Genomic DNA, 55,025 nt, shown 5'->3' on the forward strand with positions numbered 1-55,025 from the left:
GCCGGGCGGCGCGGGGGCCTGCCGGGAATGCCTTTCCCCGCGATGTTATGCCGGACGGGCCTCCGTCCCGCCGCGCACACCCGGGTTACGGCCGGTTCACACCGGCCAGGAGTCGGCCGGGTCGTCCAGCCAGGCCCGCCGCCCCCGCGGCGTGACGGTCAGGCCGAACCGCTCGTACCCCGGCCTGCCCCGCTCCTGCCACCAGCGGTGGGCTGCCTCGACCTCGTCCCACAGCCGGCGGGGCCCGGACTGCCATACACGCGCGCTCTGCCCGTCGCGGAACATCGCGCAGGCCCAGGAGCGGTCGGTCAGCCCGTACCACCACACCGGCCGGGCCCCGTCGCGCTTGTCGGCGACGACGCACCGGCAGTCCGGCACCCGGAGCCCGAGCGCGAAGCGCACCGGCTCGAACCGCTCCCCGGTGAACTGCCCCTCCGGCAGCACGGTGGACGACTCCTCGCCGTCGGCCACGCCACCCGTGACGTACTCGGAGTGGACCGGGAACGGCGGGCGCTGGGAGCGCAGCTTCATGAACTCCACCGGCCCGGTGAAGGGGCCCGACGCGCTCTCCCCGTCGCGGGAGACGGTCAGCCGGACGACGGCGTCGCCGTTGCCGTAGTGCGTCCCCCACGGGGCGACGATCAGGCCGCCGGGACGGCACTGCTCCACCCAGGCGCGGGGGACGGACCGCAGCCCGCACGTGGCGATGATCCGGTCGTAAGGAGCTCCGTCGGGAAACCCCCGCGAACCGTCGCCGTGGACGACGCGGACGGGCAGGCCGAAGATCTCCAGCGCCCTGCGGGCGGCGGCGGCCACCGCCTCGTCCACCTCCACCGTCACCACGTTCACCGTGCCGAGGCGGTGGGCCAGGAGCGCCGCGTTCCAGCCCGTGCCCGCGCCGATCTCCAGCACCCGGTGGCCCGGCCGCACCTCCAGGTCCCGGAGCATCCGGAAGACCACCGACGGCATGGACGCCGAGGAGGTGGGCTCCCGCCCCGGCTCCGTGCCGGTGTGCCGGCCGTCGTCCCACTGGGTGACGACGGGTACGTCGGCGTCGGCGTACCGGGCCCAGGCGTCCGGGTCCTGTGCCATCGACACGGCGACGCTGCGGCCCGCTTCCATGTCGTAGGGCCAGATCAGCTCCGGCAGGAACGCCGACCTGGGCACGGCAGCGAAGGCCGGCGTCCAGTCCGAGGAGAGGACGCCGCCCGCCATGAGGGCGCGTGCCAACTCCAGGCGGCCGGGGCGCTGCCCGGCCGTGCCGGTGCTTTCCGCGTCCCCCGCGTTCTGCGCGTTCTGCGCGTTCTGCGCGCTTTCGGTGTGCTCGGTGCTCATCGGCCGGTGACCGCCTTGGGCGGGTTGGGGACGCCGGGGCCGCCGTCCGGGGTGGGCGGCTGGTGCGGGCCGGGGTACGGCTCCCCCGGCAGCTTGTCGCCACCGCCGTCGTGCCACGTCTGGTTCGTCATGTTCTCTCTCCTCGCTGTCATGTGCTTCCGGACCCGGCCCCGAGGGAGGCCGGGGGTCTATCGGGCGGGGATCTATCGGGCGGGAGCGCGGTCCCGTTGCCGCAGGGCCTCCCGCACCAGGGCGTTGAGCGTCTGCACGCAGTCCTCACAGGCGTACAACTCGGCCTGCTGCCCCTCGGTCCGCACCGGCCCGAACCACACCACCGGCACCTGCGGCCGGAGGCAGTAGAGCCGGCACCGCCCGGTGGTCCAGGTGCGGGGCCTCACCGGCAGCGCTGCTCGCTGTGCCGGTTCGCCGCCCGCACCCCCGCGCTCAACTGCTCCTCGGGCGTGGGAAGTCGGGTGTTCTCCGGCAGGCACTCCCACTCCCGGCCGCCGCCGGGCGGGCGGAGGAAGTACCGTCCGCCGCTCCTGCCCATCAGCTCGCCGATCCGGTCGCGCGTGGTGTCCACGAGGTACGTCGCCATGCCTGCTCCTGTGCTGTGCGTGGTGGCTTTCCGTATCCACCCACTCACAGAATGCTGCCGCGGCGGTACGCTCAACAGGGCTTCCAGCTCTCCGGAGAGAGTTGGAGAGAAGGGATGTTGAGCACATGCGACGCGGCGGCGGGATCGACCGTCCTTACTCGCCACAGGAGTTCTACGGTGCGGAGCTTCGGCGCAAGCGCGAGGACAAGGGCCTCACACAGGCCCAACTCGGCGAGATGGTCGTCATCTCGCCGCAGATGATCGCCCACTTCGAGGCCGGCAGACGCAAGCCCCGGCCGGAGGACGCCTGCCGGATCGACCAGGCACTGGGCACGGACGGCTTCTTCGAGCGCATGCGCCGCTCACTGGACGAGGGGCGCTTCGCCGACCACTTCGCGGCTGCCGCCGAGATGGAGAGGCTGGCATGCGTGATCAAGGCCTATGGGGCGTCGCTCGTCCCCGGCATCCTCCAGACCGAGGCGTACGCGCGTGCCGTCTTCCGCGCGGGGACCCCGGTCTATACACACAAGGATGTAGAGCGGCGGGTCGCCAACCGCATGGAGCGTGCCCGCATCCTCGACGACTCCGACTCCCCAGTCCTGTGGACCTTGCTGGACGAGTCGATCCTCCGACGCCCCATCGGCGGACGCGGCGCGATCGCGGAGCAGTTGGAGCACATCGCCGAGATGGGACGCAGCGGACGGGTGCGGGTCCATGTGCTCCCCTTCTGCGCAGGTGCGCACGCGCTGCTGGAGAGCATGGTCACCCTTATGCGGTTCTCCGACGCCCCTCCGGTGGCCTACGTTGAAGGCCTGCGCACCGGGCGTGTCATGGATGACCCGGACATGGTCGAGGCCTGCCAGTCGGCCTACGACCTCGCCCTGGGCGATGCCTTGTCGTCGGAGGAGTCACTGGCCCTGCTAGAGGCCGTGTCGGAGGAGTACAAACGATGATCAACGACCACAGCCTGACGTGGCGCAAGTCCAGCTACAGCGGAGCGAGCAACGGCGACTGCGTCGAGGTCGCCGACGGGCTCCCCGGCGCGGTCCCCGTACGGGACAGCAAGAACCCCGGCGGCCCGGCCCTGGTCTTCCCGACGCGTGCGTGGAGCGCGTTCACGGCGGGGATAAAGGGACGCCCGCGCCCCTGACCCGACAAACCGCAGGCAGACGGACGCCGGGGGCGGGCCGATACGGCTCGCCCCCGGCGTTCGTCACTGACCCACCCGCCCGTCGACGCACTCGCGCAGCAGGTCCGCTCCTCGCGAACGCGACCGCCGCCCCGCCCTGGGGCGCTCGGACCTGCCCCGAAGCCGGAACACGCACGGCCTCGCTCGGCAAACAGACACCCCCTTGGTCGGACCGGTGTCCGGCAGCGGCTTCGGCCGGGTCTTCCTCTCCGGCAATGGCCGATCCCGGCCGGCGTACGGTCCTGGCCGACCGGCTCGGACACGTCCGAAGTGCCCCCGGATGAGAGCGCGTTGAGCATCAGGGCCTGTTGCCGTTCGATCATCATGATGTGAGCATGACTTCGCCTGATGACTGTCGCAGCCGGTGGGGTGGTGCGCTGATCGGCCGGTCCCTTCCGCTGCGCTCTATAAAAGGAGCCCGTCACATGAAGCGATCGAGGATCCGTACAGCCATCACAGCGATGGTCGGCTCGGCAGCGCTCGCCTTAGGCGGCCTGGCCGCCACACCCGCGGGAGCCGCGACCTCCGCCGCGCCGCCGGCGCAGAAGAGCTTGACGGCGGCATCCGGTTTCTGGGCGTGCACCGTCCCGGCCGGGAAGACCTACACCGACACCGACCGCCGCTACCGCGGCAACTGCAACCCCAGCGGTTGGGGAACCAGCTACTACGTGGTCGACCCGGCCGACGGCGTCTGGGCGTGCACCGTCCCCTCGGGCTACACCTATACCGACACCGACCGCACCTACCGCGGCAACTGCAACGCGCAGGACTGGGGGACCGCCTACCTGCTCGCCGTACCCCGCACCGGCATCTGGGCGTGCACCATCCCGCCCGGCTTCTCCTACACCGACACCGACCGCCGCTACCGCGGCAACTGCAACCCGCAGGACTGGGGAACCGCCTACCTGCTGGTGGGCTGACCGACCCGCGTCCGTGCCCGCTCCGGGCGGCCTTCCCGGCGCGGGCACGGAGCGCGTTCACGGCGGAGACGAGGAGGCGGAGGCGGGCCGCACCGGCCCGCCTCCCCTCCGTCTCATGTCACTGCCCCACCCGGCCGTCGACGCACTCGCGCAGCAGATCGGCGTGCCCGCAGTGGCGGGCGTACTCCTCGATCCTGTGCACCATCAGCTCCCGGACCGCGATCTCCTCCCTCCCCACGCGCTCACCCAGGTCCGGGTACCGGGCCAGCGCGGCGTCGGTGGCGGCCTGTTCGCGCTCCAGGTCGGCGTACGCGGCGGCGACCACGGCCCGGTTCGCGACGGCTCCGCCGAAGTCCGCGTCCTTCTCGCCGTACAGCTTCGGCAGCGGCTCGCCGTCACCGATCCAGTCGCGCCAGTCGCGTTCCACCTCGGCGAGGTGCCGGAGCAGGCCGAGCAGCGACATCGTCGACGGCGGGACGGAGCGGCGGGCCAGTTGCTCCGCGTCCAGGCCCTCGCACTTCATCCGCAGGGTGGTGCGGTAGTCCTCCAGGAACTCCCGCAGTGTCGCGAGTTCGCCCTCCGGGCCTGGGCCTTCTCTGTCGCGGGGGTCGTCGTCCGGGTCGGTCCACATGTCGGGGTGGACGGTGGCCTGGGTCCATCGCGCGGGTCGGTCGCTCATGCGCCCATGCTCGTCCGCGACAGACCGCGTCCGCCACCGAGTTCTCCTGGAGTGGTGGCGTCGTGTCCTGCCCGCGGGGTCCGGTTCCGGCCAGCTTCCGGTGCTGTGGTCGTCCCTCACGCCGAAGATCCGCAGAACCGTGGGAGCCGAGTTGCGCCAGAGGTATTGACGCCGCTCACCGGATCCGTACGATCCAGTTGCTCGGTACTTCGACCCTGGTTCGATATCACGAACAATCCGGGACCGCATCACTCCGGCATCCGGACAGCCCCTCACGGGGCAGGCCGGAGTCGCTTGTCCAAGGATGACGAGGTCCCCATGCACAGACGTGGTCACGGGTGGCGGTCACGAGTGTGGCCTGCCGGCCGGGCGTCCTCGCTCTGCCGCGCCGGCCCGCACCTGATCACGGGCTCGCGACCATGCCCGTCGGCCCCGCCGACGGGTGGCTTCCACTTCGCCTCCCAGGAAGGAATTCCCCCATGGTTCCCTTACGCGGTCGATTACCGCGCCTCCTCGCGGCCGCCGTACTGACGGTCACCGCCTGCGTCACCGCCTCCACCTCCGCCGCCTCCGCCTCCGCCGGCACGGCCGCCGAGGCCGCACCGGGCAGCCCGGCGCTCACTCCGCCGCTGGGCTGGAACAGCTGGAACAGCTTCGGATGCGGGATCACCGAGACACAGGTCCGCGAGGCCGCCGACGCGATGGTGTCCTCGGGCATGCGCGACGCCGGCTACGAGTACGTGGTGGTCGACGACTGCTGGTTCGACCCGCAGCGTGACGCGGCCGGCAACCTGCGGGCCAACCCGACCAAGTTCCCCAGCGGGATGAAGGCGCTCGGGGACTACATCCACGGCAAGGGCCTGAAGTTCGGCATCTACCAGGCCCCCAACGAGAAAACCTGTGCCCAGGGCGTGGGCACCTACCCCGGCTCCACGGGCAGCAAGGGCCACGAGGCCCAGGACGCCGCCACGTTCGCCTCCTGGGGCGTGGACTACCTCAAGTACGATTGGTGCTCCGGCAGCGGCACCCTCAGCGAGCAGATCGCGCGGTTCACCATCATGCGCGACGCCCTGCGCGCCACCGGCCGCCCGATCGTCTACAGCATCAACCCCAACAGCTTCCACGCCCCCACCGGCGACAAGTACGACTGGGGCGAGGTCGCCGACCTGTGGCGCACGACCGAGGACCTGCTCGACATCTGGCAGAACAACAACACCAACAGCTACCCGATGGGCGTCGGCAACGTCCTCGACGTCACCGCCCCGCTCGCCGCGCAGTCGGGCCCGGGTCACTGGAACGACCCCGACATGCTGGTCGTCGGCCGCCCCGGCCTGTCCCTGACCGAGTCCCGCTCCCACTTCGCCCTGTGGGCTCTCATGAGCGCCCCGCTCATGGCCGGCAACGACATCCGCACCATGTCCGCCGACGTGAGCGCCATCCTGCGCAACCCGCGCCTGCTCGCGGTGAACCAGGACTCGCTGGGCGCGGGCGGACGCCGAGTCCGCGACGACGGCGCCACCGAGGTGTTCGCCAAGCCCCTGTCCGACGGCTCCGTCGCGGTCGGCCTGCTCAACCGCGGCGGCAGCAGCACGACCATCACCACCACTGCCGCGCAAGTCGGCCTGTCCGGAGGGCCGTTCACCCTCACCGACCTGTGGACCGGCACCACGTCGAGCACCTCCGGCCGGATCTCGGCCAGCATCCCCGCGCACGGCGTCGCCGTGTTCAGGATGAGCGGCGGCAGCCCGCTGGACTCCACCACCGCACGCCTGCGCGGTACCGGATCCGGCCGCTGCCTCGACGTGGAGGAAGCCTCCACCGCGGCCGGGACGGCGACGCTGATCTGGGACTGCCACACCGCCGCCAACCAGCTGTGGACCACCTGGGCCGGAGGCGAGATCCGCGTCTACGGCGACAAGTGCCTGGACGCCTCCGACCGGGGCACCTCCAACGGCACGCCGGTCATCGTCTGGCCCTGCAACGGCCAGGACAACCAGAAGTGGACCTTGCAGGCCGACGGGTCGATCCGCAACGTCCACGCCGGGCTGTGCCTGGACGCCGAAGAGGCGGGAACCGCCAACGGGACCCCGGTCATCCTGTGGACCTGCAACGGCCAGAACAACCAGAAGTGGACCACGCTCCCGTAAGCCCCCGCCGGGCCCCTCGCGCGCGCTACGTGCCGTAAGTGTTCCTCCAGCGCGCGCGGTGTTCCCGGTCGCCCTGGCCGGCGCCGTTGACGCCGGCCAGGGCGGGCAGGGAGGCGCCGTTGTTCCACAGGCCCAGGTGGTCGCGGTGCACGGCGAGGATGCCGTGCTCCACCGCCAGCGCCCGGGACGGAGCGCTGAAGCGCGAGGTCGTCACGAAGACGGCCACATCGGCCCCGAAGTGCACCTTCGCTCCCATCAGGTCGCGCATCTCGCGGCTGGCGATGGTGCGGTGCGGCGCGTACCGCTTGCACTGGACGACCATCGTGCGGCCGTCCGGCAGCCGGCCGAGCACGTCCGCGCCGTTGTCGTGGGAGCCGCCCACGCGCCGGACCCCGGTGCAGCCGTCGCGGCGGCACAGCTCGGCCACCAGTTCCTCGAACTCGGTGCCGGACATCGCGTCCACCTCGGCCAGCGTGCGGCGCCCGGCCGCCACCGCGTCCGCCTGCCGCCACTGCCGGTCCCCGCCCCGGAGGATCCGGTCGGTACGCCACAGCCACCACACCAGGCCGCCGAGACCCGCGGCGACCGCGACCCCCAGGAGGTACGGCCAGACGGCCGACCAGGAGGCGGTGAGCAGGAGCAGCACCACCACACCGCCGACGACCGCCGCCCTCTGCCTGGCCTCGCGCCTGCGCCGCGCCGCCGATCCGCGTCCGCGGCCTCCAGGACCTCTGCGGCTCCCACGACCTTTACGGCCTCCACTGCCTCCACTGCCTCCACTGCGAGCAGCCATCCCCGGCCCCCTCTCCCCTCACGTTTCGCGCAGCAGTCTGGGCAGCGGGGAGGCGGGGGCGGTAGGGCGCCCTTCGGACATGGCCGGAAAACCATGCGGCGCCCGGGTGGACGCGGAGGCGCTCGCGCCGGAGACGGCGCGGTGACACCGTGCACGCCGAGGAGAGGGGCTGCCGGGCACGGCCGGAACGGACCCGCTCGGCCCAACGGGCCGTGGCGCCATGCCAGGCGCCCTGCGACCCTGGGGGGCGGACCGCCGGAACGAGGGAGAGGGGCGAGATCATGAGCGAGACGATCGCGGGCGTACGCGTCCCGGACAGCGCCATGGCGCGGGAGGCGACCGAACTGGTCCGTGAGGCGGCCTCGCCGCTGCTGTTCGACCACTCCCGGCGCGTGTTCCTCTGGGGCGCGCTGCGCGGGCGCGAACAGGGGCTGCGGTTCGATCCGGAGCTGCTGTACGTCGGGGCGATGTTCCACGACCTGGGGCTGACCGAGCGGTTCCGCCGCACCGACCAGCGCTTCGAGATCGACGGCGCCGACGAGGCGCGGCGGTTCCTGCACGCCCACGGCGTCACCGGCGAGGAGGCCGACCGGGTCTGGACGGCGATCGCCCTGCACACCACGCCGGAGATCCCGCTGCACATGGCCCCTGAGATCGCCCTGGTCACCCGGGGGGTGGAGCTGGACGTGCTGGGCATCGGCTACCGCGCGGTCTCCGAGGAGGAGCGTGCGGCCGTGGTGGAGGCCCACCCCCGCCCGGACTTCAAGGACCGGATCCTGGCCGCGTTCACCGAGGGGATCAAGGACCGTCCCGAGACGACGTTCGGCAACGTCAAGGCCGATGTGCTCGCCCACTACGTGCCCGGATTCGTCCGCGGCGACTTCGTCGAGGTCATCAAGGACTCCCCCTGGCCCGAGTAGCCTCCGTCCCTCGACCGAGGATGCGACGAGGGCCGGCCGCTGCCGTGAGCGCGGCGGGCCTGCAGGTCCTGGTCCTGCCCGGAGTGCAGGGTCAGGGCCGGCCCCGTCGGCTCAGTCCCGTCGCGGCCGCCGGGAGCGACCGATCGTGCCCTGACCGCCCTGCTTGCCGATCGCGCCGCGGACCTTGTGTCCGCAACCGGCTTATGGACAGCGTCCGGGCGGCCCTGTGCCGCCCCGTTCCGGCACGGCACAGGGCCGCCGCAGGAGTGTGACCGGCGCCGGTTCACCTCGCGAACGCGCCGGTCACGCGCGTGCGGCGGTCTGGGCGGGTGCTTGTGCCCGGAGTCGTCGACAAGTGATCGACGTTTGAACCACATGCACCTTTTTCGAAGTTCCACGGTTTCAAGTATTGACCGTGCACTGTCACGTCTCTACGTTGTCGCCACTTGTTGAGAGCGCTCTCAGAGAAAGGGTGTTCATGAGATTCCTCAGACGTCTCGCCATGCTGTCGGCGGCCTCGGTGGCCGCGACGGGCCTGGCGGCGACCACCGGTGCCGGCGTGGCCCACGCCGGCACCGTCGAGGTGGGCAAGGGCAGTTACAGCGATGTCCGCCCGGCGGGAAGGCAGGGACCCTCCAACAGCGGCGGCCAGGCCGTCAAGCCGAAGGTCACCCCGGCCATGGCGGACAAGCCGGTGCCGACCAACGACTGGTGGTCCTCGCTGGCCTTCCAGCGGTTCTCCGCCAACCCGTGGTCGGAGAACATGTACGGCCACCCCCTCACCTACAAGGCCGTCTCCGGCGGCCTGGAGGTCGGCTACCCGACCGACCACCAGATCGTGGGGGAGGGACGCCAGTACGAGTTCCCCCACGAGGCGGAGCTGACCCTCGGCATCGCCGGCCTCGACTCCCCCGACGCCAAGGCGGACGGATGGAGCGACTGGACCGTCAGCCCCTACTGGTCCGACGGCTCCCGCACCCTGCGCACCACCATCGGCCACGGCCTGCCGTACGTGTACGCCCAGGGCAGCGGCGGCGCGGCACAGATCACCGCGGCAAACACGCCGACCGTCTTCGCCGACGACGGCAACGTGCTCGGCATCACCGTCTCCGGCCACCACTACGCACTGTTCGCCCCCTCCGGCAGCGACTGGACGGTCTCCGGCAGCCGGATCCGCGCGGACCTGGGCGGCAGGGACTACTTCTCGCTGGCCGTCCTGCCCGGCCGGGACGCACTGGCGACGTACGAGAGGTACGCCTTCAGCTTCGTCACCGGCTCGAAAGTGGACTGGAGCTACGACGAGGGCGCCGGCGAGGTGAAGGCGACCTACACCCTTGCCACCGAGGCGATGGAGGGCGACGAGACCGGCACCCTCCAGGCCCTCTACCGCCACCAGTGGCTGCACACCTCCGACGCCCTGACCGCCCACAGCTACGTCTCCTCGCGCGGTGAGATGAAGGTCCGCGAGGGGAAGTCCTTCACCACCGTCCAGAAGGTCAACGGCGTGCTGCCCGGCCTGCCCGCCGCGCAGGGCGTGGACAAGGCCAGGCTGAAGACGTACATCAACGACGTGCTGACACAGGGCGACCCGTTCAGCGGCGCCACCGACACCTACTGGACCGGCAAGGCACTGGGCAAACTCGCCCAACTGGTGCCGATCGCCGACCAGATCGGCGAGACCGCCGACCGCGACAAGCTCCTGGACCTGATCAAGGGACGCATGGAGGAGTGGTTCACCGTCGGCGGCCCGTCGGAGTTCTCCTACGACAAGGACTGGCGCACCCTCATCGGCTACCCCGCCTCCTACGGAAGCGACCAGGAGCTCAACGACCACCACTTCCACTACTCGTACTACGTGATGGCAGCCGCCATCGTGGCGCAGTATGACCCGCGGTGGGCCGCCGACTCCGAATGGGGCGGCATGGTCGAGGAGCTGATCAGGGACGCCGCCAACCCGGCCAGGAGCGACGAGGAGTACCCGTTCCTGCGCGGCTTCGACGTCTACGCCGGCCACAGCTGGGCCGCCGGCCACTCCGCCTTCGCCGCCGGCAACAACCAGGAGTCGTCCTCGGAGTCGGTCAACCTCAGCGCGGGGCTGATCCTGTGGGGCTCGGCCATGGGTGACAAGGCACTGCGCGACCAGGGCGTCTACATGATGACGACCGAGTCGGAGTCGATCGCGCAGTACTGGTTCGACGCCGACCAGGAGGTCTACCCCGAGGACTTCACCCACGACGTCGTGGGCATGGTCTGGGGCAGCGGCGGCGCCTACGCCACCTGGTGGACGGCCAACCCCGAGGAGATCCACGGCATCAACTTCCTTCCGGTGACCGGTGGTTCGCTGCATCTGGCGCGTGAGAAGGAGATGCTGCGCCGCAGCGTGGCCGAGATGGAGGAGGAGAACGGCGGCCCGGCCGTGGAGTGGCGGGACGTCTTCTGGGAGGTCCAGGCGCTCTACGACCCCGCCGGGGCCATGCGGTACTGGAACCAGTGGAACGGCGGCTACGTCCCCGAGGCCGGCGAGACCAAGGCCCACACCTACCACTGGATCGCCACGATGGACTCCATCGGCGCACCCGACATGACCGTCACCGCCAACACGCCCACCGCCGTGGCCTTCGAGAAGGACGGCACCAGGACCTACGCCGCGCACAACCACGGCGAGCGGGAGTGCTCGGTGCTGTTCTCCGACGGCGGCGTCCTGAACGTCCCGGCGAAGTCCACCGCCTCCGGGGCGGGCGACGACACACCGCTCGACACCCTCTGCGGCGACGGCGGCGGCACCCCGCCGCCGCCGGACGACGACAGGCCCGGCGCGCCCGGTACCCCGCAGGCGAGCGACGTCACCGACGGCTCGGTCACGCTGAACTGGACCGCCGCGACCGACGACAACGGCATCAGGAACTACGACGTCCTGCGCGGCGGATCGAGGATCGCCACGGTCACCGGCACCACGTACACCGACACCGGGCTGTCCTCCGGCACGGAGTACATCTACAGCGTCAGGGCCCGTGACACCGCGGGCCAGACCGGTCCGGCGAGCGGGCCGGTGACCGTCACCACCACCGGTACCCCTCCCCCGCCGTACGTCGAGGGCGACACCTTCTATCTGCGGTCGGGCGGTGAGCTGGCCACCGAGGCGGCCTCGTCACCCTCCGCCGACACCATCGAGCCGGCCGGCGGGACGAACAACGACGGCACGCCGAAGAACCCGCTCGTATACGAGGTGGAGAACGTCAAGGGCGCCCTGAAGCCGGGGTCGGCCACGGTCTTCACCTTCAACGTGGACGCCGGCACCGCCGTCGGTCACGCCCAGCAGGCCAGGGTCTCCTACGATCTGACCGGCGACGGCACGTTCGACCGCGTCGAGACGTTCCGCTACTTCGCCACGGACCCGATCCCCGGCTGGGAGGAGTACTCCTCGGCCCGGCAGGGGCTGCACTCCTCCTCGGGCGAGCTGGGCGACCTGGACGGCGGGACCGTCCGCGTCGAGGTCTGGAGCGCCCTGGGCAATGGCCCGTCCACCATCCAGGTGGGCTCGGGCTCCGTCCTGACCATCCCCTTCGCCTGACCATCCCCTTCGCCTGACCGCCGGCCGCTGACGCTCACCGGCCGCCCGGTGGCGCGGCGCGCCCCTCACGCGCCGCACCACCGGGCGAACGGAGAAGAGGGAGCGCGGTCGGCCGTACGACGTGGCGGGGCCCGGGAGTCGTATCCAGCTCCCGGGCCCCTGGGGATGCCACCCAATTGCGCACGCCGGCGGCGTTTAAGAGGACGGATCAGTCATCATGCCGTCGTGTTCTGCCTTTGAACTACCGCACCACGGAAGAGGTGCAGGCGAGAGTCGAACTCGCACCCGACGGCGTTCGTCCGTCCCCGGTCGATCCGGCGATCGGCGGCGATGCTGAGACTGGAGCGAGAGTCTGAGATTGACCACGGCTGCCTCTGCCATGTTGGGCTACCCCGGCCCGTTGGTAGTACTGCTGTGCCGGGGGAAGGACTCGAACCTTCACTGTCACCGCTTCTTCAGGCTGAACTTCAGTGTCAGCTTGCGCTCCTCACGCGAACCGGTCCTCATTCCGGCCCGCGCCTGGTCGCGCACCCCCGCGCTCGCACGCGGGGGCGATCATGGATGCTACCCGCGGCCGGCGTCAGCCGAACAGGTAGCCGAACACCGCGTCGCCGACCCGCCGGTCGGTGACCTCCGCGCCGTTGGCCTCCTCGCGGGCGAACTTCACGGCCTGCTGGAGCTTCTCGACCCGCTCCACCAGCTCGTTGACCCGCCGGGCCGGAAGCGCTCCGGAGAACTTCACGGTCGTCCAGTACCCGATGGGCACGTCCTCGTAGTACACCTCGACCTGCGCCGGGTGCTTGTCCGTCGCCTCCGCCTTGACGTGGTTGCGGGGGACCTTCTTGGTGCGGATCGTGCGGACCGGGTCCGTCTTCCACCAGTCCGTGGACGGGTCCTGCGACCAGGACTCGGCAGCGTCGAGCGTGGGGAGCTTCCTGACGAAGGTGTGCAGGTCGGTGAGCTGCTTCTCCAGGAACAGCAGATAGCTGACGGGGGCGTCGGCGACGATCGTCCGCCCGTCGACGGTGACGTCGGCGCGGGCCGCGCAGTTCGCCCAGTCCTTGGTGGCGGTCACGTCGAACAGCCGGGTCAGCGACGCGGACATCTCCCGCAGCACGTCCTCCGCCTGCACCTGCACCCGCGTGGACTCGGGCGGCAGCTGCTCGCCCTCCTCGTCCTTGGGCTGGTACGTGCGCGAGATGCCCGCCAGCAGCGCCGGCTTCTGCACCTTGTGGTGCGCCGCGGTGATGTCCTGGAGCGCCTTGCTCTTGACACCCTTCTCGACCGCGATGATCTGGTTCAGCTTCGCCACGTCGGGTCCCCCTTCGAACAGGCAGGAACGTACCCCACCGGCCCGCACACCCGCACGTCTTTATCGCCGCGCCCTGGGCTCCGGCCCCGCCCGGAACCATCGGCGGGCACTTCCCCGTCCGGGCGGGAGGACGGAAGGGCGCGGCAGGTGCTCGCGTGATCCGCCTGTCCGGGCGGAGGGCGGCGACCGCGGAGTCGTCTCGCAGGCAGGCGCCGCTTCCACCGGTGAGAGGCCCGCTGTTAGGGTGCGGTGCCGCGCGGGGCGGAGCAGGGCGGGGGAGCCAGGTTGAACATCCGGTACAGGATCGAGCAGGTCGCGGACCTGCCGCCCGTGTTGGCGGCCGTCCTCGGGATCTTCGTGCTCGCCCTGCTCGTCGGAGTGGTGTGGGGGCTGCTGCGGTTGCCGGACCACACGAAGCTCAGGAGCCCGGCGGCCCGCGAGCGCGCGAAGCGTCGCAAGGAGAGCCAGAAGCGGCAGAAGAAGCTGCGTTCGCGCCGGGAGTCCCTGCAACGCAAGGCAGGCCGGCGCTGATCGGCGCCCGCCATGCCGCGACGAGAACCCTCTCCCCCACGGCCTCGCTCAGAACCGGATCTGGCTGGAGATCGTCCAGTTCGCCCTCGACCTGCCGGCCGGGGGTACCCCCGGCCGAAGTCTGGGGAGGACGCCGATGCTCGCCCTGACCGGCAAGACCCGCCGCTGAGAGCCCGAGAAGCTTCGCTTCCGCCTCATCTTCTCAGCCGCCGCACAACTCGTCACCAGGCGGGCGAAGGCGTCGGCGGTCTCGTTGAGGTCGTGTCCGATGTGGCCTCGTCGGCCAGCCGGTTGAGCCATGCATCCTCGACGTCTTCGGCGATCCGGCGCAGACGCTGATGCTCCTCGATGTCGATCACCACGCCTTCCTCTTTGCCACGCCGGTTTGTGGTCGCCGGAGTCTCCCCCGCCGGGCACGGTTGATGATGTCGGTGAGATGGCCACGCACCTCAACCGTGGATTGCACCACCGGATCACCCGTGCAGCAGATCTACATGAGTGCTCACCGCTCCCCCAGCGCGTACTCCGCCCGGACGGTCTTGCCCGGACGGTCTTGCCCGGCCCGTCCCGGCGCGGGTGCCAGTCCCAGCGCGCGGCCAGCTCCGACACCAGGAGCAGGCCCCGGCCCGACTCCTCCGGGTTCTCGGCGTCCGGGGCGGCGGGACTCACCGGCAGGCGTTCGGCGCGGGTGTCGGTGACCTCGACGCGCACGCACCGGCCGCCGGCCGGTGCGTGCAGGCGGAGGTGGAAGTCCCGGCCGGGCACGTGCCCGTGCCGCACGGCGTTCGCGGTGAGCTCGGCGGCGATCAGCACGATCTCGTCGTGCGCTGTGGTCCCGTACGGGATCCCCCAGGCGTCGAGGCGGACGGCGACCAGCCGCCGGGCGAGACGGGCCCCTCTGGGCGTGGAGGTGAAGCGCATCCCGAAGACGTGGTCGCCGGGGCCGGTGAGGCGGGTGGGACGGGTGGCGTCAACGGGGCTGCCGGGCTTGCTCGTCATGCCCACCACGGTCCCCGTGGCGGCGCGGCGCGACCAGTGGTGACGCGCCTCGCGGGCCGCTTGTACGCGCGGTACGCGTGCGGGTACGAGGCATGCGGCGTGACCGCCTCCCGGGTAGGCGCGTTGGCCCGGTGAGGTGATGTTCGATGACTGAGCGTACGGACGGGGAGACCGCCCCGAGTGGCGGGGCGGTCGTGAACTTCGGTGACGGCTGGGAAGGCGACGACGGGCCCGGGCGGCGGCCGGAGGACGAGAGCGGACGCGGTGTCGTCACCGCGTTCGGGCGGACCATGAAGGCCCTGCGGTCGCGGCAGGGCCTGGAGCGCGAGGAGTTCGGCAAGCGGATCGGGTACTCGGCCTCGACGGTCGCCTCGTTCGAGCAGGGGCGGAGGATTCCGTCGCCCCGGACGATCGAGCGGGCGGACGAAGTGCTGGGCGCCGACGGGCTTCTGAGCCTGTGGAAGGAGGAGGTGGAGCGGGCCCAGTACCCGCTCTTCTTCCAGGGGATGGCGGCGTTGGAGAAGGAGGCCATCGAACTGGTCATGTACGACACGCTCGTGGTCAACGGCCTGCTCCAGACCGAGGAGTACATGCGTGCGCTGCTCGGCATGCGGCGCCCGCCGCTGGACCCGGAGACCATCGAACTGCGCGTCGCCGCACGGCTGGCCCGCCAGGAACTCCTGGACCGGCGGCCCGCGCCGCTGCTCAGTTTCGTGGTGGACGAGCCGGTGCTGCGACGCCCGTACGGTGGGAAGGACGTGCTGCGCGGACAATTGGAACACCTGCTCACGGTCGGCCAGAAGCGGAACGTCGAACTTCAGGTCATGCCACTCGGCTGCGAGGACAACGCGGGCGTGAACGGACCGTTCACGGTCGTCACACGCAAGGACGGCAAGAAGTTCCTGTACGCCGAGGCGCAGGGAATCGGCTCTCTTCAGACTGACCCGGAACAGGCGGTTCTCGCACACGCGCGCTATGGGATCATCCGCTCACAGGCTCTCAGTCCGCGAGAGTCGCTGGAGTTCATCGAAGGGGTGCTGGGATCACTATGACCAACACTGAGTCCTCGACCGTCGCCTCCGGCCTCGTCTGGTTCAAGAGCAGCTACAGCGGGACCGAGGGCGGTCAGTGCGTGGAGGTCGCGGCCGACACGGCCGCCGTGCACATCCGGGACTCCAAGGCCGCTGCCGGGCCGGTCCTCACGGTGTCGCGCGAGGCGTGGGCAGGGTTTCTCGGACTGGCCTCGTCGGAGCGGAGTCTCTGACACCTGTACGCACGTGGGAGCCCCGCCGTCCTTCCCGGACGACGGGGCTCCCACGGGTCGCGTCTGCGGAGGCCGCATGTCGCCGGGTTCCCGGCCAACCTCGTGCAGGGGACGGATGAACTCGACAGGAGCGGTGCGCCCCGGGCCGCGTAGCGAAAGCAGAGGCTAGGTACGAAGGAGACGGATGGCCGAAAACCATCGCCGGACGGCGTTGGCATGACCGCATTCGACGATCGTCACCCGAAGCCGCTGTAAGGTCACGCCACGCGATCATGTGTCTATACCTGGGGAGGGGTGGCATGCGGGCTTGGGTGGTGCGCGCCGGGGAGAACGGCGAGAGGGAACGGGCGGCGCTGGAGGACGGCATCCTCATCGTCGGATGGGACAGGCTCGCGATGGGTGACCTCGCCGCCGCCGCATCCCGTGACGACATCAGAGCCGCCGTGGCCGCCGCCTACCCCGACGAGGGCCCGTACACGATCGGAAACTGGACCGGTCAGCTCTACCGCTTCCTCCATGAGATCCAGCCTGGTGACCTCGTCGCCCTGCCGCTGAAGTCCGGACGGGTGGCGATCGGCCGGGTGACGGGCGGCTATGAGTACCGGGCGGAGGCCCCCGACGGGATGCGGCACGTGCGACGGGTCCAGTGGCTCGTCACGGATGTCGACCGGCAGGTGATCCAGTCCGATCTGCAGGACAGCATGGGCTCCCTGCTGACCGTCTTCGAGCTCAGCAGGTTCGGCGCGGCGGAGCGCGTGGCCGCCCTAGCCGAGGGCAAGCCCGACCCCGGGCGCCCCGACGCCGACGAGTTCGCCGCCACCCTCACCGAGCCCGCGAAGCTGTACGGGGAGGTGCGCCGGCGCAGCGCCGAGGAGCCGCTCACCCTGTCCGTCCGGGACTTCCTCGGAGTCTGGGGTTTCCAGCGGCGCTATCCGGCGGCTACCGAGCAGATCGAGAGTGACCTGGAGGCGCGGGGGCTGGTCACCGTACCGCCCTTCACCGAGGGCACGCTCGACAGCCGGATCGCGGTGCTGGCGGGAGGTGCCGAGCCGGACGAGTCGGGGACGAGTGCGGTGACCAGGCTCTCCACCAGTGCTCACCTGACAGCCGTCGGCCAGGCCGCCTCGCACGCCGCCGGTCACCTGCTGGCTGAGGAGGCCGAGACGCAGACCGTCGCGTACCGCGTGAGCAACCTGGCGTCCGCGAACCGCATGCCCGAGTGCGTACGCGTCGGGGACGGTATCGGAACCGCCATGACGCTCATGGTGCTGCGCGGCTACAGCCAACTGCCCGTCCTCGACGCCGACGGGCGGCTGCGGGGTGTCGTGAGCTGGGAGTCGATCGGACGCGCCCGGATGGCCGACCCCGGTGCCGATCTCCAGGCCGCCACGGTACGAGCTCTGGAGGCGGACCGCTCGGACGACCTGCTCGACTGGATCGGGGCCATCCAGCAGTCCGGATATGTGCTCGTGCGCGACCACGACCACAAGGTCTGCGGTCTGATCACCGCCTCCGACCTGACGGTGCAGTTCGGCACGCGCGTGCGCCCCTTCGTCCTGGTGGAAGAGATCGAGCAGCGCCTGCGCCGCGTGGTCGACCGGTGCATTCCGCTCGACCGCATCCGAGCTTCCCAGAAGGAACGCGCCGCCAGGGTGCACTCCGCCGCCGACCTCACCTTCGGGGCCTACGGGCACCTGCTCAGGGTGCCCGAGAACTGGGCCGCACTGGGATGGGCCATCGACCAGCAGCATTTCCTGGAGGCGCTCGAGGACTGCCGCAACTTCCGCAACAGCCTGATGCACTTCAGCCCGGACCCGATGACCGATGACCAACTGGTCCCGGCTCAGGGGCTGCTGGAACTGCTGCGCTCCCTGGACCCGCACACCTGACGCTCACGGGCCACCGGCGCCCGAGGCGCGCCGGTGGCAAAGGCTGGGAGTGCCGGACACGGTACCCCGCGCCATCCCTGCGGTCAGTTGCCGACGGTCCACGGGACCGGCTGCTCCCGTCAGCCGAGAACGCCGTCACCCTGGGCTCCCCAGAACCGGGAAACAGAAAAGCCCCAGATCGACTGGGGCTTCCACTGGTGTCCGAGGGGGGACTTGAACCCCCACGCCCGATAAAGGGCACTAGCACCTCAAGCTAGCGCGTCTGCCATTCCGCCACCCGGACCGGTGTGCGACCCGCGGCCTTCCGGCCGCGGCGACGGGGAACACCATACCAAGTTTTCGCGGTGCCTCTCACATGCATAAGCCGTGGTCCGGCGGGGTGCGGGGAGATCGCGCGGGCTCTCACCGCAGGTGAGAAACCGCGTACGCCCGGACACCACCGGCCCGCCTCCGGGCCGGTGGTGTCCGGGCGGTGGAAGGTCAGCAGCGCGGGACCACGGGGGCGGCGGAGCCCGTGTAGACGAACGCGTCACTGATCCAGGAACCGCTGGTGAGCCTGTTCCACAGGTTCGAGCTGCCCCAGGGACCCACGTGGGTGGTGCCGAGGGAGTAGCAGCTGATCCGGACGGTGTCGGCGTCCTGGACCCGGCCGACGGCGGAGTAACCGGTCCCCGGGCCGGAGCGCAGGTTGACGTAGCCGGTGCCGTCGCCGGTGCGCACCGTGTAGGTGTTGTTGCCGGACGGGGCGTTGACGCCGGTTTCGGCCTCGCTCCAGTACGCCTGGTAGGCACCGGTGTTGTAGGTGGTCCACGGGGTGAAGCCGCCGCTCCAGCCGTAGATCCGGTAGGCCGCGTCGGCGTTGCACCGCAGGTCGTAGGCGCACGCGTCGGAGACGTCGGAGTGGTAGCAGTCGTTGATCTGCCACGCGCCCCGGTCCGCCGATCCGTAGGGGCAGCCGGTGGTCGGGCCGTTGTATCCCGTGGCTCCCGGGGTGCAGCCGGACTCGGCCAGGGCGATCGCCACGGCGAGCACCAGCTGGTCGCCCCGCCACCCCGCCGCGCGCCCCGCCCCGGCGCAGCTGATCGAGCGGGTCGTGGCGGTGGCGCCCACCTCCCGGGCGGCCGGGCCTGCGGAGTCGGCCGGAGCGCCGACGCTGGCGGGCGCGTCCTGCCCGCCGCGGGGAGTGGCGGCGGCCGTGGAGGCGAACGCGCCGAACAGGGTCAGTGCCGCCACCGCCACCGCGGTCAGCAGCCGGCGCGGGACGGGGAGCCGGCTCATCTCTCACCGCCCTTGTCCGCGCCCTCGTCCGTCTCGGGGGCGCCCTTGACGGAGTGGACGGACGCCGAGAGGTCGGGGGCCTTCACCGTCGGGAGCAGACCGATCCCCTCGGTGAGCAGGCCCTTGCGGAACGTCTGGTCGTCCAGGTACCCGGCGCGGACGAGGACGGCGGTGGACACGGTCGCACCGCGCCGGTCCGCGTCGAACATGATCTCCGCGGGGGCGGTGGCGGCCTGGACCCCGGCGCCCAGTACGCGGTCGGCGGTCCGCTCGTCGAGGATGTGCACCCATGTGCGGTACGGGGTGGGGTCCTCGGTGACGCCGGGGCCCACGATCGTGGTGCGCTCGACGCTCTCCGGCAGCCGTACCGAGGGGCAGGTGTCGGCGGCGGCGACGGCGGCCCGCGCCGGCGGTGCGCCGAACGCCGCCTCCCAGTCGGGGTGTTTCTGCACCTGTGCGAGTCCGGAGACCAGTTCGGCGCGGGCCTGCCGGGGGTTGTCGAGCTCTCCGGTGGTGCTCACGCAGAGCCGGAAGTCCTCGCGGGTGCTGACCAGCAGTCCGCCTTCCAGGGTCAGCTCGGCGTGGGCGGGTGAGGCGCTCTGGGCGACGAAGCCGCCCGCCAGTGCGAGCACCCCGGCCATGGCCGCCAGGTGGAGGGCCGCCTTCCTCCGGCTGTTGCTCCTGGTGTTCCTCCGGCTGTTCCTCCCGCCATCGCTCTCGCTGTTCGCCTTGCTGTCGCGCAGTCGTCGAAGCATGTCGAATCCCACTTCCGCTCGGCCGGAGGTCAGACGCCGTTCATCACGGTGACGACGGAGTTGTAGTCGTAGCTGCTGGGCCACCAGTTCTGCCAGTTCGTGCAGCCGTAGGTGTAGCTGCCGTGCATGATGCTCGGGGTGTGGCAGTCACCGTCCCAGCGCGGGTCGAGCAGCCCCCAGGAGTGCCCGGTCTCGTGGTTGATGAAGGCGCGTCCGCGGTTGTCGAGCTGACCACCGGAGCTGTCGACCAGGTAGATGACGTTCCAGCGGTAGTCCGTGTGGCCGTAGGCGGAGTTGTAGACGGGGTTCTGGTCGACGGCGCAGTTGTAGTAGCCGTAGCTGCCGCCGCACACCCCGCTCCAGTCGGCTGCGTAGTGGTACTCCATCTCGATGCCGGCCCGCTCGGCCGAGGGGTAGGAGGTGCAGGGGTTGGGGGCCAGCCACATGTCGATCCGGTAGTCGCCGGTGCCGTCCCAGTCGCGGTCGCCCTGGCCGGTGAGGGTGTTCTGCAGGAAGTTCGTGGCCTGGCTGTGCGTCAGGTAGGAACTGGAGTGCACCTGGCCGCAGTACTGCTCGTCGTACGTGCCGGGTCCGCCGGAGTTCACGGTGTTGTAGTGCATGTTGTGCAGATGGCTCTGGGTGGAGCCGGTGTGGTGGTGGGACGCCTGTGCCGCCGGGGCGAGCAGTGCGGCCAGCAGGGCCATGACGGCCGCCCAGCCGAGTCTGGTCCACAAGGGCGCGAAGCGCCCTTCGCGGGGTGCGCGGGGTGCGCGGTGTCCGCGGTCAGATGTCATCTGGTCTCCTCTCGTCGTGCCTTCGGGGTTCTCCCGGGTCGTCCCGGGTGGTTCGGTCGCGGTCAGCCGCGGTCGCTGCGCCAGCGCTGCCACAGCGGGTCCAGGTCGGTGCGGCTGTGCTCCTGCACCGTCTGCCGGAACTCGGCGGGCTCGACCACGCCGTACCGGTTGCGGGCCATCAGGTCGCTCAGCGCCAGGCGCAGTCCCTCGGCGCCGACGGTGGCGCGCACGTCGTGGAGCATGCACACGCCCTGGTGGTAGACGGTGGGGACGTATTCGGCGTAATTGCCGGCGAAGTAGTCCATGCCGGCGTCGACCCGGGCGGAGGCCGACGGCCAGCCGCTCACCGGGCTGCAGTCGCGCCGGCGGTTCAGGTACAGGTCGGTGGCGAACTGGGCCACCGACTCGTCGAGCCAGGGATGGTGGTACTGGTCGTTTCCGGCCATGCCGTACCACCACTGGTGGGCCGTCTCGTGGGCGGCGACGGATCCGGTGGGTTCGGTGAGGACGAATCCCGGGTACTCCATGCCGCCGCCCTGCGGGGTGAACGCGCCGCTGATGACGGCGTCCAGTTCTCCGTGGGCGTAGGCGCCGTAGCTGTCGGAGAAGAAGTCGACGGCGCCGCCCACCGTCGCGGTCACCGACCGCGCCTGCGCCGAGGTGACGTCGGGCGTGGCCCAGCCGCGCACCGTGACCCCGGTGCGGGTGACCGCGGTGACCTCGCGGAACGGTCCGGCGGCGAAGGCGAAGTCCCTGACCCGGGGCGCGTGGATCCGGGTGACGGTGCGGCCGTCGGCGCTCTGGGTGCTCTGGACGGTTCCGGTGGCCGGGACGGCGAGGGCGCTGGGATGGTCGAGGGTGACGGTGAAGTCCGCGGTCAGGGAGAAGAAGCTCTCCCCGAAGCTGCCGCCCTCGGGAACGTACGGCGGCAGGTGCCAGCCGCCGGCGTCCCTCACGGCCAGGACGGGTACGGCGTTGCCCAGGTAGGAGAAGTCGCCGACCCTGCCGAACCGCTGGTGCTGGTAGGGCACGTCGATGGCGAGGTGGAAGGAGATCTCCGTGGCGTCGCCGGGGGCCAGCGGGGCGGGCAGGTCCACGGGCAGGGCCGTGCAGTCCTGGGCGAGGGGGCCGGGCGTCCCTCCGGTCACCCGGGTGACCCGTATCGGGTCGGTCGCCGCGCAGCCGTGGATGCCGTTGCTCCACAGGCGCAGCCAGATCCGGTCCAGGGGCGTGCCCCCGGTGTTGGTGAAGGCGATGTGCTGGGTGCCGCGCCACTGGTCGCCCGCGGTGTTGCCGCTGAGTTCCAGCCGGTGGTGGGCCTGGGCCGGTGTGCGCCGGGGGCCGGGTGAGGTGGCCGGTCCCGGCTCGGGCCGCGGCGGGGGTGCGGGGGCCGGGGAGGCGGGCGCGGTCGTGGTGGCCGCGAGGGTGAGCAGCAGTCCGAGGACACCGAGGACGCGGCGAAGCCGCGGCCCGCGGGCGCGGGCGCTCGTCGCGGTCACGGCGCGTCCGGCCCGGTCGGCGGCGGTGGCGGTGGTGGTGGTGGCGGCGAAGGCGGGAGATCGGTCACGGTGACGGCTCGCTTTCGTCGGGGAACCGGCCGTGGCCCGGGCATGCGCGGATTCGCCCTCTACGCATGGCGTGGGCACGACATCTACGCTCTGAGCGTGGCGCCCGGCGGTGAAACGAGAGTGAAACCACGCGTCCGGCCCGTGACATGGGGGCAGTCCCCCGTCACAGCCGTGTCGGAGAGGGGAGCGACGCACCGTGATCGGCTACGAGGAGACTCCGTCGGTCGTCCGTGGGACGACCCGGTGCAGGCACGCGATCGACGGCGGCGACTTCCCCGGGGCTGTCGCCCTGCTGAAGGACCTCGCCAAGCCGCTGTGCGACCGCGGCGAGGCGCACACCTTCGTCGGGCTGGTGGAGCGGATCCCCCCGCATCTCAGGGCGGACGACATCGAACTGGCGCTGCGCACCGGGGAGGCCTGGACCGAGTTGGCGCAGTGGCAGCGGGCGGCGCTCTGCTACGAGCGGGCGCACCGGCTGGCCGAGCGCGCCGGCCGCGCGGACGAACGCGCCCGGGTGCTGACCGCGCAGGGTGTCCTGAGCTGGTACCGCGGAGACATCCCCGGCGCCGGGCGGCTTCTCGAGGCCGCCCGGCGGCTGCTCGCGGACACCGACGAGGAGCACCGCGACTGGGACGAGTTACGGGAGGGGCTGGCGCTGGTCCACAGCGGGCAGGGGCGGCTGGACGAGGCCGAGGGGCTGTTGCGAAGGCAGCTGCGCGTGTTCCAGCGCCGGGCGGACGCCGAAGGGCAGCGGCACGTGCTGGCCAACACCGCCCTGCTCGTCGCCCTGCGGCGGGGTGACTTCGACAACGCCGGGGCACTGCTGCGCGAGGCGGTCGACATCGCCCGGCAGCACGGCCTGCGCCTGGGCCTGGCCCGTACGCACAACTGCCTGGCCTTCGTGCTCAACTGGAGCGGGCAGCACGCCGAGGCCCTGGACCACGCCCAGTGGGCGCTGCGCCACAGCGGCAGTCCGCCCGTCTCCCACATCGTCGGCTTCGCGCAGTACAACCGGGCGGTCGCCCTGCTCCACCAGGGCGACACGGAGGCCGCGCACGACGCCTGCCTGCGCTCCCTGCGGGAGCTGGACTCCGGATGCTCCTCGCTCCTGGGCGCCGACGTGCTGATGGCCCAGGCGCAGGCGGAGTCCTCCCGCAGTCTGCTGAGTGCGGCCCGCACCGCGCGCTCGGCCGTGGACGTGGCGCGGATGCAGCAGGACCTGTGGACACTGGCGGTCCATCTCGTCGCATACGCGGGGCTCGCCGACCCGGCGGCCGCGAGGGCGGCTCTCGAGGAGGCCGGAACCCTCCTCGAACGCTACGGCGACCCGCACCAGCTGCTGCGGTGGAGACTGGCGGCCGCCTCCCTCGCCCACACCGAGGGCGACCGGGCCGCGCTGGGCGAACACGTCGGCCACCTCCTCACCCAGATGTGCCACTACCCGGGGCTGACCGCCTCCATCACCGAACGGCTCGGGGTGCTGCTGCCCGCCGCGATCGAGCACGGGTCCGCACCCCTGCCGCTCCCGGGCCCGCTGGGAACGGCCTGGGCCCAGGCGTTCGCACCCCTGGCCGCGGATCTGCTCGCCTCACCCGACGAGCGGGTCCGCGAATGGGCGGTCAGGGCGCTCGGCAGACAGCGGGAGGCGTGGGCGTACGAGCTGCTCGCCGGACACCGGGACCCCACCGCGCGGATCCGCGGCATGGCCGCCGAGGCGATCTCCGACGCCGGGCACCAGCCCCTGCCCGAGATCGGCCTGCGCTGTCTGGGCGGCTCCGAGGTGCGCCTGTCCGGGGTGCTCGTGCTCCCCGAACGCTGGGGTTCCCTGCACGCGCAGCTCATCCTCTTCCGCCTCGCGCACACCGGCGGCGCCACCCGCGACGAACTCATCGAGCTCCTGTGGCCCGACGAGGACCCGGCCAGGACCGAGGCCCGGCTGCGCACCACGATACGGATCCTGCGCTCGGCGCTGCGCCCGGCCTGGCACCCCAGGGCCGACTACATCACCCACCGAGCCGGACGCTACGGCCTCTCGTCCGGGGTACAGGTCACCAGTGACGTACAGCGATTCGAGCACTGGATCGACCACGCCCGCCGGCAAGAGGGGGCGCCGCGCTGGCAGTCCTGCGAGCAGGCGGTCGCCTGCTACCGCGGCCCCTTCCTGCCCGACTGGCGCCAGGAGTGGGCCCACCGCGAACGGGAACGGCTCACCGGACGGTGGCTGTGGGCTCTGGAGGAGCACGGGAGCGCGCTGCTCGCCGCCGACCGTGCCGAGGAGGCCGAGGAACGGGCCCGCCAGGTCATCGCCGTGGACGAGCTGCGCGAGCGGGCCTGGCGCGTCCTGCTGCACGCCCTCGACCGCCAGGGGCGCCGGGCCGAGGCGGTCCGAAGCTACCGGCAGTTGCAGGAACTGCTCCACGACCTCCTGGGGACGGCCCCGGCGCCGGCGACCCGCCGGCTCGCCGGCCGCCTCACCGGCTGAGCCTTCCGGGGCCCGAGGGGCCCGTCGGCGGCGCACAATGGGACATCGGGCCCGGCCCGAGGAGCCGCGGCCGTACAGCACCACTTCGAGACGGGACTGATCTTCCATGGGCCGAGTCACCGAACGCCGCCGCGTCGTCCGTCTGCGCGACGGTGCGGTGAGCGAGCGCCCGGACACCCTGGTGGCCGAGGAGCCGCTGGAGATCCGTCTGAACGGCAGGCCGCTGGCGATCACCATGCGCACGCCCGGCGACGACTTCGCCCTGGCCGCCGGTTTCCTGGTCAGCGAGGGTGTGCTGGGCCGCCCGGAGGAGCTGGCGAACATCGTCTACTGCGCCGGTGCCACCGAGCAGGCCGACGGCACCACGCGCAACAGCTACAACGTCGTCGACGTGCGCCTGGCCCCCGGGGTGACCGTCCCCGACATCACCCTGGAGCGCAACGTCTACACCACCTCCTCGTGCGGGCTGTGCGGCAAGGCCGGCCTGGACGCGGTGCGCACCACCGCCCGCTGGCCCATCAGTGGGGAGCTGCCCCCGCTGGAGCCGGAGGTGCTGGCCGCGCTGCCCGACCGGCTGCGCGCGGCCCAGCGGGTGTTCGACCGCACCGGCGGCCTGCACGCGGCCGCGCTGTTCTCCCCGGAGGGGGAGCTGCTGGACCTGCGCGAGGACGTCGGGCGCCACAACGCCGTCGACAAGCTCGTCGGACGCGCCCTGACCCGGGGGGAGCTGCCGCTGTCGCACGCGGTGCTGCTGGTGTCGGGGCGGGCCTCGTTCGAGCTGGCGCAGAAGGCGGTGATGGCCGGGGTGCCCGTGCTGGCGGCCGTCTCCGCGCCGTCCTCCCTGGCCGTCGATCTGGCGGCCGAGACGGGCCTGACCCTGGTCGGCTTCCTGCGGGGGGCGTCGATGAACGTCTACGCCGGCGAGCACCGCGTCGCGCTCGGCGCCCGGCGGTCCTGACGGCGGCGGGACGGGCGGACGGGACCGGGGCGGGAAACGGCACGCGGGACGGGCGACCGGCCCGGGAACCGCCGCCCCGGCGGTCACGTCCCACCGCGCAAGAGGGGGAATCGCACGGGAGATCCGGTGGAGAGGGCCGGGATGAACGGTGACGGCCCGGCACGGGTGTCCCGAAGTGACCGTATTTACCCCGGCGGGCCGCATCACCTCCCTTCCTGGGCGCCCCGCGGATCCGATACGGTCACCTCGCCGTGAGTCCCCCATGGCACAGCGCGACGAGGAGCGGCACGTGCGCGAGTTCACCGTCCCGGCCCTGGCGACGGAGCCTCAGACCGGAGGGCTGGCCGACGCCGTCTTCGACCGCGCCGACACCGACCCGCACCAGGTGGTGATGGCCCGCAAGGACGCCTCGGGCGCGTGGCGGGACGTGACCGCCGCGGAGTTCCGCGACCAGGTGCTGGCGCTGGCCAAGGGGCTGCTCGCCGAGGGCGTGCGCTTCGGCGACCGGGTGGCGATCATGTCCCGCACCCGCTACGAGTGGACACTGTTCGACTTCGCCCTGTGGTCCGTCGGCGCCCAGCCGGTGCCGGTCTACCCCACCTCCTCGGCCGAGCAGGTCCACTGGATGCTGCACGACGCGGAGGTGACGGCCGCCGTCATGGAGCACGAGGACCACGCGATGACCGTCGGCTCGGTCATCGACCGGCTGCCGCGCCTGAAGCGGCTGTGGCAGCTCGACGCGGACGCCGAGGGCGCGCTGGCCGCCGCCGGGGCGCACCTCCACGACGACGTGGTGCACCGGCACCGGCTCGCACTGACCCCGGACACCCCCGCCACCGTCCTGTACACCTCCGGCACCACCGGCCGCCCCAAGGGCTGTGTGCTGACCCACGGCAACTTCATGGCCGAGTGCGACAACATCGTCCGGCGCTACGAGGCCCTCTTCCCCTCCGGGGACGGGAAGCAGGCCTCCACCCTGCTCTTCCTCCCCCTCGCGCACGTCTTCGGGCGGATGATCGAGGTCGGGGCGGTGCGCGCGGGCGTCAGACTCGGCCACCAGCCCAACATGACCGCCGCCGCCCTCCTGCCCGACCTGGCGGCCTTCCGGCCCACCTTCGTGCTGGCCGTGCCCTACATCTTCGAGCGGATCTTCCAGGCCGCGCGGCGCAGGGCCGAGGCGGAGGGGCGGCTGGAGGTGTTCGACAAGGCGGTGGACGTGGCCGTCCGCTACGCCGAGGCGATGGAGGCCAAGGCGTTCGGGACCGGGCGCGGCCCTGGTGCGGCCCTGCGGATGCAGCACGGCTTCTTCGACAAGGCCGTCTACTCCCGGCTGCGCGCCGCCCTCGGCGGCCGCTGCCGGTACGCGATGTCGGGCGGCTCGGCGATGGAGCGGCGCCTGGGGCTGTTCTACGACGGCGCCGGCATCCGCGTCTTCGAGGGGTACGGGCTGACGGAGACCACCGCCGCGGCCACCGCCAATCCGCCCGAGCAGACCCGTTTCGGCACCGTCGGCGTCCCCATCCCGGGCACCTCGGTGCACATCGCCGAGGACGGCGAGGTGTGGCTGCGCGGCGGCCAGGTCTTCGCCGGCTACCTGAACAACACCCGCGCCACCGGCGAGGTGCTGCACAACGGCTGGCTGGCCACCGGCGACCTCGGCGCGCTGGACGAGGACGGCTATCTGACGCTCACCGGGCGGAAGAAGGACGTCCTGGTGACCTCCGGAGGCAAGACCGTCTCGCCGACGCTGCTGGAGGAGCGGGTGCGGGCGCACCCGCTGGTGGCGCAGTGCGTCGTGATCGGCAACGACCGGCCCTACATCGCCGCGCTGGTCACCCTCGACGAGGACGCCGTGCACCACTGGCTGACCATGCGCAACAAGCCGCGCCTGGACCCGGCCGAGCTGGTGCGCGACCCCGATCTGGAGGCCGAGGTCAGACGGGCGGTGGTGGCGGCCAACACCCAGGTCTCCCAGGCCGAGTCGATCCGCACCTTCCGGATACTGGGTTCGCGGTTCACCGAGGAGGAGGGGCTGCTCACCCCCTCGATGAAGCTGAGGCGCAAGGTCGTGGAGAAGACGTACTCGGTCGAGATCGACGCCCTCTACCGGGGCTGAGCGGGGTGGGCCCGAAGCCGTACGGCGGAGTGCGGCGGAGTGCGGCGGAGTACGGCGAGACGGGAATGACGACGCCGCCATGATCGTTGGGCCCCCCGGGTACACGTGTCGCCAACCGACTGACAAGGACCGATCGCTCGTGAGCAACGTTCCCAACATCATCCTCAACAACGGCGTCCGGATGCCGCAGCTCGGCTTCGGCGTGTGGCAGGTGCCGGACGAGGAGGCCGCCGCCACCGTCGGGCACGCACTCGCCTCGGGCTACCGCAGCATCGACACGGCCGCGGTCTACCAGAACGAGAAGGGCACCGGGAAGGCCGTCGCCGAGTCCGGGCTGCCGCGCGAAGACCTCTTCGTGACCACCAAGGTCTGGAACAACGACCAGGGCCGCGACGCCACGCTGCGCGCCTTCGACGCCTCACTGGAGCGGCTGGGCCTGGACTACGTCGACCTCTACCTCATCCACTGGCCCGCGCCGAAGCAGGACCGGTACGTCGAGACCTGGAAGGCACTGGAGGAGATCCACGCCGACGGGCGCGCCAAGGCCATCGGCGTGTCCAACTTCAAGCCCACCCACCTGCGGCGGCTGATGGAGGAGACCGAGATCGTCCCCGCCGTCAACCAGATCGAGCTGCACCCCAACTTCCCGCAGGCCGAGTCCCGCGCCTTCCACGCCGAGCACGGCATCGCCACCGAGGCCTGGTCGCCGCTGGGCCAGGGCAAGGGGCTGCTGGAGGACCCGGTGATCGCCGAGCTCGCCCGCAAGCACGGCCGCACCCCCGCCCAGGTGGTGCTGCGCTGGCACCTCCAGCTCGGCAACGTGGTGATCCCCAAGTCCGTCACCCCCTCCCGGATCGAGGAGAACATCGACGTGTTCTCCTTCGTCCTGGACGACGACGACATGACGGGCATGTCCACCCTGGACAACGGCGCCCGGCTGGGCCCCGACCCCGACGAGATGGGCTGAGGCTGCACCGGCTCCCCTCCCCCGGCCGCGGCCCCCGGCGTCCCTCCCATCGGACGCCGGGGGCCGCGGTGCGGACGGTGGTGTGACGGTCGCCGACTCCGGCGGCCCGTACGTCGCCGGCGAACAGGCCCGGGGCCGCTCCGCGCGCAGCTCCCCCTCCCGGCGCGCGGGGCGGCCCTTTCGGCTGCCGTGAACCCGCTGCCGTGAACCCGCGGTTGTGGGACCGCGGTTGTGGGACCGCTGCCGAGGGCCGGTGCCACCCCTGTGATCACGCGTGAAGGTCTCGTGCCCACTTTCCCCTGGTGTCCGATATGCGACACCGGCGCACCGCGAAACGTCTAACTTGACAGGCGCACGCCACCCTCATGGAACACGGGCGTGCCGTTCACCCCTACCCTCTTTCCCCCACAACAGAGGAGAACGCATGCGCCACAGCCGTGGTATCGCGACCGGTGCGGCAATCGCCGCCACCGCACTCGCCCTGACCGCACTGCCCTCCCTCGCCGGCGCGGTCACGTCGTCCCCCACCGGCACCTCCGCGAAGACCGCCGCCGGAACCACCCTCACCGCCGACGCCCTCCGCGCCGCCGAGGAGATGCCCGCCGGCGCTCTGAAGGCCATGCAGCGCGACTTCGGCATAACCGCCGAGCAGGCCCGCGAGCGCGTCGCGAACGAGTACCGCGCCGGCGAGATCGCCCCCGCCCTCGCCGAGGACCTCGCCGACAGCTTCGCCGGCGCCTGGACCACCGGCGACACCTCCACCCTCACCGTCGCCACCACCGACGCCTCCGAGGCCTCCGCCATCACCGCTCAGGGCGCCCGGGCCAAGGTCGTCGAGCACGGCATGGACGAGCTCAAGGCCGCCAAGGCCGCGCTGGACCGGGCCGCCGAGAAGAACGCCACCACCGCCGCGCCCGTGTGGTACGTCGACGTCAAAACCAACTCCGTCGTCGTCCGCGCCTCCGACACCGCCGAGGCCCGCGCCTTCGCCGAGGCCGCCGGAGCCGACACCGACCTGGTGCGCGTGGTGAAGTCCGACGAGCAGCCCCGTCCGCTGTACGACCTGCGCGGCGGCGACGCGTACTACATCAACGGATCCGGCCGCTGCTCGGTCGGCTTCCCCGTCACCAAGGGCTCCCAGCAGGGCTTCGTCACCGCCGGCCACTGCGGCACCAGGGGCAGCTCCACCACCGGCTACAACCGGGCCGCCCAGGGCACCTTCCAGGGCTCGTCCTTCCCCGGCAACGACTACGCCTGGGTCGCGGCCAACTCCAACTGGACCGCCACCCCGTACGTGAAGACCTCCAGCGGCAACGTCCAGGTCGCCGGCTCCACCCAGGCCACCGTCGGCGCCTCCATATGCCGCTCGGGCTCCACCACCGGCTGGCACTGCGGCACCATCCAGCAGCACAACACCAGCGTCACCTACCCCGAGGGCACCATCACCGGCGTGACCCGGACCACCGTGTGCGCCGAGCCCGGCGACTCCGGCGGCTCCTACATCTCCGGCAGCCAGGCCCAGGGCGTCACCTCCGGCGGCTCCGGCAACTGCCGCACCGGCGGCACCACCTACTACCAGCCGGTCAACGAGATCCTCTCCGCCTACGGGCTGACCCTCAAGCGGTAATCCACCGGCCGCAGCACGAACGGAAGCCGCCGCCCGGCCGGGCGGCGGCTTCCGCCGTACACGTAGCAGGTACGGGCCACGGGCTACGGGCGCGCGCCGTGCGAGGGGGCGATCTCCTCGATCCGCCGGGCCAGGCGCACGTCCAGCTCCGTCACCTTCCCGCCCACGCTGTGGGTGTTCACCGAGACCCCCACCGAGTCGTAGCCCAGCAGCAGATCCGCGTGGTGGTTCATCTCCTCCTGGATCCGCGCGACATGGAGCACCATCGCCGCGGCCGGGAAGTGCCCGGCGAAGGAGTACGTCCGCCTCAGCCGGTCCTCGGTGAACTCCCAGCCGGGCAGCTCCGCCAGCGCGGCGTCGATCTCCTGCGAGGTCAGCGGTCGGGGTGCCATGGCACGAAATCTCACTTCCCGTGGACGACCCTCCCAGCCTAGGGTCGCGGCATGGGATCCACTGCGGTCGACACGGGCACGGGGACGAGCAGGCCGGCGAACGGGGTGGGCCCCCTGCTGCGGCACTGGCGGGAGCGCGCCGGGCTCAGCCAGCTCGAACTGGCCCTGCGCGCCGACTCCTCCGCCAGGCACATCAGCTTCGTCGAGACCGGGCGCACCCGCCCCAGCCCCCGGATGGTGCTCCGGCTGGCCGAGCACCTCGACGTCCCCGTGCGCGAGCGCAACGCGCTGCTGATGGCCGCCGGACACGCCCCGCACTACCCCGAGACCCCCGTGGACGACCCCTCCCTGGCCGCTCTGCGCGAGGGCCTGGAGCGGATGCTGACGGCGTACGAGCCCTTCCCCGCCCTGGTGGTCGACGGCCGGTACGAGGTGGTGGCCGCCAACCGCGGCATCGCCGCCCTGCTGGAGGGCGTGGCAGAACACCTCCTGCGCCCCCCGCTGAACGCCATGCGCCTGACCCTCCACCCCGACGGCCTGGCCCCCCGCATCCGCAACCTCCCCCAGTGGCGCGAGCACCTGCTGGAGCAGATGCGGCGACAACTCGCGCTGCTGCGGTCGGCACCGCTGCGCGAGCTGTACGAGGAGGTGGCCGCCCATCCGGTACCCGGGGGAGACACCGAACGGCGTGGGACCGCGAGCCCCTTCGCCCTGCCGCTGGTGATCGAGCACCAAGGTCACGTCCTGTCGTTCTTCTCCACCATCACCGCCTTCAACACCCCGATGGACGTGACCGTCTCCGAGTTGGCGATGGAGACCTTCGTCCCGGCCGACCCGGAGACGGCGGCCCTGCTGCCGAGGCTGCTCGGGTAGCCGGCAGGTCCCGGTCGGCACCGGCCGGTGTCGGTCACGCCCGGCCGGGAGCGCGGAGCACCGCGCGGAGCGCCAGGTGCTGGGCCACGGCCAGGGCGGCGACCACCGCGGCCTGCAACGGGATCCACACCCACCCCGCGGCGGACGGTTCCAGTACGCCGGCGGCGAGGACGGCGGCGCCGGCCAGTGCCCACAGCAGGTTCCCCTCCACCACCGCCCGCACCCAGGGCGCGGGCGGAACGGGGCGGCTCGCCAGGATGCCGACCCCCGCGCCGTACAGCAGCAGGAAGGCGCCCACTCCCAGGAGCAGGCCGGCGCCCACTCCCAGCAGCCGTCCGAGGAAGCCGGACAGAGCCAGGTAGGCGGCGGCGTTGGTGAGGGTGACCGCCGCGTCCAGGGCGAGGAGCCGCCGCAGCAGGGGCAGCGCGGCTCGGGTGGGGCGGGTGGGGCGGGTGGTGCCGAAGGTCTCGGGTGAGGTAGCGGACATGGCGGATCGGCCTCCGTCGTCTCGGGTGCGGTGCTGGTGCGGTGCTGGTGCACTGTGGGCACGGTGCGGAAAGCTCCGGCCGTACGCACGGGCCAGGGGCCAAGGGCCGGAGGCCGGGTTCCGGCCGGAGCGCGCCGGCCGGAACCCGGTGCCCCCACCCTGCCGCCGGTCCGTGCGGGGGTCGATTACCGCTGAGGTAATACAAGACGCTTGGCACACTTTTCCTCGGATCCGGCGGACTCGGCCTGACGACCGGACGACCGGACAGCCTGACGGCCGGACGGCCGGGCCGGCCTGTTCAGCGCAGGGGCGCGCGGGCCGGGATGAAGGGCGCGGTCACCGCCTGGGCGGCCTCCGCCTCGCGCAGCCAGCCGCGCAGCACCCGGTGGACCTGCTCGGCGCCGACCGGCTCGCCGTCCGCGTCCGGCGGGGACAGCAGGCGCGGGTAGAGGATGAACGCCCGGGACTGCTCGCCTCCCAGGCCGCCGTGGGAGCCGATCTGCTCCTCGAAGGCGTGGACGGCGCCGGTGGCCCGGTCGAGGGCCGAGTTGACCATGATGTCGGCGGCGTGCGGGAAGCGCGCGGTGCGCCGCACCAGGGCCGCGGCGCGGGGCCCGTAGGGCTCCAGGGGGTCCTCGCCGGTGATCTCGCCGGTGTCCAGGCGGTGTTCGCTGTCGCCGGGGCCGAGCACCACCGGCCCATGGCGCTCGGTGTCCACCAGCAGGAAGCCGATGCCGGGGTGGTTGGCGAGGGTGCGCAGCAGGGCGGGGTGGCGGCGGTCGATCTCCTCGCGGGTGGCCCGCCCGGGGATGCCGGGGAAGGAGACCAGCCCGAGGTTGCCCGAGCCCAGCACCACCGGATCGGAGGTGGGGGCGGGCCAGTGGGGTTCGGCGCCGTGCCCGTCCTCGGGCCGGTGCAGGGCGGCGCGGGCGGCGGCGCGGGCCTCGGCGCCGCTGGCCGTGTGCCGGGCCCTCCGGGAGACCGGCAGCCCGCATCCGGCGCGGACCAGGTCCTCCAGGGTGAGCCCGTAGTGGGAGGCGAAGGTCTCGCCGGGGCTCTGCCCGTGGTCGGACAGGAGGACCAGGCGGTAGGGCCGGGGGGCCTGGGCGGCGGCGTTGGCGATCAGGCCGACGGACCGGTCCAGCCGCCGCAGCACCTGGTGGGTGTCGCGGCCGTGCGGCCCGGAGTGGTGGGCCACCTCGTCGTAGGCGACGAGGTCGGCGTAGACGGCGGTGCGCCCGCTGAGGACGTCGCCGAGGACGGAGGCGACCACCACGTCCCGCTGGACGACGGTGGCGAAGGCCCGGATGAACGGGTAGAGCCCGCCGCGCGGCACCCGCGGGCTGTCCCCGCGCAGCCTGGCGCGGGTGGACTGGACGATCTCGCGGACCACCTCGGCGGTGAAGGAGGCGGCCGTGCGGGTGGCGTTGGCCGGGTCGGAGAAGTACGCGAAGTACCCGGCGCGCGACCGGTTGTGCCGGCCGCGGCGGGCGGAGACGGAGAGCACCAGGGCCACCTGGGCGGCTCCGCCGCTGAAGAGGTTGCCGCGGCTGGCGCCGTCCCGGGCGAGCAGTCCGGGCTCGCCGCTGTGTTCGGCGGCGCGGCGCTGGAGCCGGGCGGCGCTGGAGGGCCGGTTGCTGATCACCACCTCGCCGGTCTCCTTCTCGTACCAGCGGAAGGCGGGCACGTCCTCGTTGGAGCCGTGCAGGATACCGAGCTGGCTGGCGCCGGTCTGGCTGGACCAGTCGGTGTGCCAGGGGACAAGGCGGTGGGTGTCGCGGAGCATGGCGGCGACGGTGGGCATCAGCGGTTCGCCGTCGGTGGGGGCGCGGGCCGCGTCGCGCAGCACGTCGTGGCCGATCCCGTCGAGCTGGAGGAAGACGGTGCCGGGGGTGGCGGGCATCCGGCGGCGTCCGGTGCGGCGCCAGCGGCGGTCGGCGAGCCGGGCCAGGCGCCGCCGGTAGGCCCGGTCGTCGCGGACGGCCAGGAAGGTGTTGGCCGCCGAGGAGGCGGCGGACATCGCGGCGGCGACGACCACGGCGGTCTGCGGGTCGGCCTCGCCCCGGTAGTCGGGCAGGAGGGCGAGCGCCAGCCACAGCAGCGAGCCGTTGAGGAAGAACACCAGCAGGCCCAGTACCAGGGCGGGCACCAGCAGCAGGGCTCTGACCAGCAGGGGCCACACCAGTGCGCTGAGCAGGCCGAAGGCGCCGGCCCCGAGGGCGGCGGTGATCGCGATGCTGGGGGCGCTGTCGCCGTCGGCGGACTGGAGCCGGAAGTCGGGGAGCACGCCGGCCAGCACCAGCATGGTGAGGGTGCTCACCGCCCACACCACCAGGACGCGCAGCACCGCGCCGCCCGCCCTGCGCCAGGCCGCCATCCGCACGCCGTCCGCCTTTCCTCCTCCGGGGCCCCGGGCCGGGCCCGCGCCGGCCCCGGTCCGCCCCAGTAGATCCTCGCGGGCCCCTGCGGTCCGCGTTCTCCGCGCCGGGGGCGTCCATGCTTCCCGCGCGCCGGAAACCGCCGTACCCGGCCCGGCGCATCCCACTTTTCCACAGCGCTTCCCCCTTCCGGGGGCGCGTCCGGTCCCTTTGCGAAGGCTCCCGGAAGCGCGGTGGTGTGATGAGAGGATCGGTACGGGGAAGGGGCGGGCGGAGGGAAGGAGAGCCCGGTGCCTGCGGAGATCACGTGGTGGGGCCATGCCACGACGACGGTGCGCGACCGCGGCGTGACGGTGCTCACCGACCCGGTGTTCGTCCGGCGGCTGGCCCATCTGCGCAGGCGGCGCGGACAGCCGCCGCCGGAGTCGGCGGCGCGGGTGGATCTGGTGGTGGTCTCCCATCTGCACGCCGACCATCTGCATCTGCCCTCCCTGGCCCGCCTGCTGCCCGGCACCCGGGTGGTGGTGCCGTGCGGCGCGCTCGCCTCGGTGGCGGGGCTGCGACGGCTGGCGGAGCGGCTGCGGGTCGAGGAGGTCGACGTGGGCGAGCGGGTGCGGGCCGGGGATGTGACCGTCCGCGCGGTGCCCGCGGAGCACGACGGGCGGCGGCTGCCGTACGGGCCGCATCTGGCGCCCGCCCTGGGCTATGTGGTCGAGGGGGATTCCAGGACGTACTTCGCCGGTGACACGGGATTGTTCGACTCCATGGCGGAGGCGGTCGGTCCGGTGGACGCGGCGCTGCTGCCCGTGGGCGGCTGGGGGCCGAAGCTGGGCGAAGGGCACATGAACGCGCCCCGGGCCGCGGAGGCGCTGGCCCGGCTGGGGGCGCCGCTGGCGGTGCCGGTGCACTACGGGACGTACTGGCCGATCGGTCTGGACGCGGTCCGGCCGCACGAGTTCCACTCCCCCGGCGACGAGTTCGCGCGGCTGGCGGCGCGCTCGGCCCCCGCCGCGGCGGTGCACCGGCTGGGACACGGCGAGAGCGTACGGCTGGAGGCGGCGGGGTGATGGACGCGCTGCTGGGCGCGGTGCGGGAGATACCGGGGCAGGTGGCGCCGGGCGCGGTGGGCTATCCGTCGCTGTTCCTGCTGGTGGCCTTCGGTGCGCTGGTGCCGGTGGTGCCGACGGGTGCGCTGGTCAGTGCGGCGTCGGCGGTGGCGTTCCACCGCAGTCCTCCGGCCCTTCCGCTGCTGCTGGTGTTCGCCGTCGCGTCGCTGGCCGCGTTCCTGGGCGATCTGCTGCTGTACTGGCTCGGGCGGCGCGGCGGTCACTCCAGGAACGGGGCGCGCTGGCTGGAGCGGATGCGCGGGCGGGCCGATCCGGAACGGCTGGAGGCCTCGCGACGGAAGCTGGACGAGCACGGCGTGACGGTGCTGGTCCTCTCCCGGCTGATACCGGCCGGGCGGATCCCGGTGATGGTGGCCTGCCTGCTGTCGCGGGTGCCGGTGCGGCGGTTCGTGCGCGGCGCGGCTCCGGCCTGCCTGGTGTGGACGGCGACCTACCAGCTGATCGGGATCCTGGGCGGGTCGCTGTTCCCCGAGCCGTGGCAGGGCGTGGCCGCGGCGGTCGGCCTGACGCTGCTGGTCGGGGCGGCGCCCTCGGCGTGGCGGCGGATGCGCCCGGTGCGGGTCCGGCGCTAGGCGGGTACGAGGCCGGGGTCGGGGTCGGCCCGGTCAGTCCAGGATCCTGGAAGCCCCGATCGGCATGTCCCACAGGTCCTCGCGCGGACGTCCCGCCGCGGCCCAGGCGGCCCGTACCCGGCTCAGCGGCTCCAGCGGCGGCTCGGCCGAGAGCAGGAAGGTGGCCCAGTGCATGGGGGCCATACGGCGGGCGCCGAGGTCCAGGCAGGCCTGTACGGCCTCCTCCGGGTCGGTGTGCACCGGGCGGAGCATCCGGCGCGGCGCGTACGCGCCGATCGGCAGCAGGGCGAGGTCGATGCCGGGGTAGCGGTGGCCGATCTCGGTGAACCAGTGGCCGTAGCCGGTGTCGCCGGCGAAGTGGATCCGCTGCCCGTGGCGGTCGGTGAGCACCCAGCCGCCCCACAGCGAGCGGCAGGTGTCGGTGAGGGTGCGCCGGGACCAGTGGTGGGCGGGGACGAAGTCGAAGCGGACGGTGCCGCCGCCCGGCGAGGGCAGTTCGGCCGCCTCCCACCAGTCCAGTTCGGTGACGGATGTGAAGCGGCGCCTGCGGCACCAGGCGCCGAGCCCGGCGGGGACGAACAGCGGGGTGTCGCGCGGCAGGCGCCTGAGGGTGGGGGCGTCGAGGTGGTCGTAGTGGTTGTGGGAGATCACCACGGCGTCGACGCGCGGCAGGTCCTCCCAGGGGACTCCGACCGGGGTGACCCGTGCCGGGGTGCCCAGGATCCGGCGGGACCAGACGGGATCGGTCAGGACGGTGAGGCCGCCGATGCGCACCACCCAGCTGGCGTGCCCGGCCCAGGTGACGGCGGCGGCGGTGGCGTCGACGGGCGGCAGGGGGGCCGGTTCGCAGGGCAGCAGGGGGACCTCGCGCAGCGTCGCGGGGTCGGGGCGCGTGCTGCCCTCCCGGGCTATGCGGGACAGGGAGCGCAGACCGGGCAGGGGTTCGGTGAGCCGGTCGGCGAAGGTGCCCGGCCAGGTGCGCCGCTCGGCCAGCGGCCGGGGCACGGGCAGGGCGGGGGGCCGCCGGGGGGAGCCGGCGGCGGGGGCGTCGAGTACGGCCTGTGCGGGCTTGTCCGTCTGCTCGGTCATGCGGGGCTCCCATCTGTGTCCGTCCGGGGGTGTGTCCGGGGGTGTGTCCGGTGATCTCACGGGGCGGGGGCCGCCGGGCCCGCGCCCGTCAGATCCCGCAGGACCGACTCCAGTGATGCCCGTGCCCCGGCGGAACCCCCGGACGGCGCACCGCCGGACGGCACATCCGTCGACAGGCGCACCCGCAGGGCGTGCGGATCGTCGCCGAAGCGGTGGCCGCCCAGGGCGTACGGGCCCAGCCGCCGCACCAGTTCCGCCTCCAGCCGGGGGGCGTCCCCGATGCCGCGGGCGGCCAGCGCGGGGCGCAGCGCCTCGAAGTCGGGGTAGATGTGGCGGCCGGCGTGCGGCGGCCGGCAGACCGCGCCGGCGCGGGCCAGGATCCGGTGGAGCGCGGCGGCGCGGGCGGCGTGGGCGCGGTTGCCGGCGGCGCGGTGCTCGCGCAGCGGTTCCGTCTCGCCCAGCGCCTCGGCGGCGGCGGTGGCGTCGCGGTCGCGGGGGCGGGCGTGCAGGGCGGCCAGGACGGCGCGGGTGCGCTCGCCCAGCTCCCGCCCGCGCGCGGTGGCGGGCAGGCGGGCCACGCCCACGGGGGTGCCCGGCCCGAAGGCGTACTCCGGGTCGGCGCCGAGGTCGACGAGGACCACGACGCAGTCGTGGTCCTCGCCCTCGTCCGCGCCGCCGGGCAGGCCCTGGGAGGCGCGGGCGGGCTCGTGGAGGGCGTCGGCGTGGGTACCCGCGCCGGTGAGGCGGGCGGATCGGTGCAGGATCTCGGCGGGGCTGACGATCACCGTGCCGTGGGGGTCGTGGGAGGTGTCGCGCCAGCTCTCGTCGCTGATGATCAGCAGGTCCTCCTGGACGGCCGCCTCGCACACCTCGTGCAGCAGCTCGGGCGGCGCCGCCGTCCCGGTCAGCCCGTCGGCCACGGACAGCAGCAGCACCCGCGGGTCGCCGCCGGCGGCGCGGGCCCTGCCCACGGTCTCCAGCAGCGCGAAGGGGTCGGGCACCCCTCCGCACTCGGCCGGCACGGGCACGGGGTGCAGCGGCCGGCCGAGCAGCCGTGCCTGGTCGGCGTGCCAGGCCGGGCCCGGCCTGGGCAGCACCACCCCGCCGCCGTCCTCCGTCCCGCCCTCCCCCGGTCCGTGAACGGGTCCGTCCCCGGGCTCGGCGGCGGCGAGCAGTGCCAGCAGGAGCAGGGGCGCGGTGGGGGCCACGACCACCTGTCCGGGCGCGGTGGGCAGGCCGCGCCGCCCCCAGTAGCCGCAGGCCGCCTCGGCCACGGCGCCGTGAGCGCCGTACGCGCCCCGGCCGTGTCCGTCGTGTCCGCCGTGTCCGCCGTGTCCGGTGTCCCGGGCGCCGCGCGGATCCGGCTCGGTCACGGCCGCGGGGGTGGGGCCGTCGGGTCGGGTCTGCTGCATCCGTGCCTCCGCCGTGTCCGGGGGCGGCCCGCCGGCCGCTCCGTCTGGCTGTCTGGTTCCGCCGCTGCCTTCCGGCCCTTCCGCCGGACCGGTCAGGGCCGCCTCGGCCGCTCCCGGAAGCGATGGAGTTCCTGCTCCATGCCGTGGCCCCGGGTGCGCACCAGGGCGCCGGCCAGGTCGGAGAGCTTGCGGTTGGTGTGCTGCGAGATCCCGCGCAGCAAGTCGAACGCCTCCCGCGCGTCGCAGCCGAGCACGTACATCACGATCCCGCACGCCTGGTCCACGACGGGTCTGCTGCGCATCGCGTACCTGAGCTGTTCCGTCTCCGCCAGCGCCGCGCTGTGGCAGAGGTCGCGGGCCAGTCCGGTGGCGGCCAGGTCGCCCAGGAGCGCCGCCGGGCAGCGGACGGTCTCCTCCAGCGGGCGGGGGCGGAAGCCGTGGACGGTGACGGTGAGGGTGAGGCCGTCCCGTCGGTACGGCAGGGCGGCGCCGGAGCGCAGCCCCATCTCCAGCGCCCTGGCGCGGTAGCCGGGCCAGCGGTCGTCCAGCAGCAGGTCGTCCGAGCCGGCGGGGCGGCCGGTGCGCAGGGCCTGCGGCACGGGGCCGTCCCCGTCCTCCCACTGGACGGCGACGAGTGCGGACAGGTCCGGATGGGTGACGGCGGTGGTGCCCTCGGCCGGGTCGGAGCCGGTGTGGGCGGTGGCGGTGGCGCCGCAGCAGCCGGGGGTGGAGCGGACGACCTGCTCGGCCAGCCGGGCGAGGCTCCGGGCGGGCGAGGCGGCGTCGAGCCCCGGCTCCGGCTCCGGTCCCGGCCGGGTCGGAGCGGACTCGAACGGCATCGCGTCGCATCGGTCCGGCATGGCGCTGTCCGGTCCTTTCCCTGTTCTCCGGCCGGTTCCGGCCGGCTTCCCGAACGTCCGGTTCCGTGGGATCGGCTGCCCCGCGCGGCGGCCGGGAAACGGCCGGCGCGCTCAGCCGCCCCGGGTGGGCGCGGGCCGCCCGGAACCACTCCCGCGCGGCCTCTCCCACCACCATCATCCCAACAAAGAGTGATGAGTAATATTTTTTCCGTGCGATCGACAGGACCGCAGGCTGCCCGCGGGTTACGTTGATGACATGGCGCAGGCGGAGGAGTTCGGAGGCGAGCTGGCGGACTTCCGCCGACGGGTGGAGGAACTGCGGTCGGCGCCTGCCCTGCCGGAGGCCGACCGGCTCCCCGCCCTGGAGGCCGCGCTCCTGGAGCTGCGCCACGCGGCCGAGGTGCTGTGGCCGCGCTACCAGGAGCTGGCCGCCGAACAGCGCCGCGCCGGCCGGGAGGAGCACCACGAGCACCGGCTGCTGCGCACCCTGTTCCAGCGGCTGCCGGTGGCGGTGGCCCTGCTGGACCGGGACACGGTGGTGCGGCGGTGCAACCCCGCCGCCGGGCAGGTGCTGGGAATGCGGGCCGGATACGCCACCGGGCGGGCGCTGACCGGTTCCCTGGCCCACGGCTGTCGGGGGGCCTTCCGCTCCCAGGTCGCGGCCGTCGCCCGCGGCGAGGGCGACCGCGGCCTGACCGTCCGTCTGCCGGGCCCGCCGCGGCACGGCGGCACCGCGCTGCGGGCCACCCTGACGGCGCTGCGCCCCCCGCACGAGCCGGGCGCGATCGTCCTGGCCGTCTTCCAGCCGGCCGGGCCCGGCGCGCCCGGCGAAACCGGCCCCGCCGGGCCGGTCGCGGCGGTGGAGCGCGAGGAGCGGCGCCCCGACCCGTCCGAGGCCGCCCGCGGCGCCGAACTGATGGATCTGCTGGACGGGACGACGACGGCGCTGCTCGGCGCCGACTCCCCCAAGGAGGTGCCGCAGCGGGTGGCGGAGGCGCTCTACGGCCGGTTCGCCGACTGGGTCGTCGTCGACGCCGCGGTGCCCGGCGGCGCGCTGCGCCGGGCCGCCGTCCTGGCCCCGGCCGGGCGGCTGCGCGACGCGGTCGCCGGCCAGGACCCGTCCTCCTGGCCCCCGGTGGTGGACGCGGTGCGGCACGGCGGCACGACGCTGCGGGTGCGGCCGGAGGACCCCGGGCTCCTGGGCCGGGACGGCGCCGGGATCCCCGTTCTGGTGCGGGCCGAGGTCGGCTCGCTGCTGTGCGTGCCGCTGTCCGACGGCGGGGGAGGCCCGGTACTCGGCGCGCTGACGCTGCTGCGCACCGGCGGCCGCCAGGCCTTCGGGCTGGCGGAGACCGGTGCCGTGGAGCGGATCGCACGGCATGTCGCCCTCGCCCTGCGCGGGCTGTGAGACGCTCCGCGGGCTGGTCCGCGAACCCTTCCACGGCCCGCTCCACCGGCGGGACCGGACGGCCCACGCGATACCGGGCGCGCGTCCGCCGTGCCCGCGCTGCTCGCGCGGGCACGGCGGACGCCGGGGGTGCGGAAAGGCGCCGGGACCGGTCGGCGGCGCGTCAGGCGGCCCGGGAGCCCGCGTAGACGCGCTCGCGCTCCCGCTCCGGTACGGCGGCCTGCTCCCGCTCCAGGTCCGCCTCGACCTCGGCGTGCAGGCGGTTGCAGGTGCGGCTGATCAGCCGGGAGACGTGCATCTGGGAGATGCCGAGCTGCTCGGCGATCCGGCTCTGGGTCATGTCACAGAAGAAGCGCAGGTACAGGATCTTGCGCTCGCGCTCGGGCAGGTTGCGCAGCCGGGGCTTGAGCGACTCGCGGTAGACGACGAGGTCGAAGCCGGGTTCGGCGCTGCCGAGGGTGTCCACCAGCGCGTAGCCGTCGTCGGCGCCGGGCAGCTCGGCGTCCAGGGAGAGGGTGCTGTAGCTCTCCAGGGCCTCGGAGCCGATGCGCACCTCCTCCTCCGTCAGGCCGCTGTGTTCCGCTATCTCCCTGACGCCGGGGGTGCGGCCGTCGAGGGAGTGGCTGAGCTGGCGGCTGGAGGCCCGGACGCGGTTGCGCAGCTCCTGCACCCGGCGCGGCACGTGCAGGCCCCACATGTGGTCGCGGAAGTGCCGCTTGATCTCGCCGACGATGGTCGGCACCGCGAAACTCTCGAACGCGCTGCCGCGCGCCGGGTCGTAGCGGGTGACGGCCTTCACCAGGCCGAGGGCGGCCACCTGCTCCAGGTCCTCCAGGGACTCGCCGCGGTTGCGGAAGTGCCGGGCCAGGCGCTCGGCCATCGGCATCCAGGCCCGCACCACCCGCTGCCGCAGCTCCTCCCGCTCCGGGCCGTCCGGAAGCTCGGCGATGCGCTGGAACTCGGCGGTGGTGTCGGGGGCGTCGTCGTGCGGGTGCCGCGCGTGCTTTGCTCGTGCTCGTACGGGGGTCATGTGCGGTCTCTCCCGAACTGTGGACTGTGGCTCTGTGGGGGTTACCGCGGGACCGGGCACAGGGGGACCGGGGCCGAAACACCCGGGGCGGGGAATGTCACCGCTCCCGCGGATGTGCCTGCGGTCCGAAGCACGAGGGTTCGGATGCCCGGGGCCCACCCCTTCAAACGATGTTTTTCGCACCGGCACCCGGTTACCCGGTGCCCGCACCGCCGGACCTGTGGAGGACTGCGTCGATGACCGAGTACGGCTACTTCCTGGCCTGTGAGGACCACGGACCGAACGAGCTGGTGGAACAGGCCAGGATGGCCGAGCAGGCGGGCTTCACCTCGCTGTGGATCTCCGACCACTACCACCCGTGGAACGGCGTCCAGGGGCACAGCCCGTTCGTGTGGTCCGTCATCGGCGCGATCTCCCGGGCGACCTCGCTGCCCGTCCAGACCGCGGTCACCTGCCCGACCGTGCGCGTCCACCCCGCGGTGGTCGCCCAGGCCGCCGCCACCAGCGCGGTGATGCTGGAGGGGCGCTTCCGGCTGGGCGTGGGCACCGGCGAGGCGCTCAACGAGCACATCCTGGGCGACCGCTGGCCCCAGGCGTCGGTGCGGATGGAGATGCTGGAGGAGGCCATCGGTGTCATGCGGCGCCTGCTGACCGGCGAGGAGGTCAGCCACCACGGCAGGCACTACACCGTGGAGAACGCCCGGCTGTACGACGTGCCCGACCAGCCGGTGCCGATCGACGTCTCCGGCTTCGGCCCGGCCGCCATCGAACTGGCCGGACGGGTGGCCGACGGGTTCATCACCACCATGCCCGACGTGGAGGGCCTGGAGCGCTTCCGCCGCAGCGGCGGGGGCCGCGGCTCCGGGCAGGGGCCGGCCTTCGCCGGGACGAAGGTCTGCTACGGCACCGACCGCGACGAGGCCGTGCGCACCGTCCACCGCCGCTGGCCCAACATGTTCCTGCCCGGCGAGCTGGGGCAGGTCCTGCCCACCCCCGCCCACTTCGAGCAGGCCTCGCGGCTGGTGACCGAGGAAGTGGTGGCCGGTTCCGGGCTGCCGTGCGGCGACGACCCCGACGAGCACGTACGCGCCCTGCGGGAGTTCGCCGACTCCGGGTTCGACGTGGTGCACGTCAACCAGATCGGCCCCGACCTGCGGGGCTTCTTCGACTTCTACCGCAGTGACGTCCTGCCGCGGCTGAAGGACTGAGCCGGCCGCCCGCCGCCGGACCGCCCGGCGGGCCCATGAGCGGGGGCGCGGAGAGGGTGCGGCTCTCCGCGTCCCCTCCGCCTGCCCCGCGCCCGGTCGGGGCTCCGGGATGTCGGGGGCCGGGGTTCGGGGGATCAGTCCAGCAGGGCGTCGAAACCGCCCTCGCGGGCGAGCCGTTCGAGCTCGTCCAGCGCACGGCGGGCCCTGCCGGCCGTCTCCGGTTCGCTCTCGGGCAGCCCGCTCTCGGCGAACTCGTCCTCGTCCAGGCGCAGCACGGCGGACCGGTCCGGCGACACCCACAGGTCCAGTTCCAGGTCCCATGTGGTCAGCGTGTCCCGCGCGACGGCGGCGGGGCGGGTGACGTCGCAGTACCAGCCCTTGAGGGCGCCGCCCGGGCCGCGCACCTCCTTGACCGAGAACCAGCGGTCGCGCCAGTAGTGCTCGGTGAACACATCGCCGCTCTCGAAGCGCACGAAGCCGAAGTCCCGTACCGGCGGGCCGGCCCAGGGCGCCCGCACGACGGCGTGGACGCCGTCGTCGCGCTCCACTGTCGCCGGGTAACGGACCTGGCGGCCATGGGACTTGTGCAGGACGACGGTCACCGTGTCGTCCGGTGCCAGGGTGGTTCCGGGGCGGAGGTGCGCATCACTCATGGGCCCACCCTCCACGACGGGCGACAGGGGCGCACCCGGTTTTCGGGTACGCCCCTGTCGCGTCCTGCCCGCACGCCTCGCCCACGCCTCCGCCGTGCCCGTGTGCTCCCCCCGTGCGCAGCGCGCTCCGGGCCGGTGTGCCCCAACGGCCTTGCCGGCAGCCGCGGGTACCGCCCTGAGCAGGGCGGTACCCGGGTTCGGGAGCGGCCCCGGGCACGGTCCCTGACCTCCGTGCCCGGAGCCTTCTCACTCCCCCACAGGGCCGCTCGCTCGGCCGCGGTCCGGGTGCCCCCGCCTGAAGGGGGCAAACACCCGCTCACCCGGCCGTCACAGCACCGCCGCCATGCCGCCGTCGCCGCGCCCTCGCGTTCGCCGCGCCCCTCGTCTCACTCGGTGCGCGCCCGGGCGCCCTCCCTGGTACGGCCCGCCGAGACGGCCCGGTCGGGGTGGCGCCGCAGATACTCGCCCTCCAGCTCGGCGGTGCGCCGGGTGTGCGCGGCGAGCGCGTCCGAGGATCCGTGCAGCAGGGTGTCGTGGCGGGTCCGGTGCAGAGATTCCAGCTCCTCGATCAGCGCGGTCTCGGACAGCTTCTCCGGGTCCACTCCCATTGCCATGGTCCGGTCGCCTCCTTCGTCGGTGTTCTCCGGCGTCGCTCCGTGTCTTTTGCACCGGTTCGGGTACCCGGAAACCCGCCCATCACAAGGAGGGAGAGCCCGTGGAACTCGGATTCCTGAGCCCGATCTTCGACCGTCCCGGCCCCTGGGCCTCGGTCTACTTCGACACCTCGTGGTTGACCGAGGACGCGGCGGCCCGCCACGAACTCGCCGCCCGGGAGGTTCACGATCTGCTGAAAAGCCAGGGAGCGGACGAGCGCACCCGCAAGGCGGTGTACGACGCTCTCCTGGCGCTGCCGCGCAGTTCGGCCTCGCCGGGGCGGGCGCTGTTCGCCACCGCGGGCGAGGTGGTGCTCGATCCTGCGCTGGCCCGGGCGCCGAGCGGCGGCCCGCACGCCACCTGGGGGCCGCTGCCGCACACCGCGCCGCTGCTGGAGCTGATGGACACCGCCCCCACCTGCCTGCTGGCCCGCATCGACCGCACCGGTGCGGACCTGGAGCTGCGGGGCCCCTTCGGCAGGCGCGAGGCCGGCCAGATCCAGGGAGAGGACTGGCCGGTGCACCGCACCCCGAACGCCGACTGGTCCGAGCGGCGGTTCCAGAACGCGGTGGAGAACACCTGGGAGCACAACGCCGCCCTCATCGCGGAGAGCCTGAAGGCACGCCGGGCCGAGACGGGCGCACAGGTGCTGGTCCTGGCCGGCGACACCCGCGAGTGCCACGCCGTGCACGACCGGCTGGCCCCCGACTTCCACGGGACGGCCGTCATCGCCGAGCACGGGGTGCGCGCCCCGGGCCGCAACGCGGCGGCCGGCGAGGAGAAGCTGGACAAGGAGGTGGAGGAGGCCCGCGCCTCGTATGTGCACCGCCACGCCGCCGAGGTCATGGAGCGGTTCCAGGCCGGGCGGGTGCCGACCGACGACGGCAGGGTGGGCGCCGCCGAGGGGGTGCCCGCGCTGGTGGACGCCGCCCGCGAGCACCGCATCTCCGCCCTGCTGGTCCGCCCCGACGGACCCGATCTGCACCGCGAGGTGTGGGTGGGCGACGGGCCCGACCAGGTGTCGGTGCGCCGCACCGACATGCAGTACCTGGGCGAGACCCGTCCGGTCAGCGCCCGCGCGGACGACGCGCTGCTGCGGTCGGCGGTGGCGACCGGCGCCGAGGTGATCTCCGTGGGGCCGCTCATGGAGGAGCCCGGGACTCCCGGGGGGCTGCCCGTGGGCGGGCTCGGCGCGCTGCTGCGCTGGCCCTACGGCGGACCGCCGGCCGAGGGGGCCACGGGCGGTTCGGCCCCGGCCTGACGACCTCGTGCACCCAGCCCGCCGGCCCGCACCGGCCCGGCGGGCGTCACACCCCATCAGTGCCCACATAGTGGAATCATCTTGCTCACATAGCAAGACGACGCGGTACGGTGCGCGCATGCCGAGACCGAACGCCGTGTACACCCACGGCCACCACGAGTCCGTCCTGCGCTCCCACCGGTGGCGTACCGCCGCCAACTCCGCCGCCTACCTCCTGCCCGCACTGGCCCCTGGCCTGTCGGTGCTGGACGTGGGCTGCGGCCCGGGCACCATCACCGCGGACCTGGCCGCCCTGGTCGCACCCGGGGAGGTGGTGGGGGTGGACCGGGCCGAGGACGTCCTGGCCGAGGCCCGGTCCGCCGCCGCCGGCCGCGGCCTGGACAACGTCCGCTTCGCGCGGGCGGACGTCCTCGCCCTGGACTTCCCCGACGACTCCTTCGACATCGTCCACGCCCACCAGGTCCTCCAGCACATCGGCGACCCGGTGGCGGCGCTGCGCGAGATGCGCCGGGTGTGCCGCCCCGGCGGAGTGGTCGCCGCCCGCGACGCCGACTACGCGTCGATGGCCTGGTCCCCCCTGGTGCCCGGCCTGGACGACTGGCTCGGTCTGTACCACCGGGTGGCCCGGTCCGGCGGCGGCGAGCCGGACGCGGGCCGCCGGCTGCTCTCCTGGGCCCGCGAGGCCGGCTTCGGGGACGTCACCGCGGGCGCGGACATCTGGTGCTTCGCCACGGAGGCGGACCGCGCCTGGTGGAGCGGTCTGTGGGCGGAGCGCACCACCGGCTCCGCCTACGCCCGCCTCGCCGTCGAGGGCGGACACGCGGACCGGGCGGAACTGGAGCGGATCGCCGCCGCCTGGCGCGAGTGGGGCGGGCGCCCCGACGGCTGGTTCTCGGTGCCGCACGGGGAGATCCTGTGCCGGGCCTGAGGCGCTCCCGAGGCGGCCCCGACCCGGTCCCGGCGCGGCCCCCGCGCCGGGACGGCGGGGCGCGCCTGACACCGTACGCGCCCCCAACTAGGCTCCTGGGCATGGAGATTCTGGGTACTGCGCTACGTGTGTGTGTCGACGACCTGGACGCGGCGGCGGGCGTGTACGAGCGGCTCACCGGTGCCGAGGCCATGCGGTTCGCGCAGGGTCCCGTCTCGGCGGCCGCGGTCGGTCCCTTCCTGCTGATGAGCGGCCCGCCCGGGCCGATGGAGGTCCTCAGCAAGGTCGCCGCCACGCTGGCGGTGGGGGACGTGGAGGAGGCGGCGGCCGATCTGCGGGCCGTCGGCGCCGAGATCATCGCCGGTCCGCAGTCCACCCCCATCGGCCGGAACCTGGTGGCCCGCCACCCCGACGGCTCGGTCTTCGAATACGTCGACCGCCGGCAGGCGGGCGCGGAGGGGTAGCCCGCCGGCAGGCGGACTGACTGGAGCCGAGGGGGCGGGGCCCGCCGGGAGGCGGGCCCCGCCCCGGAAGCCGGGTCCGGGAAGCCGCGTCAGGAGACGTCGATGACGACCTTCCCCCTGGTCCGCCCGGACTGGCTCAGCCGCCACGCCTCGGCGGCCTCGGACAGCGGCACCGCCCGGTCGACGCCGACCGTCAGCCTCCCGGCGTCGGCCAGGTCCGCCAGGGCGGCGAGGTCGGCCGGGTCGGGCCTCACGAACAGGTAGTGGCCGCCCTTGGCCATCACCTCGGCGTCGACGACCGACAGCACCCGCGAGGAGTCCTTGAGCACCTGCCGCGACACCTCGATCGACTCGCCGCCGACGAAGTCGAAGGCCGCGTCCACACCGTCGGGCGCCAGCCCGCGCACCCGGTCGGCCAGCCCCTCGCCGTAGGTGACCGGCTCGGCGCCCAGCTCCCGCAGGAAGTCGTGGTTGCGCTCGCTGGCGGTGCCGATGACCCGTGCGCCCCACGCGGCCGCGATCTGCACCGCCAGCGAGCCGACGCCGCCGGCCGCGGCGTGCACCAGCACCGTGTCGCCCTCGCCCACGTCCAGCCGCCTGAGCGACTGGTACGCGGTGAGCCCCGCCAGCGGCAGCCCCGCCGCCTGCCGCCAGCTCAGCGCGGCGGGCTTGCGGGCCAGGGTGCGCACGGGCGCGGCGACCAGCTCGGCGTAGGTGCCGTTCTGCGCCCAGTCCTTGCGGACGTACCCGATCACCTCGTCGCCCGGGGCGAACTCCTTGGCGTCCGGACCGGTGCTCTCCACCACGCCCGCCACGTCCCAGCCGGGCACCAGCGGGAAGTGGGCGTCGAGGACCGGGGCGAGGTAGCCCGCCCCGACCTTCCAGTCCACCGGGTTCACCCCGGCCGCCTTCACCCGCACCAGGACCGCGTCGGGCCCCACCTTGGGATCGGGAAGCTCGGTGAGGGTCAGATCGTCGGGTCCGCCGTACTCGTTCAAAGCGATTGCCTTCATACCCCGCACAACTTCCCCGCCCGGGAAGATCATTCCCCCGTCCGCCCGACAGGCGCGCGAACGGCGGCACCGTGCCGCCCGCCGTCCGTGCCGCTATCTGCGCCGCTATCTGCGCCGCACCAGGTACATCCCGGACAGCAGCCCGATCACGCCCGGGATCAGCAGCGCCACCCACAAGGGCATGGTCACGATCGGTACCAGCAGCCTGATCTCGGTCTGCTCGGTGTTCTGGAAGACGAAGACCAGGGTGACGGCCAGCAGCAGCAGTGCCAGCACCCTGCCCGGGGTCAGAAAGCCGCGCGCCCCGCCGCCGCCCGTTCTCCTGTGTGTGCTCATGCCGCCACCATGGGCGCGGGGACCGCCGCCCGCCCGCCGGGCCGCCCCTACGGAGTGCTCCCCTCCTCCGTACGGGCGACGGCGACCGCCACGGCCGCCGCGTAGCCCTCGGGCGCGGCCACGTCGGCGAGCTCCCAGCCGGGGACCGCGGCTGGGGCGGCGAGGCTGCCGACGTAGGTGGTGTCCGGGCTCTCGCCCAGGCCGGCGCCGGTGCCCTTGAGGTACGCCTCCTTCCTCGTCCAGCAGCGGGCGAAGGCGGCCGGCCGGTCGGCCGGGGCCAGCCTGCCGATCTCGGCGCGCTCGCGCGGGTGGAGGGCGGAGACGGTCTCGGCGACGGTGGCGGCCGTGGGATACGCCTCCACGTCGGCGCCGACGGGCGCGTCGTCGAGGGCGATCAGCACCATGTCGCCGGCGTGCGACAGCGAGAAGTGGACCGGGTTGCCGGGCACGGCCGGGCGGCCGTGCGGCCCGCCGCACAGCGGGCACGGCTCCCGGGTGAGGGGGACGGCGGCGGGCTCGGTGCCCAGGACCGCGGCCAGTTCCAGACGCAGGGCCGTGTGGGCGACCCGGTAGCGGTCGCGGTCGGCCTCCCGGACGAACGCCGCGCAGCGGGCGCGCTCCTCCTCCGACAGCACCGCGCCGTCGGTCGCGCCGGCCGCGTGCTCGGATACGCGCAACAGGTGCAGCTTCAACCCGCCTCCTTGGGTGTCGCGCCGCCCGTCAGGGACGTCTGACGCAGGTGTAGGCGCCGAAGAGGCGCCCTTCGTACTCCGCCTCCACTATCTCGAACCCGGCCGTCTCCAGCATCGGCTCCAGCAGCCAGCGGAAGGTGCTGTACTCGGTGCGCAGGTGCTCGGCGTAGTCCCGGCGGGTGTAGCCGAGCGCGGGGTCGCCGGCCGCGCCCGCCATCCACGCCTCCAGGACCTCCCCGGCCTCGTGCGGCCGGAAGTCGAGGACGAGGTCGCGCAGCCGGAGCACACCGCCGGGCCGCAGCATGCGGGCGATGCGGTCCAGCGCCAGCGCCTTGAAGAAGTCGGGCAGTTGGTGGAGGGCGTGCCGGGTGTGCACGGCGTCGGCGGGCTGCCCGGTGTGCTCGTGGGTGAGGAAACCGGCCCGGACGCACTCCAGGTTCGCCGCCCCTTCCCGTCCGGCCCGCGCCCGCAGGTGCTCCAGCATCGCGGGCGAGACGTCCACGGCCACCACCCGGGTGAACTCGCGGGCCGCCGCCAGCGCGAACCGCCCGGTCCCGGCGCCCATATCCACCACGGTGGCGTCCCGCCCCACGCCGTGGCGGCGCAGCGCGCCGACGTCCGGCGCCGGGTCGGGGTGCCCCTGCTTGCGGTCGAAGCCCGCCACGAAGGCCGGGTCCAGATGCTCGGGACCGGCGTGGGCGAGTTCGTCGATCATCCAGGGCTCGGCGGCTGTCATGGGCCGATCCTGGCACGCGGGAGGCACCGTCCGCCCGGGGTTTTCAGCGCGTGCCGCCGGGCGCGTGGCGGGCGGTGTGCTCGGCGAAGGGCGCGATGCCGACCTCGGCGCGCAGGGCGTCCACCCGGACGGGGTCGGGGTCGGCGCACGGCCAGGGGACGGGCGCGCCGTCGCGCACGCCCGCGATCTGGGTGCCGTAGATCTGCGGGCGGCCCTCGTTGACCGCGACGCGGTCGCGGAGGAAGGCGAGGTGGCGCGGGCTCGCCCCGCCGTCGGCCACGGCCCGCTCCAGCAGGCGCAGCGCGCGGCGCTGGAGGCCGAGTTGGCGGTCGGCGTGCTGGGCGACGAGCCAGGCGCCGGTGGCGGCCTCCTCGCCGGCGCCCGCCTCGGTCGGCCAGCCGTACCTCTCCATGATCCGCTCCAGGCGGTCGCCGTGCTCGGCGGTCAGTCTGCGCCAGGCGAGCTGCTCGGCGAAGTCGTCGCTGCCCGCCAGGTGCGCCGAGCGGCTCTGCTCCCGCTTCATCGCGCGCAGTTCGGCCGCCACCTCCTCCGGGATGCCGCCGGGCGCCGCCGTCATGCCCTCCACACCCTTCACGTCCTCGCTCCCTCCACCGGGCCGGTCCCTTCCACCGGGCCGGTCCCTTCCACCGGGCGGGGCCGGTCGGCCCCGCCCGGTGCCAACGGTAGGGGCGGCGGACGGCGGGAAGATCGTCCCGGAGAACGGTGACAGCGGGGGGCCGAAGCGGCGAGAATGGATACACGCCCCCGGCCCCCCTCTGCCGCGCTCCCTGCCGTCCGCCGCCCGGTTCAGGCGGTGAGGCCGCCGTCCACGGCGATGGAGGCGCCGGTGATGTACCGGCCCTGGGCGCCGGCCAGATGCGCCACCGTCGCCGCGATCTCCCCGGGCTTCCCGTAGCGCCCCAGGGCCGTCAGTCCCCTCTGGTAGTCCGCGTCCGGCCCGTCGGCGGGGTTCATCCCGGTGTCGACCGGGCCCGGGTGGACGAGGTTGGCCGTGATGCCGCGCGGACCGAGCTCCCGGGCCAGCGCCTTGGTCAGGCCGGTCAGCGCGGCCTTGCCGGTGGCGTAGAGGGAGGCGCCGGGGAAGGCGACGCGCTCGGCCACGCAGCTTCCGATGGTGATGATCCGCCCGCCCTCCCCCATGTGGGCGAGGGCGGCCTGGCAGGCCAGGAAGGGGGCGCGGACGTTGACGTACAGCGTCCGGTCGACGTCCTCGGCCGCGATCTCGCCGATCGGCCCGACCAGGCCGGTCCCGGCGTTGTTCACCAGGATGTCGAGCCGCCCGAACTCCGCCGCGGCCGCGTCTACGGCGGCGCGTACGGCCGCCGGGTCGGCGCTGTCGGCGCGCACCACCAGGGCCCGGCGGCCCATCGCCTTGATGTTCTCGGCCACCCGCCGCGCGCTCCCCTCGGAGTCCCGGTGGGTCAGCGCCACGTCGGCGCCGTCCCGGGCGAGCCGGAGCGCCACGGCCTCGCCGATGCCGCGGCTGCCGCCGGTCACCAGCGCCGCCCTGCCGTACAGGTCGTTCATGTCTGCTGTGTCGGTCATGCCGGTCGTCTCGGTCGTTTTCACGGACATGGCTCGATCCTGGCGCGGAGCTGCCCGGGGGTCCGGCGGCATTCGGACGTCGCGTTCGGCGGCGGGAAAGGGTGCGGGCCACCGGCCCGGCCTATGCTCGCCCCCGTGACGTCCACAGACCTGTTGCCGCCCGGCCTGCCCGTGGTGAGGACCGTCTCCGGCTATCCGGGCGGGCCCGAGTGGCTGGGCCGACTGCCCGCTCTGATCGGGGAGTTGGCCGAACGGTGGGAGCTGGTGCCCGATGAGCCGTTCACCGGGGGCAGCGTCTCGTGGGTGGCGCCGGTGCGGCGCGCGGACGGCTCCGAGGCGGTGCTCAAGGTGAGCTGGCCGCACCGGGAGGCGGCCGGGGAGGGCGCGGCCCTGCGGCTGTGGGGCGGCCGGGGCGCGGTGCGGCTGTACGAGCACGACGCCGGGCGGTACGCGCTGCTGCTGGAGCGCTGCGCGCCGGGCACCGAGCTGGGCCGGGCCGCCGGACTCCCCGCCGAGGAGCGGCTGCTGGCCGGGGCCGAGGTGCTGCGCGAGCTGTGGAGCGCGCCCGTACCGCCGGACGCGGGGCTGGAGACGGTGGCGGAGGTGACCGCCGGATGGGCGGATCTGGCCGAGGAGCGGATGGCGCGGCTGCGGCCTCCCGGCTTCGATCCGGCCCTGGTGGCGCTGGGGGTGCGGCTGCTGCGCGAGCTGCCGGGGACGGCCGCCCGGGAGGCGGTGGTGCACGGCGACCTCAACCCCGGCAACGTCCTGGCCGCCGGGCGGCGGCCCTGGCTGGCGGTCGACGCCAAGCCGATGACCGGCGATCCGCTGTACGACCCCTGGCCGCTGATCGAGCAGATCGGCTACGCCTTCGGGCAGCCCGTCCCTCGTGACGTGGTCGCCGCACGGTGCTCGCTGGTGGCCGGCGCGCTCGGCGAGGACGCGGGGCGGCTGATGGCGTGGGCGGTGGCGCGCCGCGTGGAGTCGGCGCTGTGGGCCGTGGCCGAGGGCGGCGACCTGGAGGCGGGCACGGCGATGATGGCCCAGGTACGCACCCTGGCGGATCTGGCTGGCCTGTAACTCCCCGGGAAGGCGAGGGCCTACTCCCCCGTGGCGCCGTCCGCCAGTTCCCGCACGATGTCGAGGTGGCCCGCGTGGCGGGCGTACTCCTGCAGGACGTGGAAGAGGATCCAGGCCAGGGTCGGGGCCTGCGCCTCGTCCGCGAAGCGGCCACCGATCGCCGCGCGGTCGGTGAAGGCCGCGCAGGCGGCGATCTCGCGGGAGCGGGCGCACTCGGCGCGGAAGCGCGCCACCACGTCATCCACCCCCATGTGCCCGGGCACGCGCCAGCGGTCCGCCTCGTCATGGTCGGCCCAGGGGTCCTGGAGCGGCTCGGCGGTGAATCCCCAGCGGAACCATCTGCGTTCGACGCAGGCCAGGTGCCACAGGAGTTCCAGCGGGCTCCAGCCCGACGGCAGCCGGCTGCCGCGCAGTTCGGCCTCGGACAGTCCGTCGAGCTTGCGCAGGACGGTGTCGCGGTAGTAGTCGAGGTAGGCCGAGGCCATCGTGTGCGGGTCCGGCGGGGTGGAGCGCGGGGGTTCGGGCAGCGGGGCGGCGGTGTCCGTCATACGAGGGCGGGCTCCTGGAGGGTGAGCGTGCAGGTGTCGGCGTCCAGGGTGGCACGGACCCCGAGCGGCAGGGTCAGGGTCGCCGGGCCGTGTCCGAAACCCAGCTCCTCCACCACCGGCACCCCCAGCGGGGCGAGCCGGTCCAGCAGCACCTCGCGGACCTTCTCGTACGGGCCGCAGTCGTGCCAGGAGCCGAGCACCACGCCCGCCACCCCGTCCAGTTCGCCGGAGCGCAGCAGGTGGGTGAGGTAGCCGTCGAGGCGGTACGGCGGCTCGCCGACGTCCTCCAGCAGCAGGATGCCGCCGTCCGGGCGGGCGGAGTCCCGCCCGGGGACGCCGGTCTGGCCGGCCAGCAGCGACAGGCAGCCACCGTAGGTGGTGCCAAACGCCCGGCCGGGCACCAGCGTGCGGGCGGTCGGGGAGGTGATCGCCGTGACCGTCTCCGGGGCGAGGAGGGTGGCGCGCAGATGCTCCTGGGTGGGGCCGTCCTTGAGGAAGGAGACGGTGGCGGGCATCGGGCCGTGCAGGGTGGCCAGGCCCAGCCGGGCCGCGAACGCCTCGTGCAGCACGGTCAGATCGCTGTAGCCGACGAAGGGTTTGGGGCCGGCCGCGCGCATCGCCTCCCAGTCGGCCAGGTCCACCATCCGCTGGACGCCGTAGCCGCCGCGGGCGGCGAGGACGGCCGCTACGGACGGGTCGCACCAGGCCTCGGTCAGGTCGCGGGCGCGGTCGGCGTCGGTGCCGGCCAGGTGGTCCAGTCGCGGGTGGACGTCCAGGACGTGCGGCATGACCCGCGGGTCCAGGTCCCAGCCGCGCAGTACGTCCACCCCGGCGTCCAGCCGCTCGCGCTCCACCGGTCCGCTGGGCGCCACGATCGCCACCCGGTCGCCGGGGCGCAGCCGCCGGGGCCGGGTGAGGGCGGGGCGCGCGGCGGGCCGGGCAGGCGGGGTGCGGGTCACGTGGTCAGCTCCAGCCTGGGGACGTCCGGGCGGTCGAAGCCGAAGACCTGTGCGTACAGGGAGAGTTCGGCCTCCACGGCCCGGGTGATGGTCTGCGCCCTGCGGAAGCCGTGGCTCTCGCCCTCGAAGGCGAGGTAGGCGTGCGGCACTCCCCGCCCGGCGACCTCGGCCAGGAAGCGGTCGCACTGGGCGGGCGGGCAGATCACGTCGTCCAGGCCCTGGAGCAGCAGGAAGGGGGCGGTGACGCGGTCGGCGTGGTGGACGGGCGAGCGGTCGCGGTAGCGCTCGGGGTGCTCCTCGGTGCGGCCGACGAGGGAGACCAGGTACTGCGACTCGAAGTCGTGCGTCTCTCCGGTCGCCCAGCCGGCCAGGTCGAGGATGGGGTAGCTGATGGTCCCGCAGGCGTACAGGCCCTCGGTCAGCGGCGAGGTGAGGGAGACGGCGGTGGTCCAGCCGCCCGCGCTGCCGCCGCGTATGGCGAGCCGGGCGGGGTCGGCGGTGCCCTCGGCGGCCAGGGCGCGGGCGACGGCGGCGCAGTCCTCGACGTCGACCACGCCCCAGCTCTCCCGCAGCCGCTCGCGGTAGGCGCGGCCGTAGCCCGCCGAGC

Annotated in this window: 53 protein-coding genes, 1 tRNA gene and 2 pseudogenes (1 of these 56 only partly in view); 25 read left to right on the forward strand and 31 right to left on the reverse strand. The window is 73.5% G+C overall.

The annotated features are described in order from the left end of the window. Nucleotides 1-96 precede the first annotated feature (96 nt). The 4 genes from BM237_RS12650 to BM237_RS12660 all read right to left on the reverse strand — a co-directional run bounded on the left by BM237_RS12650 (nt 97) and on the right by BM237_RS12660 (nt 1,933). Nucleotides 97-1,215, reverse strand: coding sequence for a methyltransferase domain-containing protein (locus tag BM237_RS12650; RefSeq protein ID WP_093849764.1), 1,119 nt, complete (start codon nt 1,213-1,215; stop codon nt 97-99). 116 nt (nt 1,216-1,331) lie between these two features. Further along, on the reverse strand, nt 1,332-1,466 hold the full coding sequence (locus tag BM237_RS30300; RefSeq protein WP_281253922.1) for a hypothetical protein: 135 nt from the start codon (nt 1,464-1,466) through the stop codon (nt 1,332-1,334). Between the two features lie 72 nt (nt 1,467-1,538). Beyond that, nucleotides 1,539-1,733, reverse strand: a complete 195-nt coding sequence (locus BM237_RS12655) for a hypothetical protein (RefSeq protein WP_093849677.1) — start codon at nt 1,731-1,733, stop codon at nt 1,539-1,541. Beyond that, the gene (locus BM237_RS12660; RefSeq protein ID WP_093656222.1) at nt 1,730-1,933 is read right to left on the reverse strand and encodes a hypothetical protein; all 204 of its coding nucleotides are present in this window, start codon (nt 1,931-1,933) and stop codon (nt 1,730-1,732) included. The genes BM237_RS12655 and BM237_RS12660 overlap by 4 nt, the downstream gene beginning before the upstream one ends. Before the next feature lie 125 nt (nt 1,934-2,058). On the opposite strand from BM237_RS12660, the gene BM237_RS12665 reads away from it, so the two are divergent. The 3 genes from BM237_RS12665 (at nt 2,059) to BM237_RS12675 (ending at nt 4,042) form a co-directional block, all read left to right on the forward strand. Next, nucleotides 2,059-2,886: a helix-turn-helix domain-containing protein gene (locus BM237_RS12665; protein ID WP_093849678.1), complete on the forward strand. Its 828-nt coding sequence runs from the start codon at nt 2,059-2,061 to the stop codon at nt 2,884-2,886. Continuing rightward, nucleotides 2,883-3,083 (forward strand): DUF397 domain-containing protein, encoded by a 201-nt coding sequence (locus BM237_RS12670; protein ID WP_093849679.1) that lies wholly within the window; start codon nt 2,883-2,885, stop codon nt 3,081-3,083. Before BM237_RS12665 ends, BM237_RS12670 begins: the two co-directional genes overlap by 4 nt. A 464-nt stretch (nt 3,084-3,547) precedes the next feature. Continuing rightward, nucleotides 3,548-4,042: a hypothetical protein gene (locus BM237_RS12675; protein ID WP_093849680.1), complete on the forward strand. Its 495-nt coding sequence runs from the start codon at nt 3,548-3,550 to the stop codon at nt 4,040-4,042. 118 nt (nt 4,043-4,160) lie between these two features. Here the strand turns inward: BM237_RS12675 and BM237_RS12680 are convergent, their stop codons facing one another. After that, entirely contained in the window at nt 4,161-4,721 is a 561-nt protein-coding gene (locus tag BM237_RS12680) for a DinB family protein (RefSeq protein WP_093849681.1), read from the reverse strand. A gap of 479 nt (nt 4,722-5,200) precedes the next feature. Here BM237_RS12680 and BM237_RS12685 point away from each other — a divergent pair, with 479 nt between their 5' ends. Then, nucleotides 5,201-6,868 carry a glycoside hydrolase family 27 protein gene (locus BM237_RS12685; RefSeq protein WP_093849682.1) on the forward strand — a complete coding sequence of 556 codons (1,668 nt, stop codon included), beginning with the start codon at nt 5,201-5,203 and terminating at the stop codon, nt 6,866-6,868. 25 nt (nt 6,869-6,893) lie between these two features. Here BM237_RS12685 and BM237_RS12690 read toward each other — a convergent pair whose 3' ends face one another. Further along, entirely contained in the window at nt 6,894-7,517 is a 624-nt protein-coding gene (locus tag BM237_RS12690; RefSeq protein WP_245793592.1) for a restriction endonuclease, read from the reverse strand. A gap of 425 nt (nt 7,518-7,942) precedes the next feature. Between BM237_RS12690 and BM237_RS12695 the strand changes: the two genes are divergently transcribed. Further along, nucleotides 7,943-8,581, forward strand: a complete 639-nt coding sequence (locus BM237_RS12695; protein WP_093849684.1) for an HD domain-containing protein — start codon at nt 7,943-7,945, stop codon at nt 8,579-8,581. A gap of 478 nt (nt 8,582-9,059) precedes the next feature. Then, entirely contained in the window at nt 9,060-12,152 is a 3,093-nt protein-coding gene (locus BM237_RS12700; protein WP_093849685.1) for a glycosyl hydrolase, read from the forward strand. A 580-nt stretch (nt 12,153-12,732) separates the two neighbouring features. On the opposite strand, the gene BM237_RS12705 is transcribed toward BM237_RS12700, so the two are convergent. After that, nucleotides 12,733-13,464, reverse strand: coding sequence for a DUF7873 family protein (locus BM237_RS12705; protein ID WP_093849686.1), 732 nt, complete (start codon nt 13,462-13,464; stop codon nt 12,733-12,735). Nucleotides 13,465-13,749: 285 nt separating this feature from the next. On the opposite strand from BM237_RS12705, the gene BM237_RS12710 reads away from it, so the two are divergent. Next, nucleotides 13,750-13,995 carry a hypothetical protein gene (locus tag BM237_RS12710; RefSeq protein WP_093849765.1) on the forward strand — a complete coding sequence of 82 codons (246 nt, stop codon included), beginning with the start codon at nt 13,750-13,752 and terminating at the stop codon, nt 13,993-13,995. A 37-nt stretch (nt 13,996-14,032) separates the two neighbouring features. Next, nucleotides 14,033-14,290 (forward strand): annotated as a pseudogene (locus BM237_RS30525) (hypothetical protein); the annotation flags it as partial. Between the two features lie 245 nt (nt 14,291-14,535). Here BM237_RS30525 and BM237_RS12720 read toward each other — a convergent pair. After that, nucleotides 14,536-14,994 (reverse strand): annotated as a pseudogene (locus tag BM237_RS12720) (ATP-binding protein); the annotation flags it as partial. Between the two features lie 146 nt (nt 14,995-15,140). Between BM237_RS12720 and BM237_RS12725 the strand changes: the two are divergent. The 3 genes from BM237_RS12725 (at nt 15,141) to BM237_RS12735 (ending at nt 18,147) form a co-directional block, all read left to right on the forward strand. Then, nucleotides 15,141-16,046, forward strand: a complete 906-nt coding sequence (locus tag BM237_RS12725; RefSeq protein WP_093849687.1) for a helix-turn-helix domain-containing protein — start codon at nt 15,141-15,143, stop codon at nt 16,044-16,046. Next, the gene (locus BM237_RS12730) at nt 16,043-16,258 is read left to right on the forward strand and encodes a DUF397 domain-containing protein (RefSeq protein WP_093849688.1); all 216 of its coding nucleotides are present in this window, start codon (nt 16,043-16,045) and stop codon (nt 16,256-16,258) included. The genes BM237_RS12725 and BM237_RS12730 overlap by 4 nt, the downstream gene beginning before the upstream one ends. Before the next feature lie 299 nt (nt 16,259-16,557). After that, nucleotides 16,558-18,147 carry a CBS domain-containing anti-phage protein gene (locus BM237_RS12735; protein ID WP_093849689.1) on the forward strand — a complete coding sequence of 530 codons (1,590 nt, stop codon included), beginning with the start codon at nt 16,558-16,560 and terminating at the stop codon, nt 18,145-18,147. A gap of 195 nt (nt 18,148-18,342) precedes the next feature. Here the strand turns inward: BM237_RS12735 and BM237_RS12740 are convergent. From BM237_RS12740 to BM237_RS12760, 5 genes are all read right to left on the reverse strand, one after another. Further along, nucleotides 18,343-18,430, reverse strand: a tRNA-Leu gene (locus BM237_RS12740). Between the two features lie 197 nt (nt 18,431-18,627). Continuing rightward, complete coding sequence (locus BM237_RS12745; protein ID WP_093849690.1) at nt 18,628-19,425, reverse strand: hypothetical protein; 798 nt, start codon at nt 19,423-19,425, stop codon at nt 18,628-18,630. Then, entirely contained in the window at nt 19,422-20,180 is a 759-nt protein-coding gene (locus BM237_RS12750) for a hypothetical protein (protein ID WP_139238095.1), read from the reverse strand. Before BM237_RS12750 ends, BM237_RS12745 begins: the two co-directional genes overlap by 4 nt. Nucleotides 20,181-20,209: 29 nt before the next feature. Beyond that, nucleotides 20,210-20,974 (reverse strand): hypothetical protein, encoded by a 765-nt coding sequence (locus BM237_RS12755; protein WP_139238096.1) that lies wholly within the window; start codon nt 20,972-20,974, stop codon nt 20,210-20,212. A 62-nt stretch (nt 20,975-21,036) separates the two neighbouring features. Next, nucleotides 21,037-22,473, reverse strand: coding sequence for a M1 family metallopeptidase (locus BM237_RS12760; RefSeq protein ID WP_093849693.1), 1,437 nt, complete (start codon nt 22,471-22,473; stop codon nt 21,037-21,039). A 265-nt stretch (nt 22,474-22,738) separates the two neighbouring features. On the opposite strand from BM237_RS12760, the gene BM237_RS12765 reads away from it, so the two are divergent. The 5 genes from BM237_RS12765 (at nt 22,739) to BM237_RS12785 (ending at nt 30,692) form a co-directional block, all read left to right on the forward strand. Then, on the forward strand, nt 22,739-25,024 hold the full coding sequence (locus tag BM237_RS12765) for an ATP-binding protein (RefSeq protein WP_093849694.1): 2,286 nt from the start codon (nt 22,739-22,741) through the stop codon (nt 25,022-25,024). Between the two features lie 106 nt (nt 25,025-25,130). After that, the gene (gene fdhD / locus BM237_RS12770; protein WP_093849695.1) at nt 25,131-25,982 is read left to right on the forward strand and encodes a formate dehydrogenase accessory sulfurtransferase FdhD; all 852 of its coding nucleotides are present in this window, start codon (nt 25,131-25,133) and stop codon (nt 25,980-25,982) included. A 289-nt stretch (nt 25,983-26,271) separates the two neighbouring features. After that, the gene (locus BM237_RS12775; RefSeq protein WP_093849766.1) at nt 26,272-28,098 is read left to right on the forward strand and encodes an AMP-dependent synthetase/ligase; all 1,827 of its coding nucleotides are present in this window, start codon (nt 26,272-26,274) and stop codon (nt 28,096-28,098) included. 139 nt (nt 28,099-28,237) lie between these two features. Further along, nucleotides 28,238-29,065, forward strand: coding sequence for an aldo/keto reductase (locus BM237_RS12780; protein ID WP_093849696.1), 828 nt, complete (start codon nt 28,238-28,240; stop codon nt 29,063-29,065). Between the two features lie 424 nt (nt 29,066-29,489). Beyond that, a complete protein-coding gene (locus BM237_RS12785; RefSeq protein WP_093849697.1) occupies nt 29,490-30,692 on the forward strand; it encodes a S1 family peptidase in 1,203 nt (400 codons plus the stop codon). A gap of 83 nt (nt 30,693-30,775) precedes the next feature. Here BM237_RS12785 and BM237_RS12790 read toward each other — a convergent pair whose 3' ends face one another. Continuing rightward, on the reverse strand, nt 30,776-31,084 hold the full coding sequence (locus BM237_RS12790; RefSeq protein WP_093849698.1) for a 4a-hydroxytetrahydrobiopterin dehydratase: 309 nt from the start codon (nt 31,082-31,084) through the stop codon (nt 30,776-30,778). A gap of 51 nt (nt 31,085-31,135) precedes the next feature. On the opposite strand from BM237_RS12790, the gene BM237_RS12795 reads away from it, so the two are divergent. Then, nucleotides 31,136-31,957 carry a helix-turn-helix domain-containing protein gene (locus BM237_RS12795; protein WP_093849699.1) on the forward strand — a complete coding sequence of 274 codons (822 nt, stop codon included), beginning with the start codon at nt 31,136-31,138 and terminating at the stop codon, nt 31,955-31,957. Between the two features lie 34 nt (nt 31,958-31,991). Here BM237_RS12795 and BM237_RS12800 read toward each other — a convergent pair whose 3' ends face one another. After that, a complete protein-coding gene (locus BM237_RS12800) occupies nt 31,992-32,444 on the reverse strand; it encodes a hypothetical protein (protein WP_245793578.1) in 453 nt (150 codons plus the stop codon). Between the two features lie 298 nt (nt 32,445-32,742). Beyond that, entirely contained in the window at nt 32,743-34,821 is a 2,079-nt protein-coding gene (locus tag BM237_RS12805; protein WP_093849768.1) for a phage holin family protein, read from the reverse strand. Nucleotides 34,822-35,112: 291 nt separating this feature from the next. On the opposite strand from BM237_RS12805, the gene BM237_RS12810 reads away from it, so the two are divergent. Together BM237_RS12810 and BM237_RS12815 are read left to right on the forward strand one after the other, a co-directional pair. After that, complete coding sequence (locus BM237_RS12810) at nt 35,113-35,889, forward strand: MBL fold metallo-hydrolase (protein ID WP_093849700.1); 777 nt, start codon at nt 35,113-35,115, stop codon at nt 35,887-35,889. Further along, nucleotides 35,889-36,521, forward strand: a complete 633-nt coding sequence (locus tag BM237_RS12815) for a DedA family protein (protein ID WP_093849701.1) — start codon at nt 35,889-35,891, stop codon at nt 36,519-36,521. Before BM237_RS12810 ends, BM237_RS12815 begins: the two co-directional genes overlap by 1 nt. Before the next feature lie 33 nt (nt 36,522-36,554). Here BM237_RS12815 and BM237_RS12820 read toward each other — a convergent pair whose 3' ends face one another. The 3 genes from BM237_RS12820 to BM237_RS12830 form a co-directional block, all read right to left on the reverse strand. Next, nucleotides 36,555-37,610 carry an MBL fold metallo-hydrolase gene (locus BM237_RS12820; protein ID WP_093849702.1) on the reverse strand — a complete coding sequence of 352 codons (1,056 nt, stop codon included), beginning with the start codon at nt 37,608-37,610 and terminating at the stop codon, nt 36,555-36,557. Between the two features lie 56 nt (nt 37,611-37,666). Further along, the gene (locus BM237_RS12825) at nt 37,667-39,022 is read right to left on the reverse strand and encodes a pyridoxal phosphate-dependent aminotransferase family protein (RefSeq protein ID WP_093849703.1); all 1,356 of its coding nucleotides are present in this window, start codon (nt 39,020-39,022) and stop codon (nt 37,667-37,669) included. Nucleotides 39,023-39,114: 92 nt separating this feature from the next. Further along, entirely contained in the window at nt 39,115-39,882 is a 768-nt protein-coding gene (locus BM237_RS12830) for a GAF and ANTAR domain-containing protein (protein WP_245793579.1), read from the reverse strand. A gap of 256 nt (nt 39,883-40,138) precedes the next feature. On the opposite strand from BM237_RS12830, the gene BM237_RS12835 reads away from it, so the two are divergent. After that, nucleotides 40,139-41,290 (forward strand): PAS domain-containing protein, encoded by a 1,152-nt coding sequence (locus BM237_RS12835; RefSeq protein ID WP_093849704.1) that lies wholly within the window; start codon nt 40,139-40,141, stop codon nt 41,288-41,290. 163 nt (nt 41,291-41,453) lie between these two features. Here the strand turns inward: BM237_RS12835 and BM237_RS12840 are convergent, their stop codons facing one another. Then, complete coding sequence (locus BM237_RS12840) at nt 41,454-42,320, reverse strand: SigB/SigF/SigG family RNA polymerase sigma factor (RefSeq protein ID WP_093849705.1); 867 nt, start codon at nt 42,318-42,320, stop codon at nt 41,454-41,456. Nucleotides 42,321-42,556: 236 nt separating this feature from the next. Between BM237_RS12840 and BM237_RS12845 the strand changes: the two genes are divergently transcribed. Next, nucleotides 42,557-43,528 (forward strand): TIGR03557 family F420-dependent LLM class oxidoreductase, encoded by a 972-nt coding sequence (locus BM237_RS12845; protein WP_093849706.1) that lies wholly within the window; start codon nt 42,557-42,559, stop codon nt 43,526-43,528. A gap of 134 nt (nt 43,529-43,662) precedes the next feature. Here BM237_RS12845 and BM237_RS12850 read toward each other — a convergent pair whose 3' ends face one another. Then, a complete protein-coding gene (locus tag BM237_RS12850) occupies nt 43,663-44,181 on the reverse strand; it encodes a ribonuclease FAU-1 family protein (RefSeq protein WP_093849707.1) in 519 nt (172 codons plus the stop codon). Nucleotides 44,182-44,567: 386 nt separating this feature from the next. Then, the gene (locus tag BM237_RS12855; protein ID WP_093849708.1) at nt 44,568-44,795 is read right to left on the reverse strand and encodes a DUF6158 family protein; all 228 of its coding nucleotides are present in this window, start codon (nt 44,793-44,795) and stop codon (nt 44,568-44,570) included. A 101-nt stretch (nt 44,796-44,896) separates the two neighbouring features. On the opposite strand from BM237_RS12855, the gene BM237_RS12860 reads away from it, so the two are divergent. From BM237_RS12860 to BM237_RS12870, 3 genes are all read left to right on the forward strand, one after another. Beyond that, entirely contained in the window at nt 44,897-46,096 is a 1,200-nt protein-coding gene (locus BM237_RS12860; RefSeq protein ID WP_093849709.1) for a baeRF2 domain-containing protein, read from the forward strand. A gap of 118 nt (nt 46,097-46,214) precedes the next feature. Beyond that, nucleotides 46,215-47,024 carry a methyltransferase domain-containing protein gene (locus BM237_RS12865; RefSeq protein ID WP_093849710.1) on the forward strand — a complete coding sequence of 270 codons (810 nt, stop codon included), beginning with the start codon at nt 46,215-46,217 and terminating at the stop codon, nt 47,022-47,024. A gap of 101 nt (nt 47,025-47,125) precedes the next feature. Continuing rightward, entirely contained in the window at nt 47,126-47,488 is a 363-nt protein-coding gene (locus BM237_RS12870; RefSeq protein WP_093849711.1) for a VOC family protein, read from the forward strand. Nucleotides 47,489-47,577: 89 nt separating this feature from the next. On the opposite strand, the gene BM237_RS12875 is transcribed toward BM237_RS12870, so the two are convergent. The 6 genes from BM237_RS12875 to BM237_RS12900 all read right to left on the reverse strand — a co-directional run bounded on the left by BM237_RS12875 (nt 47,578) and on the right by BM237_RS12900 (nt 51,861). Then, the gene (locus tag BM237_RS12875; RefSeq protein WP_093849712.1) at nt 47,578-48,501 is read right to left on the reverse strand and encodes an NADP-dependent oxidoreductase; all 924 of its coding nucleotides are present in this window, start codon (nt 48,499-48,501) and stop codon (nt 47,578-47,580) included. A 105-nt stretch (nt 48,502-48,606) separates the two neighbouring features. Beyond that, a complete protein-coding gene (locus BM237_RS12880) occupies nt 48,607-48,837 on the reverse strand; it encodes a DUF1049 domain-containing protein (protein ID WP_093849713.1) in 231 nt (76 codons plus the stop codon). Between the two features lie 47 nt (nt 48,838-48,884). After that, nucleotides 48,885-49,529, reverse strand: coding sequence for a 4'-phosphopantetheinyl transferase family protein (locus tag BM237_RS12885; RefSeq protein WP_342746231.1), 645 nt, complete (start codon nt 49,527-49,529; stop codon nt 48,885-48,887). A gap of 28 nt (nt 49,530-49,557) precedes the next feature. Continuing rightward, a complete protein-coding gene (locus BM237_RS12890; protein ID WP_093849714.1) occupies nt 49,558-50,265 on the reverse strand; it encodes a class I SAM-dependent methyltransferase in 708 nt (235 codons plus the stop codon). 43 nt (nt 50,266-50,308) lie between these two features. Then, a complete protein-coding gene (locus BM237_RS12895; protein WP_425443692.1) occupies nt 50,309-50,842 on the reverse strand; it encodes a DUF6624 domain-containing protein in 534 nt (177 codons plus the stop codon). Between the two features lie 230 nt (nt 50,843-51,072). Continuing rightward, nucleotides 51,073-51,861 carry an SDR family NAD(P)-dependent oxidoreductase gene (locus tag BM237_RS12900; RefSeq protein WP_245793580.1) on the reverse strand — a complete coding sequence of 263 codons (789 nt, stop codon included), beginning with the start codon at nt 51,859-51,861 and terminating at the stop codon, nt 51,073-51,075. 105 nt (nt 51,862-51,966) lie between these two features. Between BM237_RS12900 and BM237_RS12905 the strand changes: the two genes are divergently transcribed. After that, complete coding sequence (locus tag BM237_RS12905) at nt 51,967-52,911, forward strand: aminoglycoside phosphotransferase family protein (protein ID WP_093849773.1); 945 nt, start codon at nt 51,967-51,969, stop codon at nt 52,909-52,911. A gap of 20 nt (nt 52,912-52,931) precedes the next feature. Here the strand turns inward: BM237_RS12905 and BM237_RS12910 are convergent, their stop codons facing one another. The 3 genes in view from BM237_RS12910 to BM237_RS12920 are tightly spaced (each overlapping or abutting the next) and all read right to left on the reverse strand, a layout consistent with a single transcriptional unit that may run on beyond the window. Further along, the gene (locus tag BM237_RS12910; RefSeq protein WP_175540988.1) at nt 52,932-53,459 is read right to left on the reverse strand and encodes a DinB family protein; all 528 of its coding nucleotides are present in this window, start codon (nt 53,457-53,459) and stop codon (nt 52,932-52,934) included. Next, a complete protein-coding gene (locus BM237_RS12915) occupies nt 53,456-54,418 on the reverse strand; it encodes a S66 peptidase family protein (protein ID WP_093849715.1) in 963 nt (320 codons plus the stop codon). The genes BM237_RS12910 and BM237_RS12915 overlap by 4 nt, the downstream gene beginning before the upstream one ends. Then, nucleotides 54,415-55,025 carry the final stretch of a prolyl oligopeptidase family serine peptidase gene (locus tag BM237_RS12920; protein ID WP_093849716.1) on the reverse strand. It continues 1,408 nt past the right edge of the window, so 611 of the gene's 2,019 nt are visible here — the last part of the coding sequence; its start codon lies off the right edge, out of view — the gene reads right to left on this strand; its stop codon occupies nt 54,415-54,417. The genes BM237_RS12915 and BM237_RS12920 overlap by 4 nt, the downstream gene beginning before the upstream one ends.

Source organism: Streptomyces mangrovi (assembly GCF_900114215.1).
Taxonomy (GTDB): domain Bacteria; phylum Actinomycetota; class Actinomycetes; order Streptomycetales; family Streptomycetaceae; genus Streptomyces; species Streptomyces barkulensis.

Excerpts from the sequence above, each read along its gene's own strand:
- BM237_RS12650 (WP_093849764.1), bottom strand. The coding sequence starts at position 1,215 with ATGGCGGGCGGCGTCCTCTCCTCGGACTGGACGCCGGCCTTCGCTGCC.
- BM237_RS30300 (WP_281253922.1), bottom strand. The coding sequence starts at position 1,466 with ATGACGAACCAGACGTGGCACGACGGCGGTGGCGACAAGCTGCCGGGG.
- BM237_RS12660 (WP_093656222.1), bottom strand. The coding sequence starts at position 1,933 with ATGGCGACGTACCTCGTGGACACCACGCGCGACCGGATCGGCGAGCTG.
- BM237_RS12665 (WP_093849678.1), top strand. The coding sequence starts at position 2,059 with ATGCGACGCGGCGGCGGGATCGACCGTCCTTACTCGCCACAGGAGTTC.
- BM237_RS12670 (WP_093849679.1), top strand. The coding sequence starts at position 2,883 with ATGATCAACGACCACAGCCTGACGTGGCGCAAGTCCAGCTACAGCGGA.
- BM237_RS12675 (WP_093849680.1), top strand. The coding sequence starts at position 3,548 with ATGAAGCGATCGAGGATCCGTACAGCCATCACAGCGATGGTCGGCTCG.
- BM237_RS12680 (WP_093849681.1), bottom strand. The coding sequence starts at position 4,721 with ATGAGCGACCGACCCGCGCGATGGACCCAGGCCACCGTCCACCCCGAC.
- BM237_RS12685 (WP_093849682.1), top strand. The coding sequence starts at position 5,201 with ATGGTTCCCTTACGCGGTCGATTACCGCGCCTCCTCGCGGCCGCCGTA.
- BM237_RS12695 (WP_093849684.1), top strand. The coding sequence starts at position 7,943 with ATGAGCGAGACGATCGCGGGCGTACGCGTCCCGGACAGCGCCATGGCG.
- BM237_RS12700 (WP_093849685.1), top strand. The coding sequence starts at position 9,060 with ATGAGATTCCTCAGACGTCTCGCCATGCTGTCGGCGGCCTCGGTGGCC.
- BM237_RS12725 (WP_093849687.1), top strand. The coding sequence starts at position 15,141 with ATGACTGAGCGTACGGACGGGGAGACCGCCCCGAGTGGCGGGGCGGTC.
- BM237_RS12730 (WP_093849688.1), top strand. The coding sequence starts at position 16,043 with ATGACCAACACTGAGTCCTCGACCGTCGCCTCCGGCCTCGTCTGGTTC.
- BM237_RS12735 (WP_093849689.1), top strand. The coding sequence starts at position 16,558 with ATGCGGGCTTGGGTGGTGCGCGCCGGGGAGAACGGCGAGAGGGAACGG.
- BM237_RS12745 (WP_093849690.1), bottom strand. The coding sequence starts at position 19,425 with ATGAGCCGGCTCCCCGTCCCGCGCCGGCTGCTGACCGCGGTGGCGGTG.
- BM237_RS12750 (WP_139238095.1), bottom strand. The coding sequence starts at position 20,180 with ATGCTTCGACGACTGCGCGACAGCAAGGCGAACAGCGAGAGCGATGGC.
- BM237_RS12755 (WP_139238096.1), bottom strand. The coding sequence starts at position 20,974 with ATGACATCTGACCGCGGACACCGCGCACCCCGCGCACCCCGCGAAGGG.
- fdhD (WP_093849695.1), top strand. The coding sequence starts at position 25,131 with ATGGGCCGAGTCACCGAACGCCGCCGCGTCGTCCGTCTGCGCGACGGT.
- BM237_RS12785 (WP_093849697.1), top strand. The coding sequence starts at position 29,490 with ATGCGCCACAGCCGTGGTATCGCGACCGGTGCGGCAATCGCCGCCACC.
- BM237_RS12790 (WP_093849698.1), bottom strand. The coding sequence starts at position 31,084 with ATGGCACCCCGACCGCTGACCTCGCAGGAGATCGACGCCGCGCTGGCG.
- BM237_RS12795 (WP_093849699.1), top strand. The coding sequence starts at position 31,136 with ATGGGATCCACTGCGGTCGACACGGGCACGGGGACGAGCAGGCCGGCG.
- BM237_RS12800 (WP_245793578.1), bottom strand. The coding sequence starts at position 32,444 with ATGTCCGCTACCTCACCCGAGACCTTCGGCACCACCCGCCCCACCCGC.
- BM237_RS12805 (WP_093849768.1), bottom strand. The coding sequence starts at position 34,821 with ATGGCGGCCTGGCGCAGGGCGGGCGGCGCGGTGCTGCGCGTCCTGGTG.
- BM237_RS12815 (WP_093849701.1), top strand. The coding sequence starts at position 35,889 with ATGGACGCGCTGCTGGGCGCGGTGCGGGAGATACCGGGGCAGGTGGCG.
- BM237_RS12820 (WP_093849702.1), bottom strand. The coding sequence starts at position 37,610 with ATGACCGAGCAGACGGACAAGCCCGCACAGGCCGTACTCGACGCCCCC.
- BM237_RS12825 (WP_093849703.1), bottom strand. The coding sequence starts at position 39,022 with ATGCAGCAGACCCGACCCGACGGCCCCACCCCCGCGGCCGTGACCGAG.
- BM237_RS12830 (WP_245793579.1), bottom strand. The coding sequence starts at position 39,882 with ATGCCGGACCGATGCGACGCGATGCCGTTCGAGTCCGCTCCGACCCGG.
- BM237_RS12835 (WP_093849704.1), top strand. The coding sequence starts at position 40,139 with ATGGCGCAGGCGGAGGAGTTCGGAGGCGAGCTGGCGGACTTCCGCCGA.
- BM237_RS12840 (WP_093849705.1), bottom strand. The coding sequence starts at position 42,320 with ATGACCCCCGTACGAGCACGAGCAAAGCACGCGCGGCACCCGCACGAC.
- BM237_RS12845 (WP_093849706.1), top strand. The coding sequence starts at position 42,557 with ATGACCGAGTACGGCTACTTCCTGGCCTGTGAGGACCACGGACCGAAC.
- BM237_RS12850 (WP_093849707.1), bottom strand. The coding sequence starts at position 44,181 with ATGAGTGATGCGCACCTCCGCCCCGGAACCACCCTGGCACCGGACGAC.
- BM237_RS12855 (WP_093849708.1), bottom strand. The coding sequence starts at position 44,795 with ATGGCAATGGGAGTGGACCCGGAGAAGCTGTCCGAGACCGCGCTGATC.
- BM237_RS12865 (WP_093849710.1), top strand. The coding sequence starts at position 46,215 with ATGCCGAGACCGAACGCCGTGTACACCCACGGCCACCACGAGTCCGTC.
- BM237_RS12870 (WP_093849711.1), top strand. The coding sequence starts at position 47,126 with ATGGAGATTCTGGGTACTGCGCTACGTGTGTGTGTCGACGACCTGGAC.
- BM237_RS12875 (WP_093849712.1), bottom strand. The coding sequence starts at position 48,501 with ATGAAGGCAATCGCTTTGAACGAGTACGGCGGACCCGACGATCTGACC.
- BM237_RS12880 (WP_093849713.1), bottom strand. The coding sequence starts at position 48,837 with ATGAGCACACACAGGAGAACGGGCGGCGGCGGGGCGCGCGGCTTTCTG.
- BM237_RS12890 (WP_093849714.1), bottom strand. The coding sequence starts at position 50,265 with ATGACAGCCGCCGAGCCCTGGATGATCGACGAACTCGCCCACGCCGGT.
- BM237_RS12895 (WP_425443692.1), bottom strand. The coding sequence starts at position 50,842 with ATGACGGCGGCGCCCGGCGGCATCCCGGAGGAGGTGGCGGCCGAACTG.
- BM237_RS12900 (WP_245793580.1), bottom strand. The coding sequence starts at position 51,861 with ATGTCCGTGAAAACGACCGAGACGACCGGCATGACCGACACAGCAGAC.
- BM237_RS12910 (WP_175540988.1), bottom strand. The coding sequence starts at position 53,459 with ATGACGGACACCGCCGCCCCGCTGCCCGAACCCCCGCGCTCCACCCCG.